General features: G+C 61.5%; 40 protein-coding genes and 3 pseudogenes. 28 read left to right on the forward strand and 15 right to left on the reverse strand.

The window, feature by feature from the left end:
• Positions 1-279: 279 nt before the first annotated feature.
• Both DTW89_RS07470 and DTW89_RS07475 read left to right on the forward strand, forming a co-directional pair.
• A complete protein-coding gene (locus DTW89_RS07470) occupies positions 280-903 on the forward strand; it encodes a tyrosine-type recombinase/integrase (RefSeq protein ID WP_024814084.1) in 624 nt (207 codons plus the stop codon).
• 428 nt (positions 904-1331) lie between these two features.
• Positions 1332-2534: pseudogene (locus DTW89_RS07475) on the forward strand (Y-family DNA polymerase); the annotation flags it as partial.
• Positions 2535-2538: 4 nt separating this feature from the next.
• Here DTW89_RS07475 and DTW89_RS07480 read toward each other — a convergent pair.
• Entirely contained in the window at positions 2539-3309 is a 771-nt protein-coding gene (locus DTW89_RS07480) for an integrase (RefSeq protein ID WP_114655486.1), read from the reverse strand.
• Between the two features lie 296 nt (positions 3310-3605).
• A complete protein-coding gene (locus DTW89_RS19890; protein ID WP_269089833.1) occupies positions 3606-3728 on the reverse strand; it encodes a hypothetical protein in 123 nt (40 codons plus the stop codon).
• A 462-nt stretch (positions 3729-4190) separates the two neighbouring features.
• Here DTW89_RS19890 and DTW89_RS19290 point away from each other — a divergent pair, with 462 nt between their 5' ends.
• From DTW89_RS19290 to DTW89_RS07495, 3 genes are all read left to right on the forward strand, one after another.
• Positions 4191-4394: a hypothetical protein gene (locus DTW89_RS19290; protein WP_147277636.1), complete on the forward strand. Its 204-nt coding sequence runs from the start codon at positions 4191-4193 to the stop codon at positions 4392-4394.
• Positions 4395-4598: 204 nt separating this feature from the next.
• A complete protein-coding gene (locus DTW89_RS07490) occupies positions 4599-5000 on the forward strand; it encodes a disulfide bond formation protein B (protein ID WP_236637068.1) in 402 nt (133 codons plus the stop codon).
• Positions 4997-5653, forward strand: a complete 657-nt coding sequence (locus DTW89_RS07495) for a DsbA family protein (RefSeq protein ID WP_114655489.1) — start codon at positions 4997-4999, stop codon at positions 5651-5653. The genes DTW89_RS07490 and DTW89_RS07495 overlap by 4 nt, the downstream gene beginning before the upstream one ends.
• Positions 5654-5791: 138 nt before the next feature.
• Here the strand turns inward: DTW89_RS07495 and DTW89_RS07500 are convergent, their stop codons facing one another.
• Entirely contained in the window at positions 5792-8314 is a 2523-nt protein-coding gene (locus DTW89_RS07500) for a heavy metal translocating P-type ATPase (RefSeq protein ID WP_236637069.1), read from the reverse strand.
• Between the two features lie 99 nt (positions 8315-8413).
• Between DTW89_RS07500 and cadR the strand changes: the two genes are divergently transcribed.
• Positions 8414-8911, forward strand: coding sequence for a Cd(II)/Pb(II)-responsive transcriptional regulator (gene cadR, locus DTW89_RS07505; RefSeq protein ID WP_114655504.1), 498 nt, complete (start codon positions 8414-8416; stop codon positions 8909-8911).
• A 151-nt stretch (positions 8912-9062) separates the two neighbouring features.
• On the opposite strand, the gene DTW89_RS19375 is transcribed toward cadR, so the two are convergent.
• Positions 9063-9395, reverse strand: coding sequence for a CzcE family metal-binding protein (locus tag DTW89_RS19375; RefSeq protein WP_161555628.1), 333 nt, complete (start codon positions 9393-9395; stop codon positions 9063-9065).
• Between the two features lie 345 nt (positions 9396-9740).
• Between DTW89_RS19375 and DTW89_RS07515 the strand changes: the two are divergent.
• Positions 9741-10246: pseudogene (locus DTW89_RS07515) on the forward strand (DUF3363 domain-containing protein); the annotation flags it as partial.
• A 68-nt stretch (positions 10247-10314) separates the two neighbouring features.
• Here the strand turns inward: DTW89_RS07515 and DTW89_RS07520 are convergent.
• From DTW89_RS07520 to DTW89_RS07530, 3 genes are all read right to left on the reverse strand, one after another.
• Positions 10315-10662 (reverse strand): DUF4148 domain-containing protein, encoded by a 348-nt coding sequence (locus tag DTW89_RS07520; RefSeq protein ID WP_114655492.1) that lies wholly within the window; start codon positions 10660-10662, stop codon positions 10315-10317.
• A gap of 349 nt (positions 10663-11011) precedes the next feature.
• Positions 11012-12349 (reverse strand): heavy metal sensor histidine kinase, encoded by a 1338-nt coding sequence (locus tag DTW89_RS07525; RefSeq protein ID WP_114655493.1) that lies wholly within the window; start codon positions 12347-12349, stop codon positions 11012-11014.
• Complete coding sequence (locus tag DTW89_RS07530) at positions 12346-13032, reverse strand: heavy metal response regulator transcription factor (protein ID WP_114655494.1); 687 nt, start codon at positions 13030-13032, stop codon at positions 12346-12348. Before DTW89_RS07530 ends, DTW89_RS07525 begins: the two co-directional genes overlap by 4 nt.
• A gap of 157 nt (positions 13033-13189) precedes the next feature.
• Between DTW89_RS07530 and DTW89_RS07535 the strand changes: the two genes are divergently transcribed.
• From DTW89_RS07535 to DTW89_RS19380, 9 genes are all read left to right on the forward strand, one after another.
• Positions 13190-13525, forward strand: a complete 336-nt coding sequence (locus tag DTW89_RS07535) for a DUF4148 domain-containing protein (RefSeq protein WP_114655495.1) — start codon at positions 13190-13192, stop codon at positions 13523-13525.
• Between the two features lie 77 nt (positions 13526-13602).
• Positions 13603-13962, forward strand: coding sequence for a cation efflux protein, CzcI family (gene czcI / locus DTW89_RS19960; RefSeq protein WP_081739431.1), 360 nt, complete (start codon positions 13603-13605; stop codon positions 13960-13962).
• A gap of 157 nt (positions 13963-14119) precedes the next feature.
• A complete protein-coding gene (locus DTW89_RS07545; protein WP_114655496.1) occupies positions 14120-15475 on the forward strand; it encodes a TolC family protein in 1356 nt (451 codons plus the stop codon).
• A gap of 8 nt (positions 15476-15483) precedes the next feature.
• Complete coding sequence (locus tag DTW89_RS07550; protein WP_442858101.1) at positions 15484-17088, forward strand: efflux RND transporter periplasmic adaptor subunit; 1605 nt, start codon at positions 15484-15486, stop codon at positions 17086-17088.
• A gap of 15 nt (positions 17089-17103) precedes the next feature.
• The gene (locus DTW89_RS07555) at positions 17104-20292 is read left to right on the forward strand and encodes a CusA/CzcA family heavy metal efflux RND transporter (RefSeq protein ID WP_114655498.1); all 3189 of its coding nucleotides are present in this window, start codon (positions 17104-17106) and stop codon (positions 20290-20292) included.
• A gap of 65 nt (positions 20293-20357) precedes the next feature.
• Entirely contained in the window at positions 20358-20738 is a 381-nt protein-coding gene (locus DTW89_RS07560; protein WP_114655499.1) for a hypothetical protein, read from the forward strand.
• A gap of 824 nt (positions 20739-21562) precedes the next feature.
• A complete protein-coding gene (locus tag DTW89_RS07570) occupies positions 21563-21892 on the forward strand; it encodes an H-NS histone family protein (protein ID WP_114655501.1) in 330 nt (109 codons plus the stop codon).
• Between the two features lie 272 nt (positions 21893-22164).
• Entirely contained in the window at positions 22165-25104 is a 2940-nt protein-coding gene (locus DTW89_RS07575; protein WP_114655502.1) for a Tn3 family transposase, read from the forward strand.
• A 183-nt stretch (positions 25105-25287) separates the two neighbouring features.
• The gene (locus DTW89_RS19380; protein ID WP_161555629.1) at positions 25288-25440 is read left to right on the forward strand and encodes a hypothetical protein; all 153 of its coding nucleotides are present in this window, start codon (positions 25288-25290) and stop codon (positions 25438-25440) included.
• A 177-nt stretch (positions 25441-25617) separates the two neighbouring features.
• Here the strand turns inward: DTW89_RS19380 and DTW89_RS07580 are convergent, their stop codons facing one another.
• The 3 genes from DTW89_RS07580 to DTW89_RS19965 all read right to left on the reverse strand — a co-directional run bounded on the left by DTW89_RS07580 (position 25618) and on the right by DTW89_RS19965 (position 28274).
• Positions 25618-25935, reverse strand: coding sequence for a copper-binding protein (locus DTW89_RS07580; RefSeq protein WP_011805116.1), 318 nt, complete (start codon positions 25933-25935; stop codon positions 25618-25620).
• A gap of 149 nt (positions 25936-26084) precedes the next feature.
• Positions 26085-27689, reverse strand: coding sequence for a phosphoethanolamine transferase (locus DTW89_RS07585; protein WP_049756467.1), 1605 nt, complete (start codon positions 27687-27689; stop codon positions 26085-26087).
• Positions 27690-27863: 174 nt separating this feature from the next.
• Positions 27864-28274: a helix-turn-helix transcriptional regulator gene (locus DTW89_RS19965; RefSeq protein ID WP_330862892.1), complete on the reverse strand. Its 411-nt coding sequence runs from the start codon at positions 28272-28274 to the stop codon at positions 27864-27866.
• 282 nt (positions 28275-28556) lie between these two features.
• Here DTW89_RS19965 and DTW89_RS07595 point away from each other — a divergent pair, with 282 nt between their 5' ends.
• From DTW89_RS07595 to DTW89_RS07620, 6 genes are all read left to right on the forward strand, one after another.
• The gene (locus DTW89_RS07595) at positions 28557-29729 is read left to right on the forward strand and encodes a hypothetical protein (RefSeq protein ID WP_041835981.1); all 1173 of its coding nucleotides are present in this window, start codon (positions 28557-28559) and stop codon (positions 29727-29729) included.
• A 16-nt stretch (positions 29730-29745) separates the two neighbouring features.
• Positions 29746-30405 (forward strand): TerD family protein, encoded by a 660-nt coding sequence (locus DTW89_RS07600; RefSeq protein ID WP_011805120.1) that lies wholly within the window; start codon positions 29746-29748, stop codon positions 30403-30405.
• Between the two features lie 8 nt (positions 30406-30413).
• Positions 30414-31394, forward strand: coding sequence for a hypothetical protein (locus DTW89_RS07605; RefSeq protein ID WP_011805121.1), 981 nt, complete (start codon positions 30414-30416; stop codon positions 31392-31394).
• A gap of 14 nt (positions 31395-31408) precedes the next feature.
• Positions 31409-32212, forward strand: coding sequence for a transporter (locus DTW89_RS07610; RefSeq protein ID WP_161555630.1), 804 nt, complete (start codon positions 31409-31411; stop codon positions 32210-32212).
• A gap of 54 nt (positions 32213-32266) precedes the next feature.
• Positions 32267-33412 carry a patatin-like phospholipase family protein gene (locus tag DTW89_RS07615; protein ID WP_049756469.1) on the forward strand — a complete coding sequence of 382 codons (1146 nt, stop codon included), beginning with the start codon at positions 32267-32269 and terminating at the stop codon, positions 33410-33412.
• Positions 33413-33504: 92 nt separating this feature from the next.
• Entirely contained in the window at positions 33505-34956 is a 1452-nt protein-coding gene (locus tag DTW89_RS07620) for an alkaline phosphatase D family protein (RefSeq protein WP_236637070.1), read from the forward strand.
• 282 nt (positions 34957-35238) lie between these two features.
• On the opposite strand, the gene DTW89_RS07625 is transcribed toward DTW89_RS07620, so the two are convergent.
• The 3 genes from DTW89_RS07625 to DTW89_RS07635 all read right to left on the reverse strand — a co-directional run bounded on the left by DTW89_RS07625 (position 35239) and on the right by DTW89_RS07635 (position 37164).
• A complete protein-coding gene (locus DTW89_RS07625) occupies positions 35239-35838 on the reverse strand; it encodes a DUF421 domain-containing protein (RefSeq protein ID WP_011805125.1) in 600 nt (199 codons plus the stop codon).
• A 158-nt stretch (positions 35839-35996) separates the two neighbouring features.
• The gene (locus DTW89_RS19705) at positions 35997-36197 is read right to left on the reverse strand and encodes a zinc ribbon domain-containing protein (protein WP_236637071.1); all 201 of its coding nucleotides are present in this window, start codon (positions 36195-36197) and stop codon (positions 35997-35999) included.
• Between the two features lie 295 nt (positions 36198-36492).
• Complete coding sequence (locus tag DTW89_RS07635; protein ID WP_011805127.1) at positions 36493-37164, reverse strand: phosphatase PAP2 family protein; 672 nt, start codon at positions 37162-37164, stop codon at positions 36493-36495.
• A 172-nt stretch (positions 37165-37336) separates the two neighbouring features.
• On the opposite strand from DTW89_RS07635, the gene DTW89_RS07640 reads away from it, so the two are divergent.
• The 3 genes from DTW89_RS07640 (at position 37337) to DTW89_RS07650 (ending at position 40352) form a co-directional block, all read left to right on the forward strand.
• Complete coding sequence (locus DTW89_RS07640) at positions 37337-37837, forward strand: DUF6328 family protein (RefSeq protein WP_011805128.1); 501 nt, start codon at positions 37337-37339, stop codon at positions 37835-37837.
• Between the two features lie 36 nt (positions 37838-37873).
• Complete coding sequence (locus DTW89_RS07645; protein ID WP_011805129.1) at positions 37874-38716, forward strand: VWA domain-containing protein; 843 nt, start codon at positions 37874-37876, stop codon at positions 38714-38716.
• A 406-nt stretch (positions 38717-39122) separates the two neighbouring features.
• Positions 39123-40352: a DUF4158 domain-containing protein gene (locus DTW89_RS07650; RefSeq protein ID WP_011805130.1), complete on the forward strand. Its 1230-nt coding sequence runs from the start codon at positions 39123-39125 to the stop codon at positions 40350-40352.
• Positions 40353-40424: 72 nt separating this feature from the next.
• Here DTW89_RS07650 and DTW89_RS07655 read toward each other — a convergent pair whose 3' ends face one another.
• On the reverse strand, positions 40425-43067 hold the full coding sequence (locus tag DTW89_RS07655; protein ID WP_011805131.1) for a heavy metal translocating P-type ATPase: 2643 nt from the start codon (positions 43065-43067) through the stop codon (positions 40425-40427).
• Positions 43068-43245: 178 nt separating this feature from the next.
• On the opposite strand from DTW89_RS07655, the gene DTW89_RS07660 reads away from it, so the two are divergent.
• Positions 43246-44532, forward strand: a complete 1287-nt coding sequence (locus DTW89_RS07660) for a sodium/hydrogen exchanger (RefSeq protein WP_011805132.1) — start codon at positions 43246-43248, stop codon at positions 44530-44532.
• 367 nt (positions 44533-44899) lie between these two features.
• Here DTW89_RS07660 and DTW89_RS07670 read toward each other — a convergent pair whose 3' ends face one another.
• Complete coding sequence (locus DTW89_RS07670) at positions 44900-45220, reverse strand: copper-binding protein (protein WP_067513095.1); 321 nt, start codon at positions 45218-45220, stop codon at positions 44900-44902.
• A gap of 390 nt (positions 45221-45610) precedes the next feature.
• On the opposite strand from DTW89_RS07670, the gene DTW89_RS20055 reads away from it, so the two are divergent.
• Together DTW89_RS20055 and DTW89_RS07680 are read left to right on the forward strand one after the other, a co-directional pair.
• Positions 45611-45904 (forward strand): MerR family DNA-binding protein, encoded by a 294-nt coding sequence (locus DTW89_RS20055; RefSeq protein WP_049756471.1) that lies wholly within the window; start codon positions 45611-45613, stop codon positions 45902-45904.
• A gap of 10 nt (positions 45905-45914) precedes the next feature.
• Positions 45915-47009, forward strand: a pseudogene (locus DTW89_RS07680) (phage integrase family protein); the annotation flags it as partial.
• Positions 47010-47127: the final 118 nt, after the last annotated feature.

A 47127-nucleotide genomic window follows, 5' to 3' on the forward strand; every position in this document is an offset into this window, starting at 1 on the left:
CACGTCGGGTGGGCTTGCGCGACTGCTCGAATCCGTTGTCTTGATCTGCGGCCATTGCCAGGGTCTGCTGCTTCATCTGCGGATAACGTTTGAGAAGCGACAACGGTGGACCTTGATCAGCATTGCCTTAGTGGGTGGGGAGTCCCCTTCTGCAGGTCTGTCTCGATCTCGCTCGCACCCACCCGGTCACATAGTTTCAGATGACGACTTGACCCAGAACAAGACGAAGGAAGGTATCAGGCGCAAGCTGTCGGCCCCTCAACTCGATGGGAGACCATCATGGAAACTCCGAGCAGTTCTGTTCACCACGAGCCTTGGAACAAGGGAAAGATAGTGGGGCAAAAGGCACCCTTCAAGCTGAAGGAGATATGGGCGTTACGGGTGCGCCTACAGATGCAAGGGCGCGTCCGAGAGCTTGCGCTCTTCAATCTGGGCATCGACAGCAAACTACGTGGTTGCGACCTCGTGGCCCTCAAGGTTCGTGATGTGTGTCACGGGGACCAACTGGCCGCGCGAGCCATCGTCATGCAACACAAAACGCAGCGACCGGTGCAGTTCGAAATCACCGCAGCAACCCGAGACGCGCTGCAGGCATGGATCCAGCTGGCAGCGTTGAAATCGGATGATTTCCTGTTTCCAAGCAGGTTGCACGAGTCTCCGCACCTGGGGACTCGGCAGTACGCGCGGATTCTTGGGCACTGGGTGGACGAACTCGGGCTGGATCGCGCCGACTACGGGACACATTCGATGCGGAGAACAAAGGCGACACTGATCTATCGTCGTACCAAAAACCTGCGAGCCGTGCAGTTGCTGCTGGGACACTCGAAGCTCGAATCGACCGTGAGATACCTCGGCATCGAACTCGATGATGCTCTCGAAATCGCGGAGCAGACGGAAATTTGAGCAGGGTATGAGTGGCCGATTTCTACTGGGCGCCCAGCGGCCACCCCTTTCGCGTGGAACTAAGGTTCACGACATCTGCCTCCCCTTCACAAGAAGGGAGTGCTTTGTTTGCCACTGATTTCCCGCGATATACACGCAGTCGTTGGACAAAAAAAGATCGAGACCGTTTGGGTGACCGCTTCGTCGACGAGAGCAGTCGTTGTGTGGTTCCCGGCGAACTACTGCAACCGCTGCACTGCCGGCGCTGGGCCAGAAATTCTGAGCGGCTCTTGAGGGTCGTCCTGCGTCGATCAGGGTGGCGCTGGGCCTCCTACTTCAACGACTCAGAGCGTGCTCGAATTGAGCCTTATTACGTACAAAACTGTTAGTCTTGATTCTTGTTGAAGAATCAACGACTAAATACCTACTAACAGTTAGGGTCATTCAGAAATAATGATGGGTGCGCCGTCGCGCGATCCGAGGCAGCAAAAGCGCTGGGCATCAAGATGGGCGCCCCGTGGTTCCAGATCGCGCGGCTTGTCGAATCGGACGGCTTGATTGGGCTTTCCGCCAACTTCCCTTTGTATGGGGACATGAGCAACCGCATGATGAGCTTGGCTGCAGGCTTGGGGCCGACTCAGGAGATCTATTCCATCGACGAATCATTCATCGGTCTCGATGGCATGCGGGGTGACTTGGTGGAGAGGGCGCACAAGATACGGGCACGCATTCTGCAATGGGTGGGTATCCCATGCGGCATAGGGATTGGTGGTACCAAGACCCTTGCGAAACTGGCGAACCATGTTGCGAAATCCGCCGAGCGCAAACCAGGTAGCTACCCTGCGAACCTGGCCCGAGTTTGCAGCTTTGCCGCGATGTCCGTCGACGAGCAGCATGCGGTTTTGCAGGCAACAGCGGTAGGCGACGTTTGGGGAGTAGGGCGCCGCATTGGTGCGCAATTGAAGGAGGGTGGTGTCAACACCGCCTGGGACTTGGCCCGGCTTGACCCCGCGACCGTGCGCAGGCGCTGGAGCGTGGTGCTTGAACGCACGGTGCGCGAGCTGCGCGGCCAATCGTGTATCCCCCTGGAAGATGCGCCAAGCAACAAGAAACAAATTGCGGTCACACGCTCTTTCGGGAGATCCGTTTCCGAGCTGGGCCCGATGCTGGAGGCCGTGAGTGAGTTTGCATCACGCGCAGGCGAAAAGCTGCGCAAACAAGGTAGCTTCGCGAGCCAGGTCTACGTGTTCGCGCACACGTCACCATTCCGACCGCCACCGCAGTTCTCGCGCGGGGTCATGGTTCCACTTCGACGGCCCACGGCCGATAGCGCGCTGCTGGTGGCTGCGGCCATTGCAGGGATGCGACGGATCTACGAGCCCGGCTATCAATTGGCCAAGTGCGGCGTCATGTTGTTGGACCTGGTGGAGTCGTCGCTGTACCAAGCCGAGCTTGACCTAGAACCCGGCGAAGGCCGCGATCAGTCCCACCTGATGGGCACCATCGATCAACTGAATCGCCGCTTCGGCAAGAGAACGGTTTTCGTCGGCAGCGCTGGTGTTCCTCAAACCCATGAGTGGGCAATGCGCCAAGAGCGGAGGACCCCGCAATACACCACGCGGCTGGCTGACGTGCCCATAGCAAGGGCTTGAGCACCTAGCGGGGGGCGCTTATATGTTCGACGATAGCGGCCTCATGCTCTCTGACCAACTCCTGAAACGCCTCAAAAGTTAGATATGCCTGCTGGCACTGAGCTTCAAGTAGGGCCACCACTAGCGGCAGTCCCAGCGCGGGCGTATCACCGAATCCGTATGTGACCCCGCCTGTTTTATGCTGCGTGCGGGTCACAAGATTCGAAATGCCGATCACAATGCGCGGGGAAATTCGGTGGTTGTAGGCATGGCGAAAGTCCCGTGTGCCATGGCCATATTCTTGGCCAGCAACGCCATTCAGTCGGCACATGAACTCCTCAAAGCTCCGCCATGCAGCACCGTGCGTCGCCGCTGTTGGCTTCACAACATCTTTGTCCAGGGGAAAGTCATCTTTCCAATTTGCGCCCAACCGTGCGCGATTGGCCTGATGGCAAAGGTGCGCGGACGAAAAGATGAACCTCGAACGAATCACGTAGGGCAGGTTCAATGCCAAAGTCGCCAGAGGGTCAATGAAGACCACCATGGCATCAATTTGAGCCTCTTCATCGAGGGAAGGCCAAAGATCGCGCCAGGCGGCCAGATAGTGAGTATGGCGCGTCAGTGCGTTGATGGTGTTGGCCAGCTCGCGGGCAAACTCATCGAACATCATGCTGTAGGCCGCCCACGTGAAATCCAGTTGGTTTGGCAATTGCCCCCAGTCATAGGGCATAAGCCGCCCGGAGTAGGAGGTGTGCTTCAGAACTTGGGCAAACCGCTGGTAAATTTCTACCGACATTGGCTCAGATATTCAACGAAGGAAGCGCAGAAACAATTTTCTGTGTCTCCAAACTCACTGTCACCACGCGCTGGAACAACTCCAGGGGGTACTTGGGATTGCCAACAAGATTGCCATCTTGAATGATGCCCGCAAAGCGAGTGTTTTAAGTGATGAAAAACACAAAAGGCAAGCGCAGCGCGTCAGGCCCGTGGGCGCCTGTGGGCAAGGGGGTGCGAGGGGTGGGAATGTGGGCAAGTCGCAGGCTTGTCCATATTTCCATGCCGACCCCCGCTTGTCCACGGGATCAAGACAGATCACTTGGTTTCAATCTGGACGCCGAAGACACGCACAGCCAGTCCTTTGTTTCCGGGCTGGAGGGCAAGGCCAACGAGGGAGGCAATCACGAGCAGAACGATGAGGCGGTATGCGTGTTTCATGCCTCCCATCATGTTGTCACGACGAGCAAAAGGCACTGCGGCCCAATTTCGCAATTACGTCGTGAGTCGCCGCCGAGCGGCCCAAGGTGCGGTGTTATACGATATAGATTATGTTAACTTGCAACTACATAGAATTTAATTCTATAGAAAAATCGGGTGAGGTAAGGCTTTGAACCCCCTTCGATGGAAGCCTGTGCGGCATCCAAAGATTGCGCACGCAGTTGCTGGCAGGTTGTAGTCTGAGGCGCTAGAGGTTCGCCTACTCAGCAACCTTCAAGTTGGGATGCCACTACAATTTTCCGGATGCACTTGCGCACCCGTCTGCTTGTTTTCCTGTTGGTACTGTTGCCGCTGCAACTGTGCTGGGCGGCGGTGGGCGCGTACTGCAAGGATGGCGGACCGGGTTCCTTGCCTCCTGTGGCAATGCATTGCTGCGAGCACCCCCAGCTGCGGGACGGAGCAATGGATGAATCCACCCCAGCCGGCAATGCAGCGCCCAGCGTGGACTGTGGTTCCTGCCATCTGCAGGGCACCGAAGCCTTTCAGGCGCAACGCGATCTTGTGCCGGCCTTTCCCCCGGAGCGCTTTCACACCGACACGCGCGGGGGGCCGCCTTCAGAGTCCGCCAGTCGCCCCGAACGCCCGCAGTGGCCCGCCCTGGCCTGACCAGGGCATCGGTCACCACCGTCTCCGATCCTTGCCAAACGTGCCAGCACAGCGTGTGTTGGCCTCCTGTGTATTTCTTCGGGATATCTTCATGTCCACCACTGTCGGGCCGCACGGCCCTGGAATCTTCACACGCAGTTGCGCCTTGCTCGGCGCTTCCTGCCAGAACCGTTGTCCAAGGGGGTGTCGATGAGTCGGCCCTCGATGCTGCTCTTAGTCGCTTGGCTGCTAGCTGTGTCCGCCACGGGCGGTGCGTTGTTCATCGGCGAAGTCATGGGCATGGCTCCTTGCGTCTTGTGCTGGTACCAGCGCATTGCCATGTTCCCGTTGGCCTTGCTTTTGGGCATGGCCTTTTACAGCGAAGACCGCCGGGGCGCTGTCTATGCCTTGCCTCTGGCGCTGGCAGGTGCTGCCGTGGCTGGTTACCACAGCCTCTTGGTGGCAGGCCTGGTGCCCAAGGCCTGGGTTCCCTGCGGCGCCGGCGTGTCCTGTGCTGATCAGAAGCTCGACATCCTCTACGGCATCGAGCTGCCCTGGCTTTCACTGGTGGCGTTCATTGCCATCGCCGTTTCACTCTCCCTTTTTCTGCGTAAAACAGACAAATGAATCACCGAAAACTCATCATCTTCCTCGTGCTCGGCATGGCTCTTGTGGCCTTCCTCGTCGGCGTGAATCTCTACCAAAGCGGCGTGCAAAGTGCGCAGGAGCAGCAAGTGGCTGGGCAGGCCGAACGCCTGGTCCGCATGCATTCCCCCGTCATCGGCCCCCGTGAGGCACCCGTGACCATCGTCGAGTTCTTCGATCCTGCCTGCGAGACCTGCCGCGCTTTCTACCCGGTTGTGAAGGATTTGATGCAGCAGTACCCCAGCGAAGTGCGGCTGGTCATTCGCTATGCACCTTTCCACCAGGGCTCGGAGCAGGTGGTCAAGTTGCTGGAATCGGCGCGGCAGCAGGACAAGTACCAAGCCGTTCTGGAGGCGGTGCTGGCCGCGCAGCCACAGTGGGCGGACCATGGAAACCCCAACCTGGAGTTGGCCTACAAGGCGGCTGAGCAGGCGGGACTGGACATGCTACGGGCACGGGCGGACATGGCAGCACCTACGCTGGACGCCGTGCTGCAGCAGGACGTGCAAGACCTGACCGCCCTCAAAGTGGAGAAGACCCCCACCTTCTTCGTCAACGGGCGTGCACTGCCCAGCTTTGGCCACAAGCAGCTGGCTGAACTGGTGGCGCAAGAGGTTTCCAACTCCAAAAAATGAACGCGGACCATTGAGTAGAGGCGCCGCACAGCCGCTTCAATGGCAGGACTGCGCGCGCCCATCTGGCGGGCCCGGCCGCCGGGGCATGCCGGCGAACCGCACTACCCGAGTGGGCCCAGCGCGCGCACTGGCGCATGCTTAGTGGGAATGTGCATGCTCTTTCGTTTCTGAGCGGCTTGGCTTGGTGGCTGGCTCCACCTGTGTACCGCGAAGCAGACGCAGGCCGTTGGCCACCACCAGCAAGCTCGCTCCCATGTCCGCGAAGACAGCCATCCACATGGTTGCGGTGCCGACTACCGCCATCACCAGGAACACGCTCTTGATGCCCAACGCCAAGGTGATGTTCTGCCAGAGTATCGCGTGGGTGCGCTTGGACAGCCGCACAGTCTCCGCGACGCGCTCCAGGTTGTCATTCATGATGACCACGTCGGCTGCTTCCATGGCGGTGTCGGTGCCTGCGCCACCCATCGCAAAGCCGATATCGGCTTGGGCCAATGCCGGTGCATCGTTGATGCCATCGCCTGTCATGCCGGTGGCGCCGTAGCGCTTTTGCATCTCTTTGATGGCATCGAGCTTGGCTTCGGGCAGCAAATCACCGCGAGCGTCGTCGATGCCGGCCTGCGCCGCGATCGCCTTGGCCGTGGCTGTGTTGTCCCCGGTCAGCATGACCGAGGTCACCCCCAGCGCCTTGAGATCGACAATGGCCTGCTTGGAGGTCTCCCGGATCGTGTCAGCCACGGCAAACAGGGCCAGGACGCGGGATTCGTCTGCCAGGAGCGTCACCGTGCGGCCTTGCTTTTCGTGAATGGCCAGCTCCGCCTCCAAGTCCGGGGTGCACAGTCCTTGCTCATGGATCAGCCGGTGATTGCCCAGCACCAGGCGCAACCCGTTGACCACGCCCTCGACACCGCGCCCGGGCAAGGCCTTGAAGTTCTCGGCCTCCGGTCCTCGGACTTCCAGACCCTGGACGATTGCTTTGGAAACTGGGTGATCGGACCTGCCGGCCAGGCTGGCGGCCATCTGCTGGGTAGCAGCTTCGTCTCCCGTACCCCAGACTTTCCACTCCACCAGCTTGGGCTTGCCTTCGGTGATCGTGCCTGTCTTGTCCAGCGCCACCGCCTTCAGGAGCCTCGCGTCCTCCAGGTAGGTTCCACCCTTGATCAATATCCCGCGACGCGCGCCCGCGGCCAATCCGCTGACCACCGTGACAGGCGTGGAAATCACCAGGGCACACGGACAAGCAATCACCAGCAAGACCAGCGCCTTGTAGAGTGCTTCCAGCCATGTCAGGCCCATCAGAAAGGGCGTGAGCAAGGCCACCGCCACAGCGATGGCGAAGACCGCAGGCGTGTAGATGGCGGCGAACCGATCAACAAAGCGTTGTGTCGGTGCGCGGGTCCCCTGCGCTTGTTCGACGGCTTGAATGATCCTGGCAAGAGTGGTGTTGCTGGACAAGGCCGTTACTTGGAATTCCAGCTCACCAGTTTCATTGATGGTGCCGGCGAATACCTGGTCGCCAGGTGCCTTGTCCACGGGGATGCTCTCTCCCGTGACGGGGGCCTGGTTTATGGCCCCGTTGCCTTTGGTCACCTTACCGTCCAGCGGCACACGTTCGCCTGGTTTGATGCGCACGGTCGCGCCAATGGCCACCGAGGCGACCGGCGTGACGGTCCATGCGCCGTCAGGGCCGAGCACCAGCGCTTCTTCCGGCGCCAGTTCCAGCAAACCCTTGATGGCGTTTCGGGCCCGGTCCACAGCCTTGGCTTCGATCAGCTCGGCAATGGCGTACAGGGCCATCACCATGGCGGCCTCTGGCCACTGGCCAATGAGGAATGCGCCAGTGACGGCCACCGACATCAGGGCATTGATGTTGAGCTTGCCGCGCAGCAGCGCTGCAACGCCCTTCTTGTAGGTGTCGATACCTGCCAGCCAGATAGCCAGCGCGGCAATGGCCATGCCTGCCACCTTCCAGGCCATTTGATCGGGTGCGAAGAAGGAGAGCACCTCCGCTCCCGTGGCGAATACAAGCGCGGCAACTAGGCGGGAAATGCCACCGGCAAACCCGTGTTGATGGTCATCGCCTTCGGCATGTCCCGCTGCCTTTCCTTCTTCAGAACGCACAGCTGCAGCCACGGGCTGCGGATCGAAGCCCGCTTTGCGGATCGCCTCCAGGGCCAAGGGATACGCACTTTCTTGCGCATCGATCTTCAGCGTGCGCGCACCAAGCTGAAATCCCAAAGAGCGGATACCTTCCAGTGGCTCCAGCGCCCGACGGATTTCCGCCTCCTCGGCGCTGCAGTCCATGGTCGCGATTTTGAAAAGCTTGCCCTGGCTGATTTGGGGGGCTGATGCCGTGGCCACGGGCTGCGGATCGAATCCCGCTTTGCGGATCGCCTCCAGGGCCAAGGGGTACGCACTTTCTTGCGCATCGATCTTCAGCGTGCGCGCGCCAAGCTGAAATCCCAAAGAGCGGATACCTTCCAGTGGCTCCAGCGCCCGGCGGATTTCCGCCTCCTCGGCGCTGCAGTCCATGGTCGCGATTTTGAAAAGCCTGGCCTGGCCAGAAACGCTGGCGGTCACATTGCCAGGCGTGGCAGGACTTGAACGACCTGCGGAACAGCAGGAGTCAACGCTTGTGGAGGTGCTGGTTTCTGGTTTCATGGCCTAATTGGAAACCCTATAGTGACTTTAAAGTCAAGTGGTAGCACAGAAATGCATCGTGCGGCGTTCTACAGCAAGCTCATTTTTGAAAGCGGAGCAATGAAAATTGGCGAACTGGCCAAGGCCACCGGCACGCAGACAGAAACCATCCGCTACTACGAGCGGGTGCAACTGCTGCCGACAGCAAAGCGCACGGAAAGCAACTACAGGGTGTACGACGGTAGCCACGTCGAGCGTCTGGCCTTCATCCGGCACTGTCGCAGCCTGGACATGACACTCGATGAGATCCGCGTGCTGCTGCATTTCAAAGACGCGCCCGGTGAGAACTGCGGCGCGGTGGACGCGCTGCTGCAGGCACATATCGGGCACGTGGTTGACCGTATTCGAGAACTTCAGGCGCTGGAAGCAGAGTTGCGCAGTTTGCAGCGGCAGTGTTCATCTGGTCATTTGGCCGGGGACTGCGGCATCTTGGGCGGTCTGGTAATTGCCGCGCGTCAACACAACCACATCCCACCAACCCCACCCATCGAGTCGCATCTGCCTGGAGTGCATCGCGAAATCGGTACCGGTACCAAACAGCGCGGCGTCAAGCACTGACTTACCAACCCTACCTTGACGCGCGCCGGCCGCCCGAGGGTGATGCACAGTCCGATTTTTTCGTGCCGCTGCTGTACGACGTGGCGACCAAAGATATCCAATGATGCCCCTCCCTGCTTGACAGCAACCCTCAGGCGCGGCGCGTGACCCCTTAGTTCCGGGTCAGCGGGTTTTGCGCGACATACACGTTGAGCGACTTGCCCGTGAATCCGGCTGGCGCGATCTTTGCCAGGTCCACGGGCCGGCGATCGAGCCCGTTGAACGTCCACGAGAACTCCTTGCCTTCGCTGCGGAACGTGACCGTATCACCGTAGGCAACGTTCAGGTGCCGGGCGGTTGAGACATCCACGACTCGGGCTTTGGCGGCCTGCTGAGCGGGTTGACCGTAGAACGATTGACCGTTGGCAAACGTGTCAGCTGCCATGGCAGACGCAGAGGCCATGCCGAAAATAATGGCCACCTGGATGAGGCGAGTCGAACGCATGTAGAGTTCCTTCTTAATGATGACCGCGCCGCCGATGTCGGCGCAGTGACGCCTTGGGGCGACATGAAGGACTCTAGCGATCCGTAACCAACAGATAGCGATCATCTGGATGACAAATTTGTCATCTGCAGCAGCGCGCAAGGTGCGTGTTTGTGCAGACCCAATGGGCTGAACTTCGCGGGCAGCTGGCTGCCTCATCGTCGGGCTATACGCATGTCTCGGTCACTGTAAAACCTGTGAACTTGACTCTGCACCCGCTACAGGGTTTTCAATAGCATCGGATCACAAGAAGGAAGAGGCGCAGGGAACGCGCGCACCGACTCAAGGCTTTGTCGATCGACGTGGGTGGCCGTGGAGATGACGCACCTGCCCATTGAGCGGCAGGCGCGCGTGATTGGGGCCGCCTGGCTGGACCAGCAGTTGATCGGCGCCGGTAAAGAGCTGAGCTAACTAGGGTTTGGCAGCGCGGCCAAGGAAGTACTACAGAAACGCGCCGACTTCCTGGCCGACTAGGGTCTGACCGAGCGGCGCGGGCAGCGCATCATCCTGACGCGCAATCTTCCGGCGACGCTGCGCAACCGCGAGCTGTCGCATGCCGCGAAGACATTGCCGCTGAAACCGGGCTGGAGCATCGGCCCCTCCCCGATAGGGAGCGCGTAGCGGGCATCTACCGGCGAAGCGTGATGCTCGCCAGCGGGCGCTACGCCATGCTCAATGACGGCCTGGGATTTTGCCTGGTGCCGTGGAAGCCGGTAATCGAGCAGCAGTTGGGAAAGCAGGTTGCCGCGACGGTGCGCGGCAGTGGGGTGGCATGGGAAATTGGGCGGCGGCCTGGGCTTTCCCGAGGTTAGTCAGGCCGACGCCAGAGATCTCAAAGGCTGGGTTCAGCATAATCCGCTGGAACCGCAACTGGGGGCGATCAACCCGGATAGTAGAGACGCTGACGCGCGTCGCGTTCGGCAGGTGACTCGTTCAGCATTTCGTTGATCACTTCCTGACGAGTTTTCCCTGGGCCCACATTAGGCACAGGCATTGGGTAGTTGCTCTCGCCATAAGAGAGGAGTCCTTGCTGCATGGCAGCCTTGGTTTCCGCGATAACCTGCTCTCGCGTCTTATCGCTCTTCCAGTGTTCCGGGTGAACGATGATGCCCTTTTCATTGTTGGCAGGATGCTCGTACGCTGCCGAAGCCATCCCTGGAAGACCCAGAGTGACCACTGCGGCCACTGCTGCGATCATGGAAGAAAGGGAGAGACGACGTTGAGTCATGGCTAAGGTCCTTATAGAAGTCAGTAAATTTTGCATCTCCCATGCCTTTGCCAAGCGATGATGAGATGTGTTCATCGTAGAAATCCTGACCCAACAGAACGCGGACAGCACGATGACTTTTCTGTCATCTTTTGCTGTTCTTGACCTTATCGCGGTGACAAGGCCCGACCATGAAGACATGGGAAAATATCCTGCATGGGAGTAAGTGCGATGGAGTCGCTTCGGTCAATTGCAGAACATCCAACCCGAAAACACGAACTCATAAATCAGAAAATCGATCCAGCCCCCCCTGAAGAAGCACAGTTCGGGCTCATGGATGCGTAAGTGGGATCACCGGCACCAGAGCTCGTTACAGAGCGCGGATTTCCATCCCGACAATCGTCACCCCGTTCTCTGACCATGCAACCGGCTCACCCTGGTGCATGCGAGCGATCGCGCCAACGATGGCCAAGCCGAGGCCATGGTTGCTTTGCCCATGGCTGCGAGCGGGATCGCCGCGGAAGAATCGATCAAACAGGTGCGGAAGTACCTCTGGATCGATGGTATCTCCGCAGTTAGCGACACGGATCAGCACGCGGTCCTCATCAGAAGGTTTGAAGGTGACCTGGACGATCGAGCCATTTTTTGCGTATCGGGTGGCGTTGCCTAGCAGGTTTGACAGGGCCCGGCGCAACAGCGGCACGTCAAAGGCACCATGGGCATCGCCCACCACTTCGGCGGTGAGACCGGCCTCGGCCAGCGCCGCCTCGTGGTAGTCCAACACGTCTGCAGCCATCGATGCAAGGCTAACTACGGGAGCGCGGCGTGCGCCCACGCCCCGATCCGCCTGGGACAGGAACAGCATGTCGTTGACAATGGCGGTCAGGCGATGTAATTCCTCCAGGTTGGAAGCTAGGACCTCTCGCATGTCCTCCTGTTCAGGGCGCCTTAGCGCCAGTTCATTGTTGGCAATGAGCGTGGCCAGTGGCGTGCACAACTCGTGCGCTACGTCGGCATTGAAGCCCTCCATCTGTGAGTAGGCATTTTCGATGCGTTCCAGGAGCGCATTGAACTGGTCGATCAGGGGCACGAGTTCAAGGGGTTGCTCTGCACCGTCGAGCCGGTGGTGCAGGTTGTCCGCCGACAACGCACGCGTCTGGCTGACCAGTCTTCGAACGGGCGCCAGGCCCAGGTTGACCAGGGAGAAGCCACCCAGCGAAACCACGATGGCCCCTCCGATGGCTGCCACCAGCAAGGTAAGTGCAAGCCGGTGCAGCAACTGGTTGTCCGTTTGGGTGTCCAACGATAACCGGACGCGCAAAACCTTGGAGGGGGGCTGGCCCGCAGTCTGTGCAACCTCGAACTGCCGTTGACGCCACACCGTCTTCGCATTCTGGTTGCGGGTGTGTGCGTAGAGCACGGCCCCGTCGCCCCGAGTCACTTCAAGCGACAGATCTCCGTGCCCCACCAGGAAATCGTCGAGCTTGTGCGCGAGGTCTTCTGACTTCCCGTGCTCTTTACCGTCCGCCAACAGGTGTCGAATGACATTCTCTTTTTGGGCCAGCGTGTCCTCTTGCCGATCACGGAAATTGAACTCGGTCACCAGATACACAGCCAGACAGACCAACCCGAGGCCGGCAAAGCTTTGCAGCGCCAGCCACCAGGAAAGCCGCTGGCGCAGTGAGCGATATTGGATCAGTGCATTCATTCCTTGCGCTCTTCCATGATGTAACCCATACCCCGAACGGTGTGAAGCAGTGCCTTCTCGAAGGGCGCATCGATCTTGTTGCGCAAGCGCCGGATGGCCACCTCCACCACGTTGGTGTTGCTGTCGAAATTCATGTCCCACACCTGCTCGGCAATCTCGGTGCGAGACAGTACCTCGCCGTTCCTTCGCAGGAACAGTGTCAGAAGCAGGAACTCCTTGGCGGTCAGCTCCAACTTCTGACCGCCGCGGAACGCCTTGCGCCGCACCAAGTCCACGTCGAGATCGGCAAGGCGCAGTTGCGTGGGCTCTGCCGCATCCCGTGTGCCATGCGTGCGCCTCAGGAGCACCTGGATGCGTGCGTTAAGTTCGGAAAACGCGAAGGGCTTAACCAGATAGTCGTCAGCACCTGTCTGCAGTCCCAGCACGCGGTCCTCGACGCTCACCCTCGCTGTCAACATCAAAACGGGTGTCTGCCTGGATTTGCGAAAAGCGGTGAGGAGGCTGAAACCGTCGATCCCTGGGAGCATCGCGTCCAGCACCAGCAGGTCGTGCCCGCCTTCGAGGGCCATGTGCAGCCCATCCACGCCGTTGTGGGCTACGTCCACCACGTAGCCGACCTCTCCTAGTCCCTTGCGCAGGTACTCAGCAAGCTTGACTTCGTCTTCAATGAGCAAAATTTTCATGACGCCATTGTCGAAGCATGCGGGGTATTCAAATATTACGAATTTGTCATCTGGCTGTTGGTGTCTTGTCGCGGTTCGCTTTCTAAAGTTCATCTCGTGTCGCAAGGCATCGCCTAGGCAAATCGCCAAGTGCTTACCTGAACCCAGAGAAAAAACCATGATTGTTCGCAAACCCCTCGCGCTTTCCCTGATCGCCCTTGCCATCGCGGCTCCAGGTTTGGCGTCTGCATCCTCGCTGTATCACCCTGCAGATGGCGAAGTGGGATTTACCACCCATCCCGACCATTTCCAGAGCGCGATGTCCCGTGCCGACGCTCTTCAGGCGGTGACCGTCGCCCGTAAGGACGGCACACTGGCGATCATCGCGCGCGGTGGTGCTCTGCCTGTCAAGGCAATGAGCCCCTCCAAGACCCGTGAGCAGGTGCAACAGGAATACCTGAGCATGTCTGCCGCTGAAAAACAGCGTATGAAGGAACTGTACTCCGGCAGCTGATTTTCAACGCATCGCCTCTATCCAGAGTCTATCCTTGCTCACACGAAGACTTCATTGTCGCGTGCTAGAATCAAAAAATGCGCCGCTTGATAGCTGTTTTTATACTGGCATTGCTACCGCTCCAGTTCAGCTGGTCTGCGGTTGCTAGCTATTGCATGCATGAACGCGCTACGGCTCAGACACAACATGTGGGGCATCATGAGCATGAGCATGAGGCCAAAAGCGTGGTTGACCCAGCAGACAAGAACGGGCAAAACGCCGACCAGGTTGATTCCGATTGCTGGGTTTGCCATGGCGTCGGCATCGGCGTCTTCAACTTGTCCTATGCCAAGCAAGGCGGCTCTCATGACAGTAGTTTGGATGCCCAGCCCAGCGAGCGGTTGGCTTGTGTAACGCCCAATCCCCCTGACCGCCCTCAGTGGTCCGTCCTCGCCTAATCGGCGGGGTATCTCTCCTTCCTTCAGTCATTCGTGTCCGCCCCTCTGGCGGATGTAGTTGCGCGTGTCGCGGCTGTGATGAGTGACGAGTTGCCAAGCAACTGCACGGTTGCCACCCCACTGATTCCTTTGTGTTTTGAAATCACTGGAGAATCGAATGTTCAAGGGTATTTACCTTCAAGGAAAGCCGCAGGCATGGCGCGGCCGCAAGAAAATCGGGCTCGCAGCTAGCGCGGCGGCCATATTGCTGGCGGCGTCCAGCGGCGCTTTTGCGCAGGGCGTGTCGCAAGCACCAATCGCCAGCGGGCAAGCACCTCAGGCTGCCGCTACGGCTGCTTCCACGCCGCTGTCGCTGGCCAGGGCCATCGAGTTCGCTCTGGAGGGAAATCCCGAGGTGGCAGCTGCGATGCGTCAGTTGGAGGCGACCGAGGGTCAAGTGCTTCAAGGAAGCGCACGGCCCAACCCGGAGCTTGCCTACTCGCTGGAAGATGCGCGCTCCAAAACGCGCACGCAAAGCTGGCAACTCAATCTTCCCGTGGAGTTGGGGGGAAAGCGCGCGGCACGCACCAAGGCCGCGGAAAAGTCCCGCGAACAGGCGCAGGCCCAACTCATCGAACTGAAGGCCACGGTGCGGGCCAATGTCGCTGCAGCCTACTTCGATGTGCTGACGGCGCGGGAGCGCCTGGCGCTCGCGACGGACAGCACGGCGCTTGCAAAGTCTTCGACGGACACTGTTGCAAAGCGCGTGGCGGCCGGCAAGGTGTCGCCAGTTGAAGAGACCAAGGCGAGGGTCGCGGAAGCCGGTATCCGCGTTGAGCTCGCTCAGGCTGCGAGTGAACAGCGCAATGCCCTGTCCCGCCTTTTCGCGCTCATGGGACGGACCGACGTTCCTTACACCGTGCTGGAGGGCACGGCTGAAACCCTCCCTCCCGTACCGAACCTCGCCGATCTTCAGGCTCTGATTTCTTCTTCGCCTGCCGTTGTCCTGGCACGCATCGAGGTGGATCGGCGCAAGGCCCTGACTGATCTTGAGCAAAGCAAGCGAGTGCCGGATGTCAAGGTCAGCGTGGGTATGCAGCGTAGCAACGAGACGCAGCGCAACGTGCTCCTCTTCGGTGTTTCTGTCCCGCTGCCAGTGTTCGACCGCAACCAAGGCAACCTCCTTGAAGCACTCAAGCGGGAGGACAAGGCGCGAGATGAGCTGCAGGGCGCCACTGTGCGTCTGCACAGCGAAGTGGCACAGGCCCGGGAGCGACTGTCCACGATTGCAGCGGAGGTGCAGTCGCTGAAGCAGGAAGTTCTGCCAGGTGCGAAGTCAGCGTATGACTCGGCAACCATCGGCTTCGAGAACGGCAAGTTCAATTTCCTGGAGGTGCTGGATGCGCAGCGTACCTACTTCACAGCCAAAGCCCAATACCTCAAAGCACTTGGCGAGGCGCACCGCGCAGCGGCTGATGTTGACCGCTTGCTCGGCGGCACTACCGCTTCCCGCCTGATCGCAACGCAGAACTGAGAATCACCATGAACACCAGCAAATCCACCATCAGCAAAAAGCATCTGATCGCCATTGCCGTCGTCCTCGCATTGGGGGTCGGGGCCGGCGCCTTCATCTTGCAAGGCGGCGGAAAGCCCAAGACGGCAGTTGCCGAAGGCGATGGCCACGGGCACGGCGGCCACACTGAAGCCAAGGGCCACGGCGACGGTGAGCACCACGGCAAGGCAGGAGAAAAGGGCCACGACGATGACAAGGGCCATGCGGACGGCGAGCACCACGAAAAGAGCGAAGCCAAGGGCGCTCACGGCGGTACCGTTTTCAAGGAAGGCGATTTCAGCCTGGAGGCGCTGCTGTCCGAGGATGGTGGAGAGCCGCGGCTGCGCATCTGGTTGTTCGACAAAGACAAGGCGCTGCCGCTGAATGCCGCGACGGTCACCGCAACGGTGACCCGCCTGACAGACGAAAAGCAGAAGCTGACTTTCGTTCAGGAAAAAGACAGCCTGGTCAGTAAGGAAATCGTTCCCGAACCCCATGCATTCGAGATCGAGATCATCGCGCAGACGGCCACCGAGCCCTTCATGTTCGTGATGAGCAAGGAAGAAGGCAAGGTTGAATTGGCAGACGCCCAGATCAAGGCTGCCTCGATTACGGTGGATACGACATCCGCCGCCAACATCAAGACGGCACTCTTGCTGCCTGGTGAAATCAAGCTCAACGAAGACCGCACCTCGCATGTGGTTCCACGGCTCGCCGGTGTGGTGGAAAGCGTCAGTGCCAGCCTTGGCCAAGTCGTCAAGAAGGGACAAGTCCTGGCTGCCATTGCCAGCCCCACTGCCTCGGAGCAACGCAGCGAGCTGCAGACGGCCCACAAGCGCCTCGCGCTGGCCAAGACGACTTACGAGCGAGAAAAGAAGCTGTGGGAGCAGAAGGTATCTGCCGAACAGGACTACCTGCAGGCCAGGCAAGCCCTGAGCGAAGCAGAGGTGGCTGTGGCCAACGCCAATCAAAAGCTGAGTGCGCTGGGCCTGTCCACCTCGTCCGCTTCCGGTCTCAATCGCATCGAGCTGCGTGCGCCCTTTGACGGGATCGTCATCGAGAAGCATCTGAGCCTGGGCGAAGCCGTCAAGGAAGATGCTGCGGTGTTCACCATCTCCGACCTCTCCACCGTGTGGGCGGAAATCAACCTTCCAGCGAAGGATCTGCCGTCGGTGCGGGTGGGCGAGAAAGTCACCATCAAGGCCACAGCGTTTGACGCATCGGCCACGGGGACTGTCGCTTTTGTAGGCGCGCTGATCGGCGAGCAAACCCGTACAGCCAAAGCCCGCGTGGTTCTGGACAACCCCAAAGGCGCCTGGCGCCCCGGCCTGTTCGTGAATGTCGAGGTTATTTCTGAAGAAACAGCGGCACCCGTGACGATTTCGGCTGACGCGGTACAGACCCTTGGAGACAAGCCCGTTGTCTTCCTGAAGGTCAACGGTGGGTTTATTGCTCAGCCAGTGAAGCTGGGCCGCAGCGATGGCAAGCGGATCGAGGTCCTTGGGGGCCTCAAGGCCGGCATGCCTTACGCCTCGACTGGCAGCTTCGTCGTGAAGTCTGAGCTCGGCAAGGGATCTGCCGAACACACGCACTGATCCTGGAGCCTATACATGTTTGAAAAACTCATCCGATTCTCGATCGAGCAGCGATGGCTGGTGCTGCTTGCGGCCTTCGCCATGGCGGCCTTCGGCGTCTTCAGCTACCAGAAGCTGCCTATTGACGCCGTGCCCGACATCACGAACGTCCAGGTCCAGATCAACACGCAGGCGGCCGGGTACTCGCCCCTTGAGACCGAGCAGCGGGTCACATACCCGATTGAGACGGTCATGGCCGGCCTGCCGAACCTGGATCAGACGCGGTCGCTTTCACGGTATGGACTGTCGCAGGTCACCGTCATTTTCAAGGACGGCACCGACATCTATTTCGCTCGCCAACTCGTCAACGAGCGCATCCAGGAGGCCCGGGACAAACTGCCGGCTGGCATCACGCCAGCGCTGGGGCCCATCTCGACCGGGCTGGGGGAAATCTACCTTTGGACCGTCGAAACCAAGGACGGTGCGAAGAAGCCCGATGGCTCACCCTACACCCCGACCGACCTGCGCGAGATCCAGGACTGGATCATCAAGCCGCAGCTGCGCAACGTTCCTGGCGTGACGGAAATCAACTCCATCGGCGGCTTCGCCAAGGAATACCAGATTGCGCCAATCCCCGCGCGCTTGGCTTCGCTGGGCGTGACGTTGCAGGACGTAGTAACCGCTCTGGATCGCAACAACGGCAACGTGGGCGCGGGCTACATCGAAAAGCGCGGCGAGCAGTACCTCATCCGTGCACCTGGCCAGGTGAAATCCCTGGAGGACATTGGCAACGTGATTCTCAGCAGCGCCAACGGCGTGCCCGTGCGCGTCAAGGACGTGGCCGAAGTGGGCATTGGCCGGGAGCTTCGAACCGGAGCTGCCACGGACAACGGTCGGGAAGTGGTTCTCGGCACCGTGTTCATGCTGATTGGAGAAAACAGCCGGACCGTCTCCCAGGCGGTAGACAAGAAGATGGTGGAGGTCAACAAGAGCCTTCCAGAGGGGGTGCATGCGGTGACGGTCTATGACCGCACGGTGCTCGTCGACAAGGCCATCAGTACGGTGAAGAAGAACCTGCTGGAAGGTGCCGTTCTCGTGATCGTGATCCTGTTCCTTTTTCTTGGGAACATCCGAGCGGCAATCATCACTGCAATGGTCATCCCCTTGTCGATGCTCTTTACGTTCACGGGGATGGTCCAGTACAAGGTGAGCGCCAACCTGATGAGTCTCGGGGCTCTGGACTTCGGCATCATCATTGACGGGGCAGTCGTGATCGTTGAGAACTGTGTTCGGCGTCTTGCCCACGCGCAAGCGCATCACGGGCGGCCGCTGACCCGGGCAGAGCGCTTCAATGAAGTGTTCCTCGCGTCCCAGGAATCGCGCCGCCCCTTACTGTTCGGGCAACTGATCATCATGGTGGTGTACCTGCCCATCTTCGCGCTCACGGGTGTTGAAGGAAAGATGTTCCACCCGATGGCGTTCACCGTGGTCGCCGCACTGCTCGGCGCGATGATTTTGTCGGTGACGTTCATCCCGGCAGCGGTTGCGCTTTTCATCGGCAATCGGGTCAGCGAGAAGGAGAACTTTCTCCTTGGCTATGCCAAGCGCATGTACGCCCCGCTGCTCGATCGCGTGATGGGCGCCAAAACGCTCGTCCTCACCATTGCTGCAGTCGCTGTGGTCTTGTGCGGATTGATCGCCACCCGCATGGGCAGCGAATTTGTTCCCAACCTCAATGAGGGTGACCTTGCCATCCAGGCGCTGCGCATTCCGGGCACCAGCCTGTCCCAGTCGGTGGCTATGCAGCAGCAGATCGAGCGGACACTGAAGGCGAAGTTTCCCGAGATCGAGCGCATCTTCGCAAGAACCGGTACTGCCGAAATTGCCTCCGACCCGATGCCACCCAACATTTCGGACGGGTACATCATGCTCAAGCCGATGGACGAATGGCCGGAGCCTCGCAAGACCCGCGATGAGCTGCTAGCGGGCATCCAGGGGGTTCTCGGGAAGATTCCGGGCAACAACTACGAGTTTTCCCAGCCCATTCAGCTGCGCTTCAACGAGCTGATCTCGGGTGTGCGAAGCGATGTGGCAGTCAAGATCTTCGGCGACGACATGGAGGTGCTCAACAAGTCCGCTGAAGAAGTCTCAGCGATGCTGCAGAAGATCCAGGGCTCCTCTGAGGTGAAGGTCGAGCAGACGACGGGCCTTCCGATGCTGACCGTGAACATCGACCGCCAGAAGGCCGCACGCTATGGGCTGAACGTTGCTGACGTCCAGGACACCGTGGCTACGGCCATCGGCGGACGGGAGGCAGGCACGATGTTTGAAGGAGATCGTCGATTCGACATTCTGGTCCGTCTCCCCGAGACCGTCCGCAATGATTTGGAAGCGATGAAGCGGCTGCCCATACCGCTGCCGCGCTCTGAGAGTGGTACGGAGACCAAGACCAATTTCATCCCGTTGGGTGAGGTGGCGACGTTCGAGCTTGCCCCTGGCCCCAACCAGGTCAGCCGCGAGAACGGTAAGCGACGTATCGTGGTGAGCACCAATGTGCGGGGTCGCGACGTGGGTTCGTTCGTAGCGGAGGCTGAACAAGGCCTGGCCCAGATCAAGATTCCTACCGGCTATTGGACGAGCTGGGGCGGCACCTTTGAAAACCTGCAATCGGCAACCAAGCGCCTGCAGATTGTTGTGCCGGTTTCCCTGTTGCTTGTCTTCGTCCTGTTGTTCGCAATGTTCGGAAATGCCAAGGATGGACTGCTGGTCTTTACGGGCATCCCATTCGCTTTGACGGGGGGCATCCTGGCGCTGTGGCTGCGCGACATCCCTATGTCCATTTCGGCTGCCGTGGGCTTCATTGCACTCTCCGGCGTGGCAGTGCTCAACGGGCTGGTGATGATTTCCTACATCCGCAGCTTGAGGGAGGACGGTGTTGGGCTTGATGCAGCGATTCGCGAAGGCGCTTTGACCCGGTTGCGGCCAGTGCTCATGACTGCGCTCGTGGCATCGCTGGGCTTCATTCCCATGGCCATCGCTACAGGCACAGGCGCCGAAGTTCAGCGGCCTTTGGCAACGGTAGTAATCGGTGGAATTCTCTCTTCCACACTGCTCACGCTGCTCGTGCTGCCAATTCTTTACCGTCTGGCCCACAGGCCCGATGAGAAAGATGAGGACGTTTCGGCCGAGCCCTCGCACCCGCCGGACGTGTCCGCTCCCGTGTAGTTGTGAAAGGTCCCGCTCGCCGCGGGACCTCTCCTTTCCATAAATCTCGCTCCAAAGGAACTTTCATGAAATTCTCTCAAGTCCTCATCGCGCTCGCGGTATCGATCTCCGGCACGGCCTTCGCTGCCGATGACCACGGCCACGAAGCCAAGCCGATGCACGGGGGCGTCACCGCTCAAGCGAAAGAGGTGGACTACGAGCTGGTGGCCAAGGCCGACAAGCTGCAACTGTTCATGCGCGACCACGGCAAGCCGTTTGATGTTTCAGGCATGACCGCGAAGGCCACTCTCCTGGCGGGTAGTGACAAGCAGGAAGTCCAGCTCCAGCCCGTGGATGGCAAGCTCGAAGCCGCCGGCAATTTCAAGGTCGCCTCAGGCACAAAAGCCGTGGTTGCAGTCTCGAAGGTTGGAAAGGCCGTGGCTTCCGTCCGCTTCACGCTGAAGTAGCGCGAACGAGATCGCAACTGCCATGCGGTATGGCCAAGTGGCAACTCCAAGTTTGGCAAGAACTCCCCGCACGAGGGGAGATGTCGCTGCGCGGGGTGCCGACGTCACCTACAGCCTTGGTGCGCGCCGCCCTGCGGAGAAAGCATGACGCCCGTCGGGTTCGGCGAGTGGAGTGATACATGTCTATGCAGCCGGTCCAGGACGGACTATTTACCAAACTGTTCTGGATATGGATCGGGTTGCTGATATCCGTGTTGGTATTCTGGAGCCTGCGTCATCTCTGGCTAAAGTATCACCCGCCGCTGGAGGTGCGAACCAAGTACAGCCGTCGCCTTGCAAAAAGACTGAGAGAGAATCAGGCGCTGCGCTTTCAGTCCAGATCACCCAAGAGGCCGCGATCTCGCGATCACCACTGAGTGGTACTGAAGGCCCTACCATATCGGTGCAGTAGCTTCGGCTGCTGATCGCAAAGGCCGACTGATTTCAATAGCGGTGCTTGGCTGCATGCAGTTTGCACCACAGCATCAAAAAATGAGGTCAAGACACCATGGCATTCAGACCCTATTGGATCGTGACGTTGTTGGCGTCGGCCGTGTTGACTGGGTGCGCGACTCCTGTCTACGAAGGCCGTTTTGCCTGGAAAGACGGTTAGAGGACCGGTGTCGTAACGCGGACCGGGCTCGACGAATTGACTCGAAGCAGGTACGAGTGGCAGTGCGGGTTCCCAGCACCTCGCCAATCCGTGGAGGACTTCGCGGTAGTTCGGTGGAAGGAAGTTGGCAGGGTTCTGAATTGAGATCGCGTTGCCCAAGACACTCACCCAGATGAAGAAACGCCTCGAAGAGGCGATGAGTGAAGCCCGCGAGGCCGAGGAAATCATTCCGCTATTGAAAGAGGCGATCACCAAGTTCGATCTTGTGCCGGATGACTTGTTTGAAATGGGTGCGGGTAGGTTCGGCACGAAATTGGCTCCGCGTAAGACCCTACAAAGAGACTCGCCTTCAGATAGCCAAACGGGTGTTTATCAAGACGCTGAGGGCAATACCTGGGCCGGAAAGGGCCGACGTCCCAGATGGTTGAACGAAGCCCTGGTGCGGGGCAAAACTCTTGAAGATTTTTTACCTCGAAGAAAGCGTCTGCAAAGCGCTAAGTAATTGGAGTCAAAGGGATTTTTGCCGTCGAATTCTGATTCTGCACAAAAACAGAGGTCACCCCGGGGTGGACATAACCGACTCGAAAGCAAACGAGTGTCCGGCCTGCAACGCGGTAACGGGGTGATCGTACTTTTCGTGCAAATTGGTGCGTTTTCCGCGCGAACCCTTTCCGGGCGCGGCTTGCAGCCTTGCTGATCGACCGAAATACGCCAAGTTAGGCCCGCTCAACGGCCGTCGTACACTTGGCCAACCACACCTGCTCGACGTCGGCCATGTCAACCTACGCCCTTCGCTTTGTTGGCCAGGAGGGCCTGTCGAACCGCCTGTCCGACTTCGACCTGAATCAGTTTTTCCTGCTCACTGCGGCCGACATCAAGGCAGTAGGCGCGCAGTTTCGCTCCGACCACCGCGCGCCGGCGGCGTTGATGGTGCTGTATCTGCGAGCGGTGGGCCGCCCGTTGGACAGCTCCACGGTATTGCCCAGAAATCTCCTGCGCTACGTCGGCGAGACCTTCAGGACGACTGCGCCCACGATCGCCAGCCTGCGCTCGATCTATCAGCGCAGCCAGACGCTGTACATACACCAGCTCTGGGCGAAAACCCACCTGGGCCTCAAGGACCTCGACGAACAGTCCGAGGCGCAGCTGGTCGCCCTGCTCAAGCTGCAGGCCGCCGAAGCCTCCCACTCCGACGACCTCGCCACTGCGGCATGCCACTGGCTGTACGAGCACCGCATCCTGATCCCCGGTCCGCGGCGTGTGCAGGACTGGGCGCGCGCCGCGTTCGCTGCGACCGAAGCCGAGATTTTGCAGACCATCAGCAAAGCCGTGCCGGCGGCCACGCTCAAGAGCTGCCGCGAGTCAACCTACCGTCAGCGCCCTGACGGCACTGCCACCCATCTCGAATGGCTCAAGACGCCGTCAAGGCGCCACGGCCCGACCAGCCTGACCGAAGTCCTTGAAAAGATCCGGTATCTCAAGGGACTGACGGCACACGAATGGCCGCTCGACGACATCGCCATCCCCAAACAGCGCGCCTACGCCCAGCAGATGCAAGCGCGCCGGCCCGCGAAGTCGAAAGAAATCAAGGACACGACGCAAACCATCGAGTTGGTGTGCTTTCTGCGCATGACCCTGCTCGAACTCACCGACCTGGCGATACAGCAAGGCAGCCGGCGCAGCCAGAAACTGTTTCGCGACGCTGCACAGAAAGCCCAGACCAGCCGGAGTCGATCAGAAAGCACCGCTCGCCAGCAGGCGCTCAAGGCCAGGGTGGTCCTGCGTGACGAGACAAAAACCTGGCGCGTGCGCTGTATGGAGGCCGATCAGGTCTTGTCGGACCTGCTGGATACGCCCCAGGGCAGCTTCCTGTCCCATGTTCGCCGGGCCCTGGCGGCGGACCAGCAGCGCGTCAAGGCGTTTCTGGGCGGCTTGGAGGGCCTCGAATTCGGGGGGCAAGCCGACGACACCGGTTTTACGCAGTGGACTGCCTGGCGCGACCTCCAAGGCATGAAGGCGACGGAATTGCCGCCAGAGTTCAAGATCCCTGAGGTGGGTGCGGCTTGGCACGATCTTGTCCATGACGCCGATCCCAAGAGCGGCCTGCAGGCCTTTGCCGCGTGCACCATGATGTCCTTGCGCAAAAGCCTGCGCAGCGGCAAGGTGTGGATCGATCACTCGCTGAGTTTCCGGCAGCGCGATCAGATGCTGATCTCGCCGCAAGAGTGGGCGCGCGAGCGCGACAAGTACATCGCCCTGCTGGGGTTGCCGCGCACGGCCGACGAATTCATCGAGCCCGCCTTGGACAATCTGAAGGTCGGCGTCATCGCTGTGTCCGAGGCCTGCCAGAAAGGCAAGATCGAGATCGGCGCCGACGGGATGCTGCATCTGCCGGCGGTCACCGCCTTGCCTGACGATGGGGAGCCGCGCCGCATGCGCGACCTGATCTACCAGTTGATCGGCGACGTGCAATTCCCCGACATTCTGCTGGAGATGGACGCGCTGTGCAGCGTCAGTGAGGTGCTGCTCGGACATCGAGCCGAAACCGTGGCGCAACTGCTTGCCCTGTATGCGGCGCTGCTCGCACACGGCACCGACATCGACGCCAAGACCGCTGCGTCGATGATCCCGGGCGTTGACACGGCGCAAGTGTCGGTGGCCATGCGGGCGTTGGAAACCCATGGCCGGTTGCGGCGCGCGAACGAGCGGGTGGTCGAATTCCAGGGCCGCGTCCCGCTGGCCGCCCACTGGGGCAGCGGCGAGAAGGCCTCGGCCGACATGATGTCGCTGGACGCATCCCGCCACCTGTGGAGCGCCCGCGTCGATCCCCGCCGGCGTACCTACGCGGCGGGCATCTACACGCACCTGCTGGATCGATGGGGCATCGTCTACGACCAGCCGATCGTGCTCAACGAACGCCAAGCCGGGGTGGCGATCGAGGGCGTGGAGCAGCACAACCGCAGCCAGGACCGCATTCGCTTGTCCCTGCTGGCGGTCGACACCCACGGCTACACCAACGGTGCCATGGCGGTGGCCAAGTTGCTCGGATTCGACCTGTGCCCGCGCCTGCGCGACCTGGCCGAGAGAAAGCTCTACCTGCCGGCAGGCTTCGCCGTGCCGGAGAACATCGAGCGCGTGACGGTCAAGCGCCTCTCGCGAAGGGCCATCCGCGAAGGGTGGGATGAACTGCTGCGGCTGATCGCCTCCATTCGCATGGGCAAGATCGGCGCCGATCTCGCACTGCGATTTCTCGGCAGCGCGGCTCAAGGTGATCCGGCCTGTCGCGCTGCTGAACATCTTGGCAGGTTGTTGAGAAGCATTTTCTTGTGCGACTACGTCACCATCGAGGACTTCCGCCGCGAGATTCACACGTTGCTTGCCCGGGGCGAGTCGGTTCATCAGCTGCAGCGGGTTGTCTACACCGGCAAACTGCCCACCGAGCGCGGCCGGCGGCGCGACGAGATGAAGGCGATCTCCGGCTCGCACGCCTTGCTGACCAACATCGTGATCGCTTGGAATACCAACCGGATGAATGATGTGGTCGAACGCCTGCGCAAGGGCGGCATGGAAATTGACGACGCCTGGCTGCGGCGGATGGGTCCCGCCCACTCCAGCCACATCAACTTCCGCGGCACATTCAGTTTCAGCGTCGACAAGTATGCGCAGGCGCTTCTCAGATTGCCGCCGACGCCTCGACGCAGTGCGACAGCGTGAGGCGCATCCCGCCGCGTCTCTTCATCGAATGGCCCGCGAACCTAACACCTCTTAAGCGACTTTGTCGGCAGCAGATCGGCTGCGTCCAGCCATACGTGCAGCAGCCCCCGCCGATCGAGTTCAATCTCTAACCAAAGGGGCTCCGTTATCTCAGAAGCAGAAGTACAACGTGCAGCGAAGCAGGTGCGGAACAAGGACGGTCGCGACGGTGATCGTCAGGGCAGGCGCGTCACCGCGCAATACCTGCAGCGGCAGGCCGATGCGGCGGCGAACGAGGAAGCGAGCGCACGCCGGTCGAACGCGCTCGTGCAAGCACTGGCCGAATTGCTGCCCTGAGCGCGAGCTGCGGCTGCGCTTTGGAACCGGGTCACGTGGTGAGCAATTGGGTGGAGACTTCTTGTGAGCGTTCGCACGGTGCTCAGTGCGGCGCTCTCCTACGCAGTGTTGGCGCCAGCGGACAGAAGTAAGCCGTCGCGGGCATCCAAGGGATGGCAGCGCCATCCCGTTCCGGTTTCAACCAGGGATGTAGAACAAGGCGGTCATGCGCAAAGACATGTCGATGCGATCGGCCTGAAATCGGACACGATCGCCAGGCCGGCGACCGATCAGCCATTTGGCCTCGACATACCGGAAAGTCGACGTTCCCGCTGACAGATGGAGGTAGGGAATGGGCGCGTGTTGCAAGGTGATCTTTCCGGCCTCGTGATCGATGCTGACGATCTGACCCGCGATCAAATCGGAGGCGGAAGGCTGGCTCGCCAGAGTTGCGCCCGCCGCGTAACATGTCCAGACGCCGAAGAAGATGACCCTGCGCCGATGTACCAATCCCATGGTAAGTCTCCATGACTGCGACAGCTCGCAAGCATATCGCGCCGACGGTCGTTTAGGTTGACGCCCCGAACCTCTTTGCCAAGACCGCACTTGGTGGGGCGGCTCAACACAAGGGATGTGCGTATCCGCAGAACCGGCCGATCCGCGCGTTAGCGCGGGCCGACCAATTCTGGGCTCCGGTCCCTTACGGTTCCGAGTAAGTCCGCATTCTGGTCATAGATCCTGGCCCGCACGTCGAAAAGGCCGAGCAAGGTCGGGAACAGGTTGTCGTGCGACGCCGCACGTGAAGCGCGCTCCCGCAGCTTGATCGTGTCCACGCCGAGCCGCTCCCGGGCGCCGGCGGACATCCAAAGCAGCAGCGGAATGCGCGTCTGCTCGGCGGGGGCGATCAGCTTGGGGAGCCCATGAAGATAGATGCCGCGTTCGCCCAGCGATTCGCCGTGGTCCGACACGTAGAGCAATACCGTGTCACGTGTGTTGTCGGCCGCAAGCAGGTCGATGGATTGGGCGAGTACTTCGCTCGTGTAGGCGATCGAATTGTCGTAAGTGTTGCGCAGCGATTCCTCAGTACAGGATTGGATAACCGCCGTAGCGCAGATCGGCGCGAAGGGGCGAGCGGATGGCGCGCGTCGGAAGTACGCAGGACCATGGCTGCCTTTCATGTGCAGAACCAGGAGGCTGTCGCTGTTCGACTTCGGCAAGCGCCGGCGCAACGCGTCCACGAAGATGGCGTCCAGGCACTCGCCGGAAGCGCACAGCCCGGTCGCGCCCGCCGCGGAAAGGTCTTCGGTCTCGATCCGATCGCACACGCCCTTGCAACCGGAGTTGTTTTCCAGCCAAGTGACGCCGACGCCTGTGCGCTGGAGCACGTGCAGGACGTTTTCCCGTGCGTTCGCCTTGTTGACTGAAAAATTCTTTTCGCCCAGGTCGGAAAACATGCAAGGCAATGATGTTGCCGTGTCCGTTCCGCAGGACGTGACGGAGTCGAAGTAGACGACGTCTCTGCCCGCCAGTGCCGCATTGGTGGGCCGCCCATAGCCTCCGAGCGAGAACGATGCTGCCCGCGCCGTCTCCCCGACCAGCAGCACCACGACGAGAGGCTTGGCGGACGCGGACGCTGCGGGCCGGGTCGCGTCCTCTGCCAGTCTCGTGACGGGCTGTCGCTGCGCGCGGCTCTCCTTCCACAGTCCATACGCGCTATTCGCGACGTTGGTGGGCGTCAGCAGATGGCGCAACTCGCGGTGGTTCCTCGCAATGTCCGCATATTCGCCAAAGAACGCAAAGACAGACGCGGCCCCGACGACGCCGAGCAGAAGCGCATGCCAGCCGATTTGCATCAAGGAACGACGCCATGGGGCGTAACGCACTTCCACCAAAAAGACCAGGATGGCGGCGGGCAGGATGCCGCGCAGCGCGACGTCCAACGCAAAACGGAAGGAGAGGAGATCCGTCGCTTCCCGCCAGTCCGTCTGCACAACGTTCCGGGCCATGCCCTTGTCGATGAAGATGCCGTATGTGCCGATGAAATGTGCCGCGGCCGCTCCGATCAGCAGCAGTGCCGCGACGGCAAACTTGCCGGTGCGAGGCCAGCACAGCAGGCGGCAGATAAAGCTGAAGGCCGCCCACAGCAGCAGCGCCAGTGCACCGACAGCGGCAAGGACCCGGACGTCGCCGACGTCGCGCGACATCCAAAGACTGCGCCAAAAGGCGGGATTGTCGGCTGCGATCAGCCAGAGTCCCGCGATCCACGCCACGGCTCCTTGCGAGAGACGAAAGCGCAGGGCTGGGCCGGGGGTCGATGGGAACTTGCTCAAGGAAAATTGCTGGCGTCGTCGCGGTGGTCCGCCGCTCGCAAAACAGCGATTGCGGTGAAAGCCGATGATATCGTAGCGTGGATTGGGGGGATGCTTTGTGGTCTCTCCCCACGACTATGACAAGCCCTTCGCGGCAGAAAGCTGGAGGCTGGAAGTGCCATGCCAACCCCTCTCGTGAATGTCCTCAGCTTCGCGGCGATCCCGGCGTTGCAGTGATCGTGGGCCCGCCCTTGGCGATGCTGGCATCACGTCGGTATCGTCATCATGCGGCGAGCGGGGTGCGCGGTAGCCCCCGGGATTCTCGATCCACGCCTGGAGCGCTACCGGCGTCCAGCCGCAGGCCCGCCCACCCAGGTGCACCGGTGGCGGAAATATACCGTCGGCAAGCCGCCGGTACACCGTAGCGCTGCTCAGGACGGTGATGCGCATGACCTCGGCGATGCGGAAGAACGCTGGTGCAGCGGTCAGCAGGCGTGGAATACCCGTGCCGGACGTTCGGGGATGATCGGATTCATTGGTAGACAAGCTGCACACTCCTGAGAACATCAGTGCAGCAGATTGCCCGGCAGCGCTGCCGAACGCGACCCGCAGCGCAGTTGCACCCGCCCCCCCTGACTGGGGCCAGTCCAGTGGTCAGCGATTTTGATTGATCTTAATTGTCGTAGTCAGCGACGGAAAGACCGCATCCCGACAATTGGGGACGCGCCCTCGTGGAGTCACAGGAAGCGACAATAATGGTTGCACCAACGCCATGTGATCTAGTGAGGCTTGGCCCGGCGACTCGCCGTGGTGCTTAAGGAAGAGCTGATGAAACCCACCGAACTCCCCGCCGCCGTACGCGCGACCGACACCCGAGCCACCCTGCCCATCCCGGCACCGCCCCTGGAAACCGGCGCCATCGTGCTGCGGCCGGAGCAGGTACCGCAGGCGCAGCAGGCTTTGCGGACGCTGGACTTCGGCGCGGTTGCGCCCGGTGACATCATCAACATCGGCCTGGGCTCTGAACAGGCGCTGCAGCAGACTCTGGACGGCTTCCTGGTGCGTCTTGACAAGAAGACGGCTGCCAAGGTGTTCGCGCTGTTCGAGCGCCTGGAAAAGGGGGTCGACGACGCCAAGCTCCCCGAGATCCTGGAGAAGATCCAGAGGGGTGAGCAGCGCGGATTTTTCGCCAGCCTTATTGCCAAGGTTGCCGGGCGCAAACCCGAGGATGCCTTTCGTGAATTCATGCAGGAAGTCGGCGATCTGGTGGCTGGCCGCACGCGGACTCTGGCCGACGAGATGCAACACCTCGAAGGCGAACTGTCGAAGGAGATGAAGACGCTGTTCGGCGAACTGCAGGCGCTCGACACGCTCAAAAAATCGTATGGTGAGCATTTCTCGAGCTTCACCCTCGACGCTGCAGTGGCCCGCGCCTTCCTCGAGAAGGCCAGGCAGTACGTGGCGCAGGAGCAAACAACCGCCGACCCCGCCGATGTGGCCGCGCAGGCCCGCGTGCGCGAGCTGCAGGACAAACTCAGGCTGCTGGAAAGCCGGGCACTGGCGCTGGAAGGCACCTATACGCGCCTGCCGGCAGACCAGATGGTGATCCAACAGATCGAGGCCGCCGGGGTGGCGACGCTGCAGGAGACGGCCACCACTGTCTCTTCGCGCTTTGCTTCGATCAAGATGACGCTGCTGTCGATCCATGGCGCTTTTGCCGTGAAATCCGTGCAGCAGATCGCCGAGCGCCAGGCGCGCCTGGACCAGCAGCTCACACAGTTGCGCGGGCAGGCGACCAAGGACGTGGCGGTCACCGCGGCGAAGGCGCCCGGCGAAAACCGCGTGGCGCAGGCCGAGCAGATCGCGGCCATCATCGCCCAGACCCGCGAGATCCACCAACTGGTTGAAGCGGCCAAGAAGGAAACTGAAGAAAAGTTCGAGCAGGCGCGGAGCATGTTCGAACAGTCGCGCGCGGACCTTGCCGCGCTCCACAAATCATGACAGCGGGAATCATTTCATGCTCACTCTTTCCCTCGACAAACCCGGCGCGAAGCCGGCCCCCAAGCTGCAGCTGGCCCTCAACAAGGGAGCAAGCTTCAAAGTCACGGTCGCGTGGAAGTGCGATGCACGTCACGAGGATGATGTAGACATTCACGCGCTGGAAGCGCGCAACGACGGCGGCGGCGGCGCGAAGGTGACTGCCCTGGAGCAGATTCTGTCCACCTACAACACGACCCGGATGAGCCCGAAGACCGGCGTCTTGGTAGCCGCTGCGGACGGCTCCTTTGCCACGCCTTCGGGCGGACTGCGCCATTCCGGAGACATCCGGGTGCAGGGCAACACTGAAGCCATCGTCATCGACGGGTCGCGGCTTCCCGCCGGCATCAATGAGATTCCCCTCTTCGCCACGGTCCACAAGGCCGGCCATGGCCAGGAGCACGAAGGCGGTGCCGAGTCCGAGGAAGAGGCCGCGTTCGCGGACATCGAGGTCTGCACCGTCACCATCGCGGACGAGAGTGGGCGGGAACTTGGCGCCTACCAGCTCGCGAAGGAATTCGGGGACTTCAACGTGGTCCAGCTCGGCAGCGTCATGCATGGCGACAACGGCTGGGAGTACGCGCCGGTGGGCCGCGGCTTCACTGGCTCCATTAACGACGTCCTTAGCCACTTCTCCTGAAACTCGCCATGCAGACGGGGGACAAGAAGCTGCGACCGACCGTGGTCGAGCCGCCTGCCCGTTCCCCGCGCAAGGCCGGAGGAGCCTCGGCGCGGAGAACCGATGCGTCGGCTCCTGTCGTTGAGGCAGGCCCCGCTGTTCGAAAACCGACGGCCATCCCCGGAGCCGAACGGCGGCGCATCGACGTTCAGCCGCAGGCCCTCGAAAGGCTCTCGCCAGGAGCAGCGGCCCACGTCTACGCGCAGGCAACCGCGCTCATCGGCGCGTTCGTGGTGGACAAGGCAACCGAGCGCAAGGCGATCCTCTGGGGCCACGATCTGCAGCAGGTGTACAGCGACCTCGTCACCCAAGCGCTCGCGCTGTCGCGCAGCCCCGTGCTGCGCAAGGTAGAAGGCTATCTAACCCGCACAATGGACATCCTGGGGTCGATCGACTTGCTGGCCGCGTGCGGGCATGGCTCCAGTGGCGTCGTGGGCCGGATGCTCAAGTGGCCCAGCGCACGGATTGACACGCCCGGCGAACTGGCGTTGGCGCAGGCCGAACTGGAGAAGCTGGTGGCGCTGATGGCCGCGGCGCTGCAAGAGTTGCTGGACCTCAGGGACCAGCTCCTGCGTGTGGCCGAACGCACGGACGCGGCCAGCGCGCAGCTTGAAGCCGCGGCGGTTGCTGCATTGTTCCTCGCCGAACATCTGCGCAACCAGAAGGACGCAGTGGCGCAGCGCTTTACCGAACGAGCCATGAGCCTGACCCAGACACTGGCCTTGATCCGCCAGTGTGGTGCGACCAGGACCTTGCAGATCGAGCAGCCGATCCGCATGGTGGGCGCCATTCAGGACGTGGCTCTGGTCATCCTGCCAGGATTCCTTGCCAGCATCGCCGCGGTCGCAGCCCTGCCGGCCAGCAAGGCCAGGATCACGCCCACCGAGGCGGGCGAACTGGCGTACCAGCTTCAGCACGTCGTCGAGAAGTTGAAGACCTCGACGAGCTAGCGATGAGTAGATTCATGACGCAAAACATCAGGAAACTGGCGGTGGCCATGGCGGTCGCGTTGCTTGGCGCAGGCGTTGCGTTGGCTCAGGCCGACGAGCCCATCAATGCCGATCGCCCGGGAATTGCCGACGGTAGCAAGGTGGTTGGCCAAGGCCGCTTGCAACTTGAGGCGGGAGTTCAAAAAGAGTTCCGCCGCGTCGCGGGCGTCTCCGATCACCGTGTGATGGCCCCACTGCTGTTGCGCGCCGGCGTGAGCCCACGCTGGGAGCTTCGACTGGAGACGAATTCCTATGTCTTCCAGACTTCGCGCGATTCGCTCGGTTCACTAGTCCGCGACGAGGGACGCGCACCCGTTGCGCTCGGTGCGAAGTACCAGATCACGGACCCGACGGATCGGGCGGCACCCTCCCTGGGCGTAATTGCCAGGGTGATTCCGCCGTCGGGATCGGGCAACTTTCGCGGTCGTCGCACGAGCGGCGACCTGCGACTCGCGGCCGATTGGGATTTCGCGCAGAACTGGTCGCTGAACCCGAACGTAGGCGTCAGCCTCGTCGAGGACGATGAGGGGCGAACGTTTTTCGCCCGCACTTTCGCCGCGACCCTCAGCTACAACCCGACAGCATCCCTGAGCCTGTTCGTGGACGGGGGGCTGCAATCCCCAGAAAAGAGGGCCGGGCGCGCCGCTGTCATCCTCGACGCCGGCCTTGGCTACCTGCTCACCCCCAATGTGCAACTGGACTTCAGCGCGGGCAAGGGCGTGCGCGGGAGCACGTCCCCGCGGGCCTTTGTGTCGGCAGGCGTCAGCACCAGATTTTGAGCGGCAGCGGCGAGCGTATTACAGAGGTGATGTACTTTGGCTAAATCGATCCCCATGGAAACGGCGACCAAGGCCCTGGTCCTTCAAGGCGGAGGAGCGCTGGGCGCGTACCAGGCGGGCGTTTATGAGGCATTGATCGAAAGCGACAACAAGCTCGACTGGGTGGCCGGCGTTTCGATCGGTGCCATCAATGCTGCCCTCATCGCGGGCAATCCACCAGCTCAGCGAGTTGCACGCCTAGCCGAGTTCTGGCAGCAGGTCTCTTCGGGCCCGGCGCAGAATATGCCGACCTCTTGGGGTGATCGCGCGTGGCTGAACCAGTGGAGCGCTGCCAGCGCCGCCCTGGCCGGCATTCCGGGTTTCTTTCGGCCACGGGCCGACCCGGCACTTTTGCTTGGTGGCGGTGCCCGTGTGTTGAGCTACTACGACCCCCAGCCTTTGAAGGCGACATTGGAACGGCTGGTCGATTTCGATCGCATCAACCGGCAGGAAATCCGATTGAGCGTTGGCGCGGTGAATGTGCGCTCCGGAAACTCCATCTATTTCGACAACCAGACCCACAAGATCGGCGTGGAGCACATCATGGCCAGCGGCGCACTGCCCCCGGGCTTTCCTCCCGTGCAAATCGACGGCCAGCATTATTGGGATGGTGGCATCCTTTCGAACACGCCATTGCAGTATGTGCTGGACTCGTTTCCTCGCACCCGTCGCCTGGTCGTGCTCCAGGTGGATTTGTTTAGCGCCCGCGGTCCCATGCCAACCACCATCTCGGAGGTGATCGAGCGGCAAAAGGACATCGGTTATTCCAGCCGCACCCGCGTAAACACGAACGCACTGGCTTCCAGCGTCAACCTGCAGCAGGCGGTGGCGGACCTCATCAAGAAGCTGCCTGCGCGGTTGCGCTCCGATCCTGCAGTCGCCACGCTGCGGGAGCACCTGACTCACCAGCCTGTGGACATCGTTCATCTGATCTACCGGGACAAGCCGTACGAACTTGATTCGAAGGACTATGAGTTTTCCCGGGCGATGGTGAAGGAGCACTGGGAAGCGGGCGCTCGTGACATGCGCAACACCATCGCGCATCCTGAATGGCTGCAGCGGGCAACGGAAAACGGCATAACCACGTTCGATCTCGCCGAGCCGGGCCCGGGCCGTGTGCGGCACCCGGGCCTGGAAGTCGGGAAGCTGACCACCCCATGAAGGCCGCCGACATCGGTGCACGATGCGACCGCCGATGGTGCTTTGGCAGCGCGCCGGTGCACCCTTCGGCCTCCAACACACGGTGACCTGACATGACAACCCTGTCAGAAACCGTCGGCCCACTCCTGTTCGCGCGGGGCGCCGATGAAAATCAATGTCGGCTTTCCGCCATCGTCGTCACCCCGGACAACCTCGATCCGCCCCTCCTGGTTCCCGCCGATGGTCAGGAGGCCATGCCTGCGCGGCTGTATTCGCAGTTCGGCAAGACGGTCTGGCGATACGACTTCCGGCTCCCTTCGCGCGAGAACGCCGCCTACCGTTTGGGCGATGTCATTTTTCCGGTGGCTGCAGACCTTTCAGGAGATGTGCGGATCGCCTACGTCTCTTGCAATGGCCAGGAGTCCGAGGCGGGTCAACCGTCGAACGAACGCAACGCGATGTGGCGCCGTCTGGCGGCCGAGCACGCGCGTACGCCGTTCGCCCTCCTTCTGCGCGGTGGCGATCAGCTTTATGCCGACGAAGTCTTTCAGTCGCATTTCGTCCTCGCTCGATGGGCGGCGAACGCGAGGAAGGAAAAGACAGACCACGTGTTCAGCGCAGATATGCGCATGGCGGCGGAGAGTCACTATTTCCACCGCTACCTGACGCTCTACGCTCAGCCGGAAATCGCCCATTTGAATGCCCGAGTGCCTTCGCTCATGATGTGGGACGACCATGACATCTTCGATGGCTGGGGCAGTCTTCCGGAAAAACTCCTCGATGGCCAGGTCGGTCGCGGCCTCTTTGATGTCGCGCGGCGCATGTTCATGCTGTTCCAGCTCGGCGCGACCGATGAAACGCCCCCGGTCGGAGGGGATGAGAGCCAACGCCAAAGTCTGACCCAGGTCGTCCGCTTCCCGCGGTTCTCCGTGATAGCGCCCGATCTTCGCTCCGAGCGCCGGCCGACGCGGGTGATGGGCCCTGCGGGCTGGACCGCATTTGAGCGGGCGCTCGCGCAAACCAATCGAGACGACCGGATTCTGGTCATGTCAAGCGTGCCGGTCCTCGGCCCGCGGTTCAGCTGGATCGAGAAATTGCTGGACGTGCTCCCCGGCGTCCAGAAATACGAGGACGACATGCTCGATCAATGGCAGAGCCGGTCGCACCGTGCGGAGTGGCAGCGAATGCTGGAGACGCTGCAACGTCACGCTACCGAGGGCCAAAACCCGGTCACCGTCCTCTCGGGCGAAATACATCTCGCCACGCGGGGCGAGATGCGGTTCACCGACGGAACGATCCTGCATCAGCTTGTGGCGTCTGGAATTGCGCATCCACCGCCGCCAGCGTCCTACGCCCGTGTTCTCGGCTATCTCGCGGCGTTGGGCGAGAACCCCTTGCGTGGGCAGCCGGTCCGCTTAAAACCTTTGCCCGGGCAAATGCAGATCTATGCAGCCGAGCGAAACTACGCCGTCATGAACCGGCGTGGGCAGGAATGGTCCGCCGAGTGGGAGTTGGAGGGGAGCGGACGTACGCCTGCGATGGCCCTTGGGGGCGCTCATGACTGAGGGAAGATCGTCTTCTGCCCCGGTTCGCTTGGAAAGGTCAAAGCGGCCGCCAAGGTGGACGAGATGTGCCCTGACGCCGTGAAGCACAACGCCAGGGACGCCTGCAAGGCCGAAGCCAGGGCCGCCTGGGCCGAATGGGAGCAGCGCTACAGGCCAAGCCCGTAAAACGAGGCCGAGCGCACGCGAGCCAGTCCCGACAGGAAAGGAAGGAAAGCGTCAGGCGTTGAAGTGTCGCATCACGATGGCTGCTTTTCGTCCTTGGCGCGGTCGTGTTCGCTGTGTTCATGCTGCATTCTTGTTTCGCACCTTCGGTGCGTCCTCGGCAGCGTAGCTTTCCTTGCCCGCGATTTCAAAAGGAAGGCAATCATGCGGCCGCATGTCGTCATCCGTTTTGATCACGCTGATGCTGCCGTCCAACTCCAAAATTGCGAACGCCACGTCGCATAGGCGAATGATCCCCTGCTTGCGAATCGCGGCCAATAGCTCGTTGTCTGAAACATCGAATTTTCTCATCATCTCTTTTTCGACCTTGCCCTCCTGCACCAGCAGCACCGGAGCGCCCTCGAGAAGTGCGCGCACTTTCACATTTCGCGAGGTAGCGCGATTCAACAGCGAGCTGAGAATAACGAGAACCGCGGCTCCAGCGGCCGCGCCCAGCACCGAGTTGTCGCTGCCTATCATCGCGTTTTGCACGACGTTGGAAATCATCAGGACAATCAGGAAATCGAAAACGGTTGCGCTGGCCATCTCGCGCTTGTTGGCAAGCCGGAAAATCAGCAACAGCACGAGGTAAACCAAAAGCGGGCGCACCAGCTTCTCTGCCCACGACAACTCGGGGAGCAGCATCTGGCGCCATGGGATCGCGAAGAACGTGTCCGTCATACCATCTCCTCAGCCCACTGCGGTGTCATGGCAATGTGACTTGTTGCACTCCCGCTGCTGCGACTTCGACAGGGTAACGCGCGCGGCCGCGTGGTTACCCACCAGACACTCAGCGCAGCACCGTCCGCGAAGGACACCGTGCAGCAGTGGCTGGCCCTTTAGGACGCGGCGGGCTTACCGCACCCGGGGCAAAACTTCGCGGCGGGCGGCACATCGGCGCTGCACGCGGCGCACTTTGTCGCCGTCTGGGCAACCCCGCACTGCGGGCAAAAGCGCGTGCCTGCCGTCACGAACGTGCCGCACTTTGCGCATGCTGCCCCGGGCGGCGCAGGCTGGGCGCCGTAATTGCCGGGCGGCATTCCGCCCGGCGGGGGACCGCCGTAGTTGCCGTAGCCGCCATGGTGCCCGCCGCCGTGGCCACCGCCGTGGCCGCCGCCGTGATGGCCGCCCATCATTCCACGCAGTTGATCAAAAAATCCCATGAGGACACTCCTTGCAAACGCATCTAACCGAAGAGAAATGACCAGGTGGCCGGGTCGATTCCTCTGAATGTATCCTGCCCGGCAGTTCGAACAGGGTAAGGCGGCGTTCTTTTGGCTTCGTGTCCTACGCGTCCGGCGGGAATGGGCACGCAACAGAAGGAGAACGCCGTCGTCACTCGCGCTTCCAATGCTGCCATGCGGTGTCCACCGCAAAGGCGATGCACCAGGCTACGAGCGCCGTCCAAAGGGTATGACTCATAAAGTGCGCACCCCGCAACTGCTGGGCGAGCCCGAGCAAGAGGCCGCTCGCCAGCGAGGCCTGCAACCAAATGCGCGCTGTTCGGGGGGCGACGTTCCGGAAAACAAAGTAGCCTCCGATAAAGGCGAAGCCGGCCGAGGCGTGTCCCGCAGGAAAGCAATGTCCGCCGCCCCCATCGGCCACTGCGCTCCAGTGCGGCACGTAGGGCAACCATCCTCCGAAAAGCTTCAGATCCCAAGGGCAACTAGTAAGGCTGAGCCACTTCAAGGCCGAGACGGACAGCGACACCAGTGGGGTTGTCACAGCCAACTGCACGCGGGACTGCCAATTGAGCTGGCGCAGTGGTCCCACTGGCCACAAGACCGCCAAGGCCAACCCCGCAGACAGCACCCATGCCGCGCGGCGGCCACCTGTGTGGAGTACCTGAGTCAAGAACCAATGGTCGCGAAGCGGAAATCCTTCGGCGCCCCCCATGGCGCGTGCGAGCGCGACGTCGAGTGAGGTCGCATCCAAGAGCATCAAGCCCGCGAGGACCAGGCCGGTTATGAAAAGCAATGACCGGTCGGACCGGGGCGCAGCAGCCATGGCCGCGATTCTGCACCGCGCGACTGAAGAACAGCAGAGTTGCCGCTGCAGGGCGTCTCGGCTGTGGAGTGCGTGAGGCGCAATCGCGGGCGTGCACCGTCGCGTTATGCTAGCGAACCATGCCACTGCAGATACTGGCCCGTCAATGAACGCTGCTTGAACAAAGATCCCGATGAATTCTGAAGAAACCGAGCTAGATCTCGGCAAAGCGGCTGATGCCGTCGTCGGCGTCACCGCCGATGATGACGGTGACCTGACCGACATGCTGGGAGAGCTGCGTGTGTTGCTTCCCAGTGCCCAGTTGCTGTCGGCCTTTCTCATCACCGTGCCGTTCAACAGCGGCTTCGCCAATATCGTCGCTTCGGAGAAGACGGTTTTTCTCGCGACATTCACCCTGTCTATCTTGAGCCTGGTGCTGCTCAGTGCACCGGCGGTGCAGCACCGGGTCATCCGCCCGCTGACCGACCGCGCCGGTTTCAAACGCTTGGCAACGCGGCAGATCGTCGTGGGGGCGGTTTTGCTCGCGATGGCACTTACGTTGGCGACACAATTGGTGCTTTCCACCGTGTTCGGTCACGGGGTCGGAATCGTGTTCGCCACCCTCACCGGGGGGCTGTTGCTTCTTCTATGGTGGGTGCTGCCGAAAGTGTTGCGAGCCAAAGGGCACATGTGACGCAGGACAAAGCCTGAGCCAAATCTCGGGTACCCTGTGATTGGCAACCGGCTATTAGATCAATCGCTGCGCTTCAAGGAGAGCACCATAAACGGCAAACTCACACTCAACTTAGAAAAATCGGCCAGCGTCCTGCGCCTCGCGCTCGACAAGGCCGGCGTGGTCGCAAACGTCAAGGCGGAGACCGCTGCGATTATCGATGTCTCGGGCTCTTTCGAGCACGAGCACGAAGAGGGCACGACCAGCCTCCTCCTTGAGCGGCTCGTGCCGTACTGCGTCGTGCTTGACCCGGACCGGAAGATGGATGTCTTCACTTTCAGTTCGGGCGAACCCAGTGCGCACTACGTGGGTAGCGTCACGCCGGAGGATGCCCAAGGCTACGTCACGCGCAACATCGTTGAGCGGGTTCCCGGCTGGAACGGCGGCACGACTTACAGCTTCGTGATCGAACGAGCGCTGGAGCACTTTGGCTGGAAGGAATGCGAGGAGGCGCACCAGACGCCGCAGGGCAAGGGTTTCCTGTGGCGGCTCTTCAACTCGCCAACGCACGAACATGGGCACGGGACGCCCCACACTCACGAGAAAAAGCGCTCCCTGGTGCTCTTCATCACGGACGGCGAGAACGAAAAGAACGACGAAGACCGCACCACCCGCGTGCTCGAGGAGTCCCAGCGGCGTGGCGACCAGGTCTACTTCCTCTTCATAGGGGCCTGCGAAGACCGGAACGTCAAGTTCGAGTTCGTCAAGACGATCGCCAGCCGTTTCAGGAACACCGGGTTGGTGGTCATCCGCGACCTGGAAGCCTTCGTCGCTCAGTCGGACGAAGAGCTCAACGCGGCCCTGCTCGGGCCGGAGCTGCTGGAGTGGCTGAAGTCCTGAGAGAGACGATATAGCGCCTGCGTCGCCACCTCCGCTCGACGCGACAGAAGGGCTTTCGGATCACGGCAACTGCGCGGGCAGTCCTACATCGCCGAGCGGTGACATCTGCGATAGTTGCCTCATGCACTGGCGTCATGCGAAGGATCATGTCATGAGACTCACGCGGATTGCTCCTGGCGTCTTGCTGGCGCATCTTGCCTTGGGCGCCAGCTTGGCACACGCGACAGAGCAAATTCTCTATAAGTCTGTTCTGCCAGATGGCACCGTGTCGTATTCGGACAAACCGATTCCGGGTACGGGGTAGTCTCGGTTTCCGTGCAATTTCGGAATCCATCTCCAAATAAGCCTCTGGCGACAACAACTTAGCTGCGATTTATAGTGTTCCCCGGAGCGAAGGAGAACGCTGATGTCGAGCTACCGATACAGATTCGTAGGCTACGAAAAGCTGCCGTCTGGCATGAATGCGGATGACGTGCAGCTGCACTGCCGTTTACCGGACGAGTTGATCAGGGAAATTAGGAACAGTGGCTACGCGAAGCGCTACCACCTGGGACTGGCCGTGCAGCTGTCGTTCCTCGCGCTGACTGGCAGGAATGCCGATGCCGCGCTCAAGATGCCGAGTGCGATGTTGAAAATGCTGTGCGAGCAACTGGGCATCCACTCGACCGCGATTGCCTCCCTAAAGTCGCTGTACTCGAATGCCGACCGGACCATCAGCAACCATAGGGCTTGGGTTCGAGAACAACTCCTCTTCTCTACCTACGACTCTAACGCCGAGGCACGCTTGCAGGCAGCATTGTCCCAGCAGGCGATCGACGCCTCCTCCGTCGATGACCTCCTCGCCTGCGCGCAGGAATGGCTCTTCGGCAGCAGGATCGTCCTGCCAGGCCAGCGTGTGGTGCTCGACCTGGCCCGATCTGCGTTTCAGGTTGTCGAGAACCTGGCCCTGGCAACAATTCGAGCAGCGGTCACTCCAGTACGCCTTCGCGCGGTGCTCAAGGTCATGCACGAAGAGAGTCCGACTCCTGGCATCTCGTTGCTGGAGTGGTTGAAGCAATCGGCCGGCAAACATGGGGTGAAGGGCCTCAAAGAGGTGAACTCACGCATTGATGCTCTCAAAACACTGGGCGTGCACCTGTGGGACCTGCAAGGGCTCTCGATTGGGCGCATTCATGCGTTCGCCCAGGCCGTGGTCAATCGGCCGCCCCCCGAAACCGCCCGCCGCATCGAGGGTACCCGCTCGATCGAGATCGTGTGCTTTCTCAAACACCTGCTCGGCGAGCTTAGTGACGAGGCGATTTTTCGGAACAACCGGCACACCAACGACATCGTCCGCTCGGGCACCAAGCGCGTCCAGGCCAAACAGGCACAGCGCGCAATCGAGTACCGCCATTCCATTGAATCGATGCGGGACATTGCTGCTGACAGCGCGCGCGATGCCCATGAACGGCTGGCAGCCATCACGGCGTTGGCCGATGACATGCTGGGCCGTCCGCCCGTCAGCCATGCTGAGGTTGTCAGGGAAACCTTGACCGAGCAGAGCACACGCGTTCGCACGGTCCTTGATGGCATGAACTGCCTGGACCTGCGGGGAGATCCCGAGCACGCCGACGGTAAGCCGCCAAGGCCGACATGAAGGCAGAAAAGAAGGCCGAGAAGGCCGTACCTGCGAAGGCGGCAAACGCGAACAAGGGCTAGCGACTCGGTCTCAGGAGGCAGCGGTGGGCGCTGCTTGCGGAACCACGGCGCCGACGGAAGGCACACCTTCGAATGCGAGCAAGCGCAGCGCGTTGACGACCACGAGCAACGTCGATCCTTCGTGGAACAGAACAGCCGTGCCAATGTTCAGCCCAAAGATGGTTGCCGGGATCAGCACGGCCACAACCCCCAAACTCACCCACAAGTTCTGGCGGATCACCCGCGCCGTGCGCCGCGACAGCGCGACCGCGAAAGGCAACTGGCTCAGGTCGTCGGCCATCAGCGCCACGTCCGCGGTCTCCAGCGCCACATCTGAGCCGGCCGCGCCCATCGCAATGCCCACGGTCGCGTTCGCCATGGCCGGCGCGTCGTTGACCCCATCGCCCACCATCGCGACCCTTCCCTTCTCCAGCAACTTCTTGATGGCATCCACCTTGTGTTCCGGCATCAGATCACCCTGCGCTTCGGTAAGGCCGACACTCTGCGCCACGGCTTCGGCAACGCGCTGGTTGTCGCCAGAGATCATGATCAGGCGCTCGATTCCGAGCTCCTTGAGGGCTCGCATCACGCCCGCTGCGGCCGGCCGGGGCGTATCCATCACGCCGAGCACACCCAGGTAGCGCTCTCCCAGGCGCACGACCATGGTCGTGCGTCCCTGGGCGATGAGCGCCTCGTTGGCGCGAGCCACCTCCGGCGGCATTGGCGCCCCGCCGATCTCGGAAAACATGGCGGCCTTGCCCACATGCAACATTTCCCCGGCAACTCGTGCCGATACGCCCCGGCCAGTGATGCTCTGCACCGATTCGACGCCGGGTTCGGGGCTGCCCGAGGTCAGTCGCTTTTGTGCGCCTTCGACTATCGCGGAGGCCAGCGGATGGTCGCTGTGCCGCTCCACCGCCAGCGCGACCGTCAGCAACTCCGATTCGCTCGAACCGGGGCCGGCAACGACGTCCGTCAGCCGGGGCTTGCCTTCCGTGAGTGTCCCCGTCTTGTCGAACGCAATCGCCGTCAGGGTGCCCAGGTTCTCCAAAGGGCCGCCGCCTTTGACCAGCACGCCGCTGCGCCCGGCGCGAGCCACGCCGCTCAGCACGGCACTAGGCACCGAAATCGCCAGCGCGCAGGGGCTTGCCGCCACGAGCACGGCCATGGCCCGGTAGAAAGTGGTGCTGAACGGCTCGTCGATGACGAAGCCGGCGAACAGCAGAAGAACCACGCCAATGAGGATGACGGGAACGAAAATCCGTTCGAACTTGTCGGTGAAATTCTGCGTGGGTGAGCGCTGCGTCTGAGCTTCGGTGACCAGCTTGACAACGCGTGCCATCGTGGACTCCGTCGAGGCACGGGCCACCATGACTTCGATGGCGCCCGGTCCATTGATCGTGCCTGCGAACACCTTGTGCAGTGCGGCAACCTTCTCGAACGCCCGCAACGCCGCCTGGGAATCGTCGACCGGCCGCTTGTCCACGGGCACGCTTTCACCGGTGACGGGGGCCTGGTTCACGCTGGACTCGCCACGCACCACGAAGCCGTCGGCGGGCAGCCGCTCGTTCGGCTTGACGAGCACCACGTCGCCCACTACGAGTTGCGCCACCGCGACCTGTTCCGTGCTGCCGTCGGGCCGTTTCACCAGCGCAGTTTCGGGCGCGAGCTTGGCCAACGCTTCAATCGCCTTGCGTGCCCGCCCCATGGCGTAATGTTCCAGCGAGTGGCCAAGACTGAACAGGAACAGGAGCAGGCCTCCTTCGGCCCATTGACCGAGTGCGGCTGCGCCCGCGGCGGCAACGAGCATCAGCGTGTCGATCTCGAAGCGCTTCGCGCGGATGTTCTCGATCGCCTCTTTAAGCGTGTAGTAGCCGCCGAAGACATACGCGGCGACGTAAAAGCCCTTGCTGACGAGTTCGGGCGCGAGGTCGCGCCACGCAAGCAGCCAGCCGATGAGCACCATGAGGCCCGCCAGCAACGCAAAGATCAATTCGGACTTTTCTCCGAAGGGCCCGCCATGGTCATGGGCATGGCCCGCGCCGGCGTGATCCGCATGGTCGTGGTCATGGTCCTTCCCGTCGGCATGGTCATCGTGACCGTGCTCGGCATGCGCATGACCCTGGTGCGGCGTTGGCGCGTCATCGTACGCATGGCCGCCCTCATGCGCATGGCCGTCGTGCGAATGCACGCCTTCACCGTGTTTCGCCGGGGCCGAGCTCGCTGGCTTCAGGGGAAGCCCAAGCATTTCGAGTTCGGACCTGACCTTCGCTTCATCGACCAGCGACCGGTCGAATTCGATGCGAACGGAACCCGTGGTTGAAACTTCCGCCTCGACCACGCCCTGGAGTGCGGAGATCTTGTCGCTCAGGCGCCTCGCGGCGCGCGCGTGCTGGGTCGATGTGTGGAACGCCAGATGCGCGAAGCGTTCGCCCAGCTCGGCGCCCGATGAGGCAGCGAGTTCGCGCACACGCTGCAGCGAGATCGTGTCGGGCCGGTAGTGAATGCACAACTGAGGCGGCTGCGAACCCCCGGCGTTGGCAACATGCACCTCACTGATGCCGTTGCGACCTGAAAGCAGCGAGATGAGCCGCGCCACGCACAGGTCCTTGACATCTTCCACGCCGGATAGAAGGACGGGAATGTCGAGGCGGATTTTTTCGGCTTTGGCCATGGGTGCACTCCGATTTTTGTTGTCAAGCTGCTGGGCTACTATGCAGCTCCAGCCGTTGTGAACAGTGGATTATGAGGTCGAGTTATCAGTCAGGCCCGCCGAGGGCCCCACAGCAGACAAGCTCGTGGGTAAGATCGGCTGCCGGGCCAAACCCGCCAACGTACTGCGAAGCACAACAATGAGAAAGTTTCTTGTCCTGCTGGCCATTGCCATTGCCGCGATTGTCCCGGCCGCCATCTTCCGGATCAGCGGATGGCGCCCCAATGCTGTCGTGGACACGGCCGTGTTCGGGCTCGCCGTGCTGGCGGCCGGCTTCATGCTCTCGTGGGGCGCCGAAGCCGCAGAGAAGCGCATTTCGCAGGGCCTCATACTGGCTCTCGTCGCACTCATCACAGTCCTGCCCGAGTATGCAGTCGACATGTACTACGCGTACCAGGCTGGCAAGGCGCCTGAGTCGAACTATGTGCACTATGCCGCGGCCAATATGACAGGCGCCAACCGGCTGCTGGTCGGCGTGGCGTGGCCTCTCATGGTGTTCCTTCATTGGTGGCGCACCCGCAAGCGCACCATCGAACTGGCAAGCGTGAACGTGCTGGAAGTGGGTTTCCTATTGGTGGCCAGCGTCTACGCATTTTCGATCGTCCTGAAGAACCGCATCAATCTGGTTGACACGGTCATTCTGGTCCTGATTTTCGGCACCTATCTTTGGTTCACGAGCCGGCTGCCGAAGGTGGAAACGGGCCTCGAAGCCGACGATGAGCCCGGCCCGGCCGCGGCGCTGTCGGAGCTCTCTCCGCGAAAGCAGTGGGCCTGGATGGCCGGGCTGGCGATCGTCGCCGCGGGCGTGATCCTGGCGGCAGCCGAGCCGTTCGCTGAATCCATCGTCGCCTCAGGGCGCATCCTGGGCATCGACGAGTTCCTGCTGATCCAGTGGCTTGCACCCTTGGCGAGCGAGGCGCCGGCAGTCGTCATCGCCATCCTGTTCGTCCTTTCGGGGCGCGCCGAGGGCGGGCTCACAACTATGATCAGCGACAAGATCAACCAGTGGACCCTGCTGGTGGGCATGCTGCCGCTGGCGATGAGCGTCGGCGCCGGAGCGATTGCGTCGTTGCCGCTGGACGCGCGGCAGCACGAGGAATTTTTTCTGACCGCGGCACAGTCGCTATTTGGAGTGGCTTTGTTGCTCCGGTTGCGCTTCAGCCTGCTATCGGCAGTCGTGCTGGCGGCCCTCTTTTCGGTCCAGATCGTTCTCGCCTTTGTCTATCGCGCGGATGCCGCCAAGGCCATCGCTTCGCTGACCATGCTGGGGTGGTTGTACCTCGGTCTCGCCGCCGTCCTATTCATGCTGTCGGGGCCGGCCGCCTGGCGCGCCGTCAGGAAACTGGAGGCCACGATTCATGGGCACGATCCGCAGGCGGCGGCACGCCGGGGGTCAGGTCCTGATACCGTCGGGCGCAACGGCTGAGTAAACGCGCTACCGCCAGCTCTTCGCAATTTCGGGATGCCGTCCTACCACCCAGGAAGTGCGGTAGCGCTAAGGTTGGCCCTTCAATCCAAGGAGCAAATCATGGCCAATCAACCCGCCGAGAAACCCGGCCCCCATCATCCGCACCAAGGCCACGTTCCAGGTGATCTGGATCCCCAAGGCCACCGCGACAAAAGCGCTCCACCAACAGGCACAACGGAAGAGCCTGGCGCCCATCATCCGCACGAGGGCCACAAACCCGGGGACCTGGACCCGCACGGACACCGCGATACGTCGGGCGGACAACAGAGGAAGTAAGCTGCTTACGCAGCACTTGAGCGAGGCGGCGAGTCCGCCTCGTTGCGTTTCAGGATGGCACGTAGATCAGTGCCGTCATTCTCAGGCTGAGATCGAACCGATCCGCCTGAAAGCGGACCCGGTCCCCGTCGCGCCTGCCAATCAGCCACTTCGCCTCAACGAACCTGAAGGTCGTCGTCCCGGCCCGAAGGTGCAGATAGGGAATGGCATCGTGCTGCAGGGTGATCTTGCCTGCCTCGTGATCGATCTTGACGATCCGGCCAGAGATGAAGTCGCTGGCGGAAGGCTCAGCGATGCACGCCGCGGTCGCAACCAGCGCCAGTCCAAATCCCACAACCCATTTGCGGCGCGTCAAATGCAAGGTATCCATGGCTAAGTTCCCCCGTTGCGACAGGGGCGAGCACGTCTCGAGAGTCGCTCGGAAAGGGGTTTTTGTCTGCTCGTCACGTGCCATCGCATGGTACAGCCCTTTTCGCCGAGGGACTCCCCAGTTGCACAGGCATTGCCGCTACGCTAGCCGCCGTCGCGGTCTCACCGCGCAGGCGCACTCCTACAGCTGAGGCACAGTTGAGCGATGTTGAAAACAAAGCGATTCGCTCCAAGTCTATTTTCTCGTGCAATACCAAGGCCAGGAAAAAGCCCACCAAAGCAGCCGCATAGCGCCCGGCACATCCGGATGCTTCGAGCTTGGCAATGGCACGGGTACTCGCCTAATGAGCAATATTGCCAATCCAAGAAATAGCCAAGCAGTCGACAGGAGTTGGACGATCGTCTTGAAGTTGTCGTCGATCACCCGCATGACCAATACACCGGCGAGGACATCCACCAGCTGCGCTTCATTTGCTTGTGCCGGGCGATGGACATGTCGCTCGAAGAGGTTCGAACACTGCTGAGCTTGGCTTTGCGCAGGAAAGCAGATTACCGAGCGGCGAATCTTGCACTGAATGAGCACATCGGTCATGTCCGCACCCACCTGCATCGGCCTCATGACGCGTTCATTGACGATGCTATTGAGATAATCTTTCTTATCGCAATAGCCATGTCGATCCACTAAACTGGCGATCGTGAAAAGTACCCGAGTCTCCAAGCCGGCGAATGCGGAAAAGGAATTCCCCGGCACCGCGGCCCTCGCGGCGCTGCGCGCCTGGTACGCGGGCCTGGGTGCGCGAGCGGCCGTTGCCCAATATCTTGGGGTGGACAGGGCGGACGGCCAGTCCTCTCGCGCAATGCTGGGCGACATCCGCCGGCAGCTGACCAAGCATGCGCGCCAGCGGCACCGGGAAGACCTGGCCAGCCTGCTCGAACACTCGGCGGCGGAACGCGCGCAGCGCGCCCGCGCCGTGATGGATGCGATCGAGACGCTGCGGCATCTGCCGGTGCCCGCGCCCATGGTGACGGACGACCTCGAGCGCTGGCTGCCGGCGCGTGCCGCCGGCGCCATGAAAGCCCATGGCTTCAAGACCCTGGCCGATCTGACGGTGCGAATTCCGCGGCGCCGGCGCTGGTGGACGGGCATTCCCGGCTTGGGCGCGGCCAGCGCCAGGCAGATCGAAGCCTTCTTCGCCGCGCACGCGCACCTCACGCAGCAAGCCCGCGCGCTGGTGCCCATCGGCGCTCAAGATGATGTGGCGCCCTGGGAAAGGCTGCGCGTGCCCCATGAGGTCGACGGCTCGCGGGGCACCTTCCGCGCACCCAAGGCCACCTGCACGCTGGACGCAAACGACGACTACGAGGCGGTGCAGGCTTGGCTGGCGCTGCACGAATCGGCTGCAACCCAGCGGGCCTACCGCAAGGAGGCCGAGCGGCTGATTCTGTGGGCCGTTGTGGAGCGCGGCCGGGCGCTGTCCTCGCTCACCACAGAAGACGCGGTCGCCTTTCGCGCCTTCTTGCGACACCCAGCGCCCAGGGCCCGCTGGATCGGCCCGGCGCGGCCGCGCTCGTCGCCCGAGTGGCGGCCGTTCATCGGTGGACTGTCAGCCCGATCGGTGGCCTACGCGCTGTCGGTGGTGGGCGCCATGTTCCGCTGGTTGATCCAGCAGCGCTACCTGCTGGCCAACCCGTTCGCCGGCATCAAGGTGCGCGGCGCATCGCGCTCCGAATCGCTGGCCGTCACCCGGGTCTTCGGCGAAGGCGAATGGTCAGTGATCCAAGGGGTCTCCTCGTTTTCAGTGCAATAAGTGACGGTACGCAAAGCTAGCACTGGCGCGGGGGTGGTCTGGGTAGACCGTTGATTTCATTGACTTTCCTGTTCGCTTTGTAAACGGGTATGGTGGCCTC

Origin of the sequence: Acidovorax sp. BoFeN1, assembly GCF_003345135.1 — a bacterium.
Taxonomy (GTDB): domain Bacteria; phylum Pseudomonadota; class Gammaproteobacteria; order Burkholderiales; family Burkholderiaceae_C; genus Acidovorax; species Acidovorax defluvii.

Bases quoted from the DNA above. Each gene is read 5' to 3' on its own strand.
- DTW89_RS07670 (WP_067513095.1), bottom strand. From the start codon at position 45,220: ATGGATACCTTGCATTTGACGCGCCGCAAATGGGTTGTGGGATTTGGA.
- DTW89_RS07550 (WP_442858101.1), top strand. From the start codon at position 15,484: ATGAACACCAGCAAATCCACCATCAGCAAAAAGCATCTGATCGCCATT.
- DTW89_RS07495 (WP_114655489.1), top strand. From the start codon at position 4,997: ATGAATCACCGAAAACTCATCATCTTCCTCGTGCTCGGCATGGCTCTT.
- DTW89_RS19290 (WP_147277636.1), top strand. From the start codon at position 4,191: ATGGATGAATCCACCCCAGCCGGCAATGCAGCGCCCAGCGTGGACTGT.
- DTW89_RS07620 (WP_236637070.1), top strand. From the start codon at position 33,505: ATGACAACCCTGTCAGAAACCGTCGGCCCACTCCTGTTCGCGCGGGGC.
- DTW89_RS07615 (WP_049756469.1), top strand. From the start codon at position 32,267: ATGGAAACGGCGACCAAGGCCCTGGTCCTTCAAGGCGGAGGAGCGCTG.
- czcI (WP_081739431.1), top strand. From the start codon at position 13,603: ATGCGCCGCTTGATAGCTGTTTTTATACTGGCATTGCTACCGCTCCAG.
- DTW89_RS07600 (WP_011805120.1), top strand. From the start codon at position 29,746: ATGCTCACTCTTTCCCTCGACAAACCCGGCGCGAAGCCGGCCCCCAAG.
- DTW89_RS07605 (WP_011805121.1), top strand. From the start codon at position 30,414: ATGCAGACGGGGGACAAGAAGCTGCGACCGACCGTGGTCGAGCCGCCT.
- DTW89_RS07555 (WP_114655498.1), top strand. From the start codon at position 17,104: ATGTTTGAAAAACTCATCCGATTCTCGATCGAGCAGCGATGGCTGGTG.
- DTW89_RS19375 (WP_161555628.1), bottom strand. From the start codon at position 9,395: ATGCGTTCGACTCGCCTCATCCAGGTGGCCATTATTTTCGGCATGGCC.
- DTW89_RS07635 (WP_011805127.1), bottom strand. From the start codon at position 37,164: ATGGCTGCTGCGCCCCGGTCCGACCGGTCATTGCTTTTCATAACCGGC.
- DTW89_RS07520 (WP_114655492.1), bottom strand. From the start codon at position 10,662: ATGACTCAACGTCGTCTCTCCCTTTCTTCCATGATCGCAGCAGTGGCC.
- DTW89_RS07545 (WP_114655496.1), top strand. From the start codon at position 14,120: ATGTTCAAGGGTATTTACCTTCAAGGAAAGCCGCAGGCATGGCGCGGC.
- DTW89_RS07560 (WP_114655499.1), top strand. From the start codon at position 20,358: ATGAAATTCTCTCAAGTCCTCATCGCGCTCGCGGTATCGATCTCCGGC.
- DTW89_RS19705 (WP_236637071.1), bottom strand. From the start codon at position 36,197: ATGCCGCCCGGCAATTACGGCGCCCAGCCTGCGCCGCCCGGGGCAGCA.
- DTW89_RS07655 (WP_011805131.1), bottom strand. From the start codon at position 43,067: ATGGCCAAAGCCGAAAAAATCCGCCTCGACATTCCCGTCCTTCTATCC.
- DTW89_RS07470 (WP_024814084.1), top strand. From the start codon at position 280: ATGGAAACTCCGAGCAGTTCTGTTCACCACGAGCCTTGGAACAAGGGA.
- DTW89_RS07640 (WP_011805128.1), top strand. From the start codon at position 37,337: ATGAATTCTGAAGAAACCGAGCTAGATCTCGGCAAAGCGGCTGATGCC.
- DTW89_RS07595 (WP_041835981.1), top strand. From the start codon at position 28,557: ATGAAACCCACCGAACTCCCCGCCGCCGTACGCGCGACCGACACCCGA.
- DTW89_RS07610 (WP_161555630.1), top strand. From the start codon at position 31,409: ATGACGCAAAACATCAGGAAACTGGCGGTGGCCATGGCGGTCGCGTTG.
- DTW89_RS07650 (WP_011805130.1), top strand. From the start codon at position 39,123: ATGTCGAGCTACCGATACAGATTCGTAGGCTACGAAAAGCTGCCGTCT.
- DTW89_RS07660 (WP_011805132.1), top strand. From the start codon at position 43,246: ATGAGAAAGTTTCTTGTCCTGCTGGCCATTGCCATTGCCGCGATTGTC.
- DTW89_RS19890 (WP_269089833.1), bottom strand. From the start codon at position 3,728: ATGAAACACGCATACCGCCTCATCGTTCTGCTCGTGATTGCCTCCCTC.
- DTW89_RS07500 (WP_236637069.1), bottom strand. From the start codon at position 8,314: ATGAAACCAGAAACCAGCACCTCCACAAGCGTTGACTCCTGCTGTTCC.
- DTW89_RS07575 (WP_114655502.1), top strand. From the start codon at position 22,165: ATGTCAACCTACGCCCTTCGCTTTGTTGGCCAGGAGGGCCTGTCGAAC.
- DTW89_RS07525 (WP_114655493.1), bottom strand. From the start codon at position 12,349: ATGAATGCACTGATCCAATATCGCTCACTGCGCCAGCGGCTTTCCTGG.
- DTW89_RS07625 (WP_011805125.1), bottom strand. From the start codon at position 35,838: ATGACGGACACGTTCTTCGCGATCCCATGGCGCCAGATGCTGCTCCCC.
- DTW89_RS07570 (WP_114655501.1), top strand. From the start codon at position 21,563: ATGAAGAAACGCCTCGAAGAGGCGATGAGTGAAGCCCGCGAGGCCGAG.
- cadR (WP_114655504.1), top strand. From the start codon at position 8,414: ATGAAAATTGGCGAACTGGCCAAGGCCACCGGCACGCAGACAGAAACC.
- DTW89_RS07530 (WP_114655494.1), bottom strand. From the start codon at position 13,032: ATGAAAATTTTGCTCATTGAAGACGAAGTCAAGCTTGCTGAGTACCTG.
- DTW89_RS07580 (WP_011805116.1), bottom strand. From the start codon at position 25,935: ATGGGATTGGTACATCGGCGCAGGGTCATCTTCTTCGGCGTCTGGACA.
- DTW89_RS07490 (WP_236637068.1), top strand. From the start codon at position 4,599: ATGCTGCTCTTAGTCGCTTGGCTGCTAGCTGTGTCCGCCACGGGCGGT.
- DTW89_RS07535 (WP_114655495.1), top strand. From the start codon at position 13,190: ATGATTGTTCGCAAACCCCTCGCGCTTTCCCTGATCGCCCTTGCCATC.
- DTW89_RS07480 (WP_114655486.1), bottom strand. From the start codon at position 3,309: ATGTCGGTAGAAATTTACCAGCGGTTTGCCCAAGTTCTGAAGCACACC.